Here is a 42352-nt window from a genome sequence, read left to right as displayed (position 1 = left end):
GGTCAACCATCCGGTTCGATAAAGGGGCCGGGGCGGCCGTTCCGATGATTCGGCATGGCGGAAGGATCCGTTGTTCGGATTGTGATCGATCTTGTAGGGGAATGTGATGTGGAATTTGAGGCTCTGATGGGGTCTCGAGAAGCGGCGGTTCACAACTCGAAGATACCTGAAATCGGTGCTTGAGAAACCGTTGGAATTTCAACGTTCTTCATAGTTGCGACGTAGGGTATCTTCGATTTGTGTACCGCCGCGAAAAAGCACCTCAATATCAGCGGTAACAAAAGCGCTCGCAACCCATCACAAACGCACAGAAGTGCATTATGGGGTGCGCTCTCCTGATGGCGGGGCCGTTGACACCGTCGGGGACTAGGCTGGAATCATGACGAATTCCGAGAACGAGCCGCAGATCGACGGCGTGGGGGCACAGCCGGACGACGCGGGAACGCGGCTCGATACCGTGAGCGACGGTATTGCGAGCAACGACGCGCAACTGGCCGCGAACGAGAATGCATCTGTAAACGGGGATGAATCGGCGGCCAAACACGAGCGCTTCGCTCAGGAGGACTGGTTCGACCACGCATTGTCGTCGCCGCGCGCGGAGTGGGGCAATGGCACCGCGGCCACAGGCGCCGGCGACGGCGCGGATTCTGACAAAGCAAGCAATGCCGGCAGTGCGGGGAATACAGACGGGCATAGTGCGAACGCACGCCATGCGAGCATATATGGCTCGGGTGAGTCTTCTTCCTTCTCCGCTTCGGATGCGACTGTTCGACCGGATCATTCGACCCAGCCGACTCAGGAGCAGCAGCTCGGGTCGGATTCGCCGTCGCAGACCATGCCCTCGGCGGATTCGTTGTCGCATTCCTTCGCCTCGCAGCCGGCCGCGGCAGCTTCGGGATCATCGTCGTCTGCAGGTGCTCCCGCCATGTCTCCCGGCACCTATCCGGGGTACGACCAGTCTTCCACCCAGCCGTTCGGCCAGCCCTCTGCACAGCCGTCCCCGGTGGCCCAGCCGGCTCCCGCGCCTTCTCCGGCCTCCCCGAACGACGTGCAACAGGCCGGATTCTACGATCGCAAGGGCAATCTGATCCTGCCCGACAACCCGGCTCCCACCGTTCCCATGTATTCTCCGACTTCTTCGGCCGTTCCCACCGTGCCGACCGCGACCCAGTCGCCGACCCAGACCTCGTCTGCTCCAAACCCGCAGCCGACCTATGGAAGCCCGTCCTATACTCCGACCCCGGCTGCTTCGGCACAGAACCTGCCGAATCCCGCGGGCCAATCCCAGGCGGGCCAGCAGCCGTCGACCTCGCAATCGCAGCCTGGGCCGTACGGCCAGTATGGCCGGCAGCCGTATGCGTCTTCACAGCAGTCGTGGCCATTCCAGTCTGGTTACGCGCAGCCTTCACAGCCTGCGCAGCCCACCAACCCGTATCCGTCGGCGTCCGCGCAGTCGGCTGCGTCGGTCCAGTCTGTGTCGGCTCAGCCCACGGCAGCTCAGCCAACGCCATCTCAGCCGGCTTCCGGCCAACCTGCTCCTGTCCAAACCACACAGCCCGCCGCGTCTGCCCAACCGGCTCCCACCCAGTCTGCCCAGTCTGCCGCGCCGGCGCAGCCCGCGCAGTCGCAATCCCCGCGATCTCCCTACCAGCCGCTGCCGAACTCCGCGCCCTACGCGTATGCGCCGCAGAACCAGCAGCCTCCCCGTCAGCCGTATGCCACGCCACAGCCGTATGGCCCCCAGCCATACACCGCGCCGCAGAACCGGAACCCGTACACGCCGGCTCCGTTCCCAGCCCAGCCGCCGACCCAGACCCCGTATGCGAGTCCCTATCCTCAGCAGCAGCCCAAGAGCCACACGGGCGTGATCATCGCCGTGATCGTGGTGGCGGTGATTGCGCTGATCGCGGCGGTCCTGTTCTTCATTGGAGCGATATTCGGCTCGATCGATTCCATGATGAACGACCCGTACGGTTTCGACTCCGGCGACAGCCCGTACGGCTACGACGACAGTGGATCCACGCCGGACGACAACATTCAGGCGTCGATCAGGTCCGCGTATGAGCGGATGGATGGCGTATTGAACGCATAGGGGGATGAGAACCCTCCCTCAGTCCGACTGCGTCGTCCAGCTCCCTCCCTTGGAGGGAGCACGAAGGGGTGCGGCCTAGAGGACTCGCTTGGGCGTCCCTCGTATAGCGCACCGCAACCGAGCGCGTACGCATCGTGGAATCGGACGCCAAATCTGTCTCACAGTGCGAGAACATCTGCTCTTTACAGCGCCAAATGGACGTTTCGACGTCGATTTTCGTCCATTTGGCGCTGTAAAGAGCAGAATTCGGGTATTTGGTGCCCCCAATGCCAATCCGCGCCAGCCCGCGCCATGCCACGCAGCCGGCTGCTACGCCGCGACGATCGTGGGCCAGATCAGGTTCGTCATGCGCTCCGGCCATCCGTCGTCGATCGCGCCGGCCAGCGCCTCGCAGGCGATCATCGAACCGAGGATCGTGCCGAACAGGAACTTCGCGTCGATGCCCGACCGGAACAGCCCGGCCTGCACACCCCGATCGAAGAACGATTCGAGCGTCTGTTCCTCCGGCGCGATCGCCTGCTTCACGAGCGGCTGGAAGAACGCTTCCTCCGACGAGAGGATGATGCCCACGGCCTTTACGCCGATGCCACTGACGAACCGCTCCACCATCTTGCGCATCATGAGCTCCAGATTGTCGCGCGTGGGTTCCAGATCGGCAAGTTCGGGCGACGACGACACTTCCAGTGTGCTCATCTTGCTGAGCAGGTCGGAGGTGTTCTCGTAACGGCGGTAGATCGTGGTCTTGGCCACGCCGCTGCGTCGTGCGATCTCCTCGATCGAGATGCCGCCGATGCCCTTGGTCATGGCGATCTCGAGCGTCGCCTGCATGATCTTGCGATCTGTTTCCTTTCGCGTCTTCTCTCCGCGTTGCGATGTCATCGTACCCTCCTGTTGTCACTCGCAACTCACGTATCTTTGTTTATTTTTTCGTTGAACTAAACCGTTGGTCGTTGCCGCACGCCTACAGCAGCTTGGTGCTCTCCACCTGCGCCACGTACCACGTGTTGAACTTCACGAGCGGTTTACGCAGCACCAGGCCGAGCAGCAGCGTCGGCACGATGAACAGCAGCAGCGCGCCGATCGCCCTCCAGTAGTCGTTGTCGTAGATGCCGAACATGGACGCGCGGATGGCGTTGATCGTGTGCGTGGCGGGCAGGAACGGGCTGATCGTGGTGAAGATGTCCGGCATCACGACCAGCGGGTATGCGCCGCCCGATCCGGAGATCTGCAGCACCAGGAACAGTACGCCGATCGCCTTGCCCACATTGCCGAACGACACGACGAGCGTGTAGATCATGAAGATGAACACGAGTCCGCTCAGCCATCCGGTGAGCATGTACAGGAACGGATGCTCGCACTGCACGCGCAGGAACAGCAGATTGCCAAGGAACAGACAGGTGGTCTGCATGAGCGAGATCAGTGCGAAGATGCCGAATCGTCCCAGATACATCTGATACGGCTTCACCTCGCCGGTCTTGGCCTTCCGGTTGGGTTTCTTCCCCTTACCGGTTTTCGCAGCCGCCGCGGATTCCGTCCGGCCTGTGGATTCCGGATTCTCGCCGGACCGCACGCCCCCGCCACGCACTCCGCCACGCACGCCGCCGCGGGCCAGCCCCACACGGATCCGCCGCGACACCGCCGTCTTCAGCGTGACCGCCATGAGCAGCGATCCCACCCACAGCGGCAGCGTGGTGTAGAACGGGCTGAGCGCCGAACCGAAGTTCTCCGCCTTGAACACCGCGTGACGCGTGACGCCCACGGGCGCGGCGATGTAGTCGGCCAGCTGCTCGGCGTCCGTTCCCAGCGCCTGCTTGATCATCTCGGTGTCGCCGCTGGACAGTGCGCTGCCGAGCGAGTCGTGCACGGTGCGCAGCTTGTCCGACGCGTCGGTGAGATCCTTGGCCACGTCGGTGAGCATGGTGCGCATGTTGCCCAGCTGCTTGGATGCCGATCCGCTTGCGCCCGACAGGTCCTTGACCGCGCTTTCCAGCTGGGTCGCGCCGCCGCTCAACGTCTGCGCGGCGTTGGCCACGGTGCCGGCGATCGAGTTGATCTGCGGCTTGAGATTGGTGTCGTAGTCGGTCTTCAGCGATGCGACGTCGTTCTTCGCCTGAGTGGCGAGCGCCTTGATCTCGTCGCGCTCCTGCTGCGCCGAGCTGTTGCCGGATTCGATCTTGCCGGCCGCGTCGTTGAGCTTGTCGCGCAGCCCCTGCTGCAATGCGATCACACTGTTGAGCTGGCCGATCACGGCGTCGGTCTGACGGGTGACGGTGTCGATCACGTCCTGCCCGATCTGCGTGCTCGGCTGCGTGGCGGCGATGTCGCTGCGGAACTGGCCCAGATCCTTGACGATCAGCTGGTATTCGGCGATCTGCTTGTCGATGCTCGTGGCTTCGTCGCGCAGTGATTTGGCGCTGTCGGCGGCCTGCGTGTTGACCGAGTCGAATACCGTGTCCACACCGCTGGCCACGGCCCCGTAGCTGTTCGCCGAGCTCTTCAGCGCCTTCGACAGGGATGAGGCGGAGTCCTTCAGCGCGTCGGTGATCGTGCCGCCGGCCGCCTTGGTGCTTCCCACCGCGTCCTTGGCGTCGTTCGCCGCGCCTGCCGCCTGCGTGAGCAGTTTCGACGAGTTGTTGATCAGCGACTGCGCGGAATCGGTGAGCGACGAGTATGTGGTGAGCATGGTCGACGCGTCGGCCATCTGATCGGAGAGCTTGCCGATGTGGTCGTTCACGTTGCCGAGCCGGCTCTGCACGTCCGCGTCGTCAAGATAGTCCGACAGCGACGAGACGATGTTGAGCGCCACGTCGCTGAGCGTGCTGGCGAACATGTTGTTGATCTGTGCGGCCACCTGGTCGGCGCCCTGACCGGTCACCTTGGGGGCGAGTGCGTTCTTCTTCTCGTTCGTGTAGTACGTGAGCTTTGCGTGCTTCACGTCGGAGTCGAAGAACGTCATCATGTCCTTGCTGAACGACTTGGGGATCACTACGGACGCGTAGTATTTGCCGGATTTCACGCCGTCCACGGCGTCGTCCTTGGTGGTGATCGTCCAGTCGAGCTGGTCGTTGGCGCGCAGCGCGTTGAGCACCTGATCGCCCACGTTGACCTTCAGCGGCACCAGATCGCTCTTGTATCCGTCGTCCACGCTGGCCACGGCGAACTTGAGGTTCTTCGTGTTGCTGAACGGATCCCAGCTGGCTACCACGTTGAACCAGGTGAACAGCGAGGGGATCGCCACCAGGCCGATCACGATGATGATCGACACCACGTTGCTGGTGATGCGCTTGACGTCGCCGATGAACAGTCGCCAGATCTGCCTCATGATTGCCTCCTTCTCCTGATTCCTAGTTCGCCGAATTCGTGTGGGTGTCGTTGCCGGATGTGCCATCGCCCGCCGCCGGGCCGGATGTCGTACCGGATGCCGCACCACCGCCGTGCCTGCCGCCGCCGGCCGCCGTGCGCACCGGACGAACCGGCAGACCGAACGACGGCAGCGGAATCGTCTTCAGATACTTGCGCATGGAGAACAGGTCGCGGATCTCGTCATCGCTCATCGCGCCGAGCCGCATCTGCCGTTCGATGTTGTCGCGAATGTATTCGATGGCGATCAGGAAGCCGATGATGATCAGCACCCACGTCACCCATGCGCCCAGCATCACGGCCTTGCGACTGGTGTCCTCGAACGCGGGGTTGAGCGAGAACAGCAGCGTGAGCGCGAACGGCACCACGAATCCGGCGATCAGGCCGCCGAGCTTGAGCCGCGGATAATGGTGTGCGAACCGCATCGCGCGACGGTGCACTCCGGTGCGGTAGCCGGCGTGATCGGCCATGGCGCGCATGGCCTGCGAGAAGCGGTACGTGCGGAACGGCACTTCGGCCTGCTCGCCGATGATGATGTCGCTTTCCTCGATCTCCTTGGCGAACAGTCGGTTGAGGTTCGTCAGGTACGGGCGCAGCACGAGGCCCAGAATGAAGCTCGCCGCCACGAACAGCAGCAGGTGGCCCACCGCGTTCGCGTACAGTCCGTCGTAGAAGCCGCCGATCGTCTCGCGGATCGCGTCGATGCTGTACGTGAACGGGAAGAACGGGTAGAGCCTGCGGAAGAATCCGGGCATCATCTCGATCGGATACAGGCCGGACGCGCCGGGGATCTGCACGATCACCAGCACCACGCACAGCGCCTTGCCCACGTGCTGGAACGTGACCGACAGCGCGTACGTGATACTCAGATACGTGAGCGACGTGATCACGCCGGTGCCGATGAACGCGGGCACGTTCGCCGCCTGCACGCCGATGATCAGGTCTCCCACGCAGCACACGATCGCCTGCAGCACGGCCAGGATCGCCAGCAGCAGCCAGCGGCCCATGTACGCCTGACGCACGGTGAGGCCGGCGATGCCCTCGTCGTCCACCTCGAGCTTGACGATCACCATGAGCACGAACGCGCCCACCCACAGCGACAGGTCGGTGAACAGCGGCGCCATGCCCGAACCGTACGAGTTGATCGGGTAGAGCGTGGTGGTCTTCAGCGTGGTGGGGGAGAACATGAAGTCGGAGATCTTCTCCGCGTCGAGCTTGCCGCCGGACGTGATTTTGCTCCACGCGTCGGAATCGACGAGCGCGTTCACGTCGGTGCGCACGGTGTCCACGTCGTCGCGCAGCGTCTTGATGCCGGCGTCGGTCTGGTCGAGCGCCTTGCCGGTGGCGTCGAGCGTGGACGACAGCTGGTCGAGGATCGTATCGGTCTGGTCGAGCAGATTCGACTGGCTGGTGATGCCTCCCGCGAGGTTGCCGGTCACGCCGGCCAGCTGCGTGAGGCCAGAGTTGATCTGCGGGATCGTGGTGCCGGTAAGCGTGCCGCGATAGTCGTTCACGTTGTTCAGCGTGTTCTGCACGGTCGTGTCGAGCGTGTCGGTCGCGCCGGCCACGGTGTTGGCCGTGTTCACGGTGTCGGTGTTGATCGTGTCCAGATTGTTCAGCGTCTGGGCGAGCGACTGGTTGCGCTGCTTGAGTCCGGCGCTGCCGGTCTTGCCGTTGACGATCTCGTTGAGTCGTGTGCGCAGCTGCGAGTCGGCGGGCAGCGTGTTGATGACCGATTCGAGCGAGCTGATCGTCTGCGCGTTCTGGTCGGTGATCGACTTGCCGGTCTCGATGGCGCCCGCCACCGTGCCGCTGGCCGTGGTGATGGTTCCCGCCACCTTGCCCACCGACACGTTCGCCTTCGACGACGTGGTCGAGATCAGCGACGATCCCTTGTCGAGCGTGCCCGACGCGTTCGCCGCGAACGTGTTGATCGAGTCGCCGGTGCTGGTGAGCAGCGACGACGTCTGCTTGAGCCCGTCGGTGAGCAGTCCGGTCTGCGTCTCCACGTCGGCGAGCGTGGACTTGGCATTCTGCGCCTTGGCCTTCGCCTTGTCCACCGTGTCGTGGAGGTCCTTGATCGAGTTGCGTGCGGTATCGAGCTTGTCCACCGTGCTGTCGAGCGAGCCGGACGCGTCGGTCTGCGCCTGCGTGATCTTCTGGGACGCGTCGTCGAGCTTGCCGTTGAGCTGCGAGACGATCACCTGACTCGCCGTCGACACGAACGTGTTGTTGATCGTCGTGTCAAGCGTGGTGGAGCCGACGTCGGTGATCTTGGGAGCCACCGCGTTCGCCTTCTCGTTGACGTAATACTGCAGTTTCGGCTGCTGGAAATCGCCGGACAGCAGCGTGGCCAGATCCTTGCTGAAGTCCTTGGGAATCACGAACGCTGCGTAGCTCTTGCCCGAACGCACCTCGTCCAGCGCCTGTTCTCGGCTCACGTAATGCCAGCCGAGCTGGGTGTTGCTTTTCATGGCCTGGACGATCTGATCGCCCAGATTGAGCTTGCCGAGCAGATCGTTCGTCGTGCCCTTGTCCTCGTTGGCGACGGCCACCTGAATCTTGCTGGTGTTGCCGTACGGGTCCCAGAAGCCGTAGATGTTGACCCATGCGTACAGCGATGGGATGACGACCAGGCCCACGCAGATCACCCATGCCGCCGGCACCTTGGCCAGGCGCAGCAGATCGCGTTTCACCAGCCGGAGAACATTCCTCATAACAACCCCTCGTCATGTTCGGTCGGTCATCCCGTCAAATTCCAAACCACTACGTTTACCGTAGCACTACGACATCCGTAGCGCTATGCGGTCGTTGTTGATTGTGGGGCCTTGGTTGGTGCCTGACCCCTCCCTTGGTGTGTATCCCTCCCTCAGGCCGACACGAGGTCGGCCAGCTCCCTCCCACGGAGGGAGCACACGCTCAACATCCTCGTGCTCCCTCCGAGGGAGGGAGCTGGCCGGCGCAGCCGGACTGAGGGAGGGAAGAACCGAGGGAGGGAAGAACAGTCACAAGTCCCGCAGCGCGCCCATCATGTCCCCCATAATGCGAACACCTCATTCCCCCGAACTATCCCATGCGCTTGCTCTCCGCACTACACTGGGAACAAGCATCGGCCGGCGGTCGCGAGCGCGGGCGGCCGACCGGATCAAACCGAAGGGGGCTGAACATGACGGTGTACCACGCAGGGGACTATCGCAAGCATTCACGTCGTGGAGGTCAACGCGGCAACGGCGGACGCAACAACCGCAACGGACTCGACCGCAACGGGCGAGTCTCCCTCGGACCGTGGAATCCGCTGTGCGCCATCGCCGGCGTTCTCGCCGTGCTTGCCGGCTGCGTCACCGCGGCCCGTGCCATCGCCCCCGCGCGTATGCCCGAAGCACTCGCCAACATTCCCGTCAATACGCTGATCATTCTCACCGTCGCGCTCTCCGTGGTCACTCTGATCCTGGTGATCGTGGCACGGCTGCGTGCGCGCCGTGCCGGTGTGGGACATGGCATCGCCAGCACGTGGGGCATCATCGCCCTGGTGCTGGCCCTCATGCTCGCCGGATGCGGATGGGCCGCGAACACGCTGTTCCCGGAAGGCGTGGTGGAGGAGAAGGTCGCCGACGCCGCGCCCACGTCGACGCCGACGGCCATGCAGAAGGATGTGGACAACGCATTCGGCACGTGCACGAGCGGATGGCAGGGCATGGATGCCAGCTCGTATCCCGGCGTCACGTCGATCCAGATGTGCACTGATACGCGCGTGGTGTATGCCGTGTTCGACAATTCGTCGTCCGTGGGCATCTACAAGGCGCCGATCGCATCCAAGGCAAGCGAGGTGCTCGCCCAGTATCAGGATCAGGCCGGCAGCGCGCAGTACGCCATGCTCACCGGCAAGCAGTGGATTCTCGTGGGCGAGCGTTCCGGCATCGAGAACCTGCAGAAGACCTGGGGCGGCACCATCAGCAACATCAACTAACCAGCACCCGTCTTCCAGCGTTCTCCCTCCTTGGGAGGGAGATGTCACGACAATGTCGTGACAGAGGGAGGGATCCCGTACCCCCAGAACGGGTCATAAACGTGCCGGCGGCCCGACAGCTCCCCTCACAAAGAGGGGAGCCGCCAGCAACTACAGGCCGTACACCTCGTGCGCGAACTTCTCCAGCACCGGGATCGAGCGCTTCACCTTCTCCGTGTCGATGCAGTACGCCATACGGAAGTATCCGGGCACGCCGAAGCTCTCCGACGGCACCAGAATCAGGTCGTACTCCTTGGCCTTGAGGCAGAACGCGGTCGCGTCGTCCTCCAGCGCCTTCGGGAAGATGTAGAACGTGCCGCCGGGGCGCACCACGTCGAAGCCGATGCCGGTCAGCGCGTCGTACAGCAGGTTCATGTTCGTCTCGTACACGCCGAGGTCGCTCGTCTCGTCGAGAACCTTCGCCACGCCCAGCTGGATCGAGCTCGGCGGGCAGTTGTGGCCGGTGCCGCGCGAGATCTGACCCATCATCGGCACGAGCAGATCGGCGTCGGTGGCGGCCGGGTTCACCGCCACGTAGCCGATGCGCTCACCCGGCAGGCTCAGCGACTTGGACCACGAGTAGCAGGTGAGCGTGTTTGCGTAGAACTTGGCCGGGTAGGGCTGGGTGCCGCCGTCGAACACGATCTCGCGGTACGGCTCGTCGCTGATCAGGAAGATGTCGTGGCCGTACTCCGACTGCTTGGCGGTGAGGATCGCGGCCAGCTTCCGCAGCGTCTCCGCCGAATACACGGCGCCAGACGGGTTGTTCGGCGTGTTGATGAGCACGGCCTGCACGTTCGGGTTGAGGGCGGCCTCGAACGCCTCGAAGTTGATCTGGAAGTTCTCCGTGTCGGCCGGCACGATGGTGAGCTTCGCGCCCGTGCCCTTCACGTACGGCTGGTATTCGGGGAAGTACGGGGCGAACGTGATGATCTCGTCGCCGGGCTTGGTCACCGCACGCATGGCGTGAGCGAGCGCGCCGGCCGCACCCGTGGTGGGGAAGATGTGGTTGCCGGTGTAGTCCATGTCGAAGCGACGGTTGAGCGAGTCGGCGATCGCGTCCTTCACCGAGGGGATGCCCAGCGAGGGGGAGTAGCCGTGGATCGCCACCGGGTCGCCGTGCTCGTACAGGTCGACCATCGCGTTGGTGAAGCTCTTCGGCGCGGGTACGCTCGGATTGCCGAGACTGTAGTCGAACACGTTCTCGTAGCCGATTTCGGCGCCGCGGGAGGTCGCGTATTCGCTCAGCTCGCGAATCACGGACTTGCCGCCCAGCATCGCCTTGTAATCCTCGTTGATCATTGTTCTTTCGCTCCTTTTCGCTTGATGATTGCCGTTTTACCATGACGCGGAGAGGTCCCGCACCCCCGCGCCGCAACGGTGAGACGCCTACCGCGCCTTCCCCATATCCGGCTCCCCTCTCTGAGGGGAGCTGTCGGCGAACGCCGACTGAGGGGAGCGTGCGCGCGTCTTCCCGTCATGTCGGTGAGACGCCTACTGCGCCTTCCTCGCCACCATCAGCACATGCCGTCCCCTCGCCGTGGTGGTGGCGAAGATATACGCATCGCCGCCGTCCTTGAGCTTGAGCTTCTTCCTCAGCGCCGCCACCGGCATCGGGAAGTTGCGTACCGCGATGTTCGCGCGCGTGATTCCGCTGAGTGCCGTCTTGAGTTCCTTCTTGCCCATGCCGGTGACGGCGTCGATCTCGAACGCCCGTCCGGGGAATCGTTCGATCATCGAACCAGACGTGAACAGATGACTGTTCGGCCCGATCTGCCGCAGTCCGTGCCGTGCGTATCGTCGTTCAAGCAGGTCGAAACACCCCGCCTTCATGATCGACGCGTTCGGTTCGTACAGATACGCCGGCTCGGTGTTTCCGTCGTTATCGTTCCTGCCGTCGGTGTTCCCGCTGTCAGTGTTTCTGTCGTCATCGTCGTTCCTGTCGGCTGCCGCATCGGCCGTTTCGAGAACCTGCCCGTCGGCGCCGATCCGATAGTCCAGCACATCGCTGTCGTTCACGCAGACCATGCGGATGCCGGTGCCTGTGTTGTCGCTCGGCCTGTCGCCGCTCATCACGACCAGCAGTTCCTTGCATTCGTTGCCGGTGGACACGATGTGCACCTCGCGAACGCAGTCGCCCAGATCGGCCACGGTCTTGCGCCAGTCGAGCATGGGGGAGAGCTTGACCATCACCCAGTCCGCCTTGGCGAGTAGCGATTCCTTGAGCGCGAGCACGTCCGGCGTGCAGTCGGCGATCGCATACGTGCGTGCTCCGTGCGCGTCGCGTCGCGCCGGATCGAGGAAGATCAGCGTGGGCTCAGACGAGGCGTTGGTCGTTTCGTTTGTTGGACCGCTGACCGAACCGTTCGCTGTGCCGTCCGTCTTGTCGCTTGCCGATCCGCTCTTCGTATCTCCCACCGCGCGATCGGGCAGTTCCGTCAGATACTCCTCGGCGTTCCCGTTCACGACCGTGACGTGATCCAGTCCGAGTGCGCGCATGTTGTGCTCGGCGATCTCGCACAGGTGCGGCTGCCGTTCCACGTAGACTCCGCGTCGGAATCCACTCACCATGTACGAGAAGTCCACGCCGAACCCGCCGGTCAGATCCACGAGCGTGCCGCGAGGGACGGAGGCCGTTTCCGTTTGAGCGTTCACGAGCCGTGCCGCCACGCCCGCCTTGTACTGCGCGGTCGACTGCGACGAACACTGTTCCATGGAAATATGCGGCGGGTAGATCACCCCGTCGTGCGCCGCCCACTCCGGCAGTTTGGTGCGCGCCCGCTGCCATCCGTCGATCTGATCGAGCGCGAACGGCAGATCGACCTCGTCGTCACGATGCGCGTGCAACGCCAGATCCCGCACGTCGCCGTTCCGATGCTCCCGAATGAATTCCCAAGTCTGCGCGCTGATCCTCATTCGTTCATTGTATGAACCGAAGCGGATCGTATGAACCGAAGCGGATCGCACCGCTGTTTGCGTTGTCCACCGATGCCGTGTATCTTAGAAATGTTGCCCCTCTAGCTCAACGGTTAGAGCAGCGTCCTTTTAAGTCGTGGGTTGTGGGTTCGAATCCCACGGGGGGCACCGCGAACAAGCCTCGAAACCAATGATCCCAACGGTTTCGAGGCTTTCTCATTTCCATCGCAAGCCGCGTCCGAACGATTAAAAGGACGCGATCCCGTATTTACCGAGGTGGTGACGTCCGGACGCACATCGTGCGTATGAGTCCTGTTCCCCGTTACCGTTCTCGGTGGCGGGGAACATCTATATCGCAGTACGGTCGCAGTACGGCGCGCATTTATCGTACGGGCATAGGTCAAGGACGATGGTGCGGCATTGATAGCGGCGTGAACTACACGACGCGTGAATCACACGACGTAGGGAAAATAAAAGAAAACGCCGGACCGTGAATGCGCCTGTCGGCGCAAGGGCCGCTCGCGGCGGCAAAAAATGGAGCCCGGGGCAATGCACGGCCCGACGCGGCTACTACTGTACGGCATTTTCCCCGGTCCGCCAAACCGGCCGATGCCGGTGTGTTCGCGGGCGGAGACGGGTTGGCTGTTGCGGCCGGTCCTCATCCGCGGTGTGTTTGCCGTACGTCTGCGTCAAACAAGCATCGAGGATTCTCTACAGTGCGTATTTGACGTAAGCGTGCGTCATATGAGCACCGAAGAGCTCCCCGCGGTGCTCATTTATCGCAAGCGTGCGTAAAACAAGCATCGAGGATTAACCGAACCCCGCCCGGCAGTACTTCTTCATCGGACAAACGCGGAATGTACGGACGTGCCCGATGCAACCGTTGCAGCTTACTCCAGTCGCCCCTCGCGCCACAGACGCGCGCCGGCCTTGAAATCCTTGGACGTTGAGTGCAGCGAGCGCGCGGTCTTCAGCAGATGCGCCGCGCCCGAGCTGACGATCCGGTCGGATCCGGCGCCGCCCAGCTCCGCGTCGCGCTCCTGACGGCGTCGCGCCTCGGCCACGAGCCCTGCCGAGATCACCGCGCAGAACGCGCTCGCTCGCTCCATGGCCACGGCGAAGTCGCCCACGAACGCGCCGGAGAGGATCGAGTCCGCCGTGCGCGCGATGTCCTCCGCGTTCGGCGCCTGATCCACGCCTGCGATCGCCGACGACGCGCCCGCCACCGGTTCGCCGATGCGCCACAGCCGGGAGATGGACTCACGGTTGCGGCGCATCCACGTGCGCAGCATGTACAGTCGCCACAGCACGCCGGGCAGCGAGTCGGGGTCGCCGCCGCTCCACAGTTCCGCCACCAGGTCCACGCCCTCGTGCTCCACGAGCGTGAGCACGCGCTCCACCGTCTGCGGATCCTGCGTGTGGTGCACGCGGTCGAGCAGCGAGGCGGCCGTGGTGTGGCTGATCTCGCTGAGCTGCTGCGGGTCCACGCCGCCGGAGAGGTGTTCCACGAGCGCCGGGTCGAGCTGTGCCGGCCGCGTGAATCGTCCGGACGCCGCGAATCCCGAGCCCGCCGCGCGAATGGAGGAGGAACCGTAAGAGGAGGAGCTAGTAGACAATGGGGCTTACCTTCTGAATGTCGATGATTGCCGGACCGTTGTCCGTGTTGACGATATTAAAGGCTACCGCATGTCCGGTTGCCATGTACGGCGTTTTCGCAGGCAGCTGCTTGGCCAGCGACTTGCGGTCGCACAGCGCCCGCATGTGTTCGAACACGCCGCCGATCACGGGCCGGTGCATGCATACGGCGGTGATCTGTCCGGTGCGCAGCGTGATCTCCATTTCGTGACGCAGGCATTCCCATGCGGAGTCGGGCTGCGACGCGTAGGCGTCCTCGGTCAGATCGTCGGCCATGTTCACGGGCAGTCCGGTCTGCCACGCGAACGTCTGGATGGTGCCGACGCAGCGTCGCCAGGGCGAGGTGACGAGTCGGTTCACGCCGAAGCAGGCGATTTCACGGGTGAGTGCGTATGCGGCTGCGGATCCGAGCGGCGTGATCGGCCGGTCGGCGTCGGTGCCGCCCCAGAACTTGCGTCCTTCGGCCTTGCCATGGCGGATAAGCAGGAACATCTTGGATCGCAGGATGCCTGCCTTGACCTTGCGTACGAATTCGTCGAGAATGTCGCGGTCGAGCACGTGGGTGAGCTTGTGTCGCGCGTCGGCGGGCGACATCCACAGTACGTTGTCGACCTCGTGCTTGTCGGCGTTGATCGGTCCGAACGCGTACCGGCGTTTCATGGCGGTCTCGTCGTCGATGATCGATGCGATCCAGTAGCACACGTGTTTACTGGGCTTGCGTGGATCGGTGCGGCGCTTGCCACGCTTGCCCTCGTCCTCGAGGGGGTATTCGACGTCGCCGATGTAGGCGCCGAGCGCGATTGCCAGTCCGGTCTCCTCGCCGATCTCGCGTACGGCCGCGTGGCGGTGCGATTCGTTGATCTCGAGTTTGCCCTTCGGCCAGCTCCAGTCGTTGTATTTGGGCCTGTGGATCACACAGACCTCGATGTTCTCCAGTATCAGATCGGGATCGTTCTGGGCGTCGCCCAGTAGTTCGACTCCGTCGCGCCAACGGTACACGATGCCGCCGGCTGCCTCGACGACTGTGTTCATAGTGGTTCCTTTGTGTTTGGAGTTGTGCATTTACGGCTCCATTATCGCTCGGTATGACAGATGAATGTTAGCGATGACATAAATTGCCCATGTACGAGTGCCCGTCTTTGGACATCGTCATACGTCGGGCAACGGCAGACCAGCGCTGAAATCCATCATAGACAAGGGAAACGCCGGCGTGAAAACGACGAAACGGGCATCCCGTTGAGGATGCCCGTTCCGGCTGTGTGGGTGCGGCCGGGAGTTGATGACGCTCCCGTGGCACCGTCATGCACGCGTCGATGACCCGACCGGATCGACCGAATCGATCGGACGAATCCGATCAGCTGTTGCGCGGACGACGCGTATGCTTCTTGATCAGCGCCTCCTGGCAGTCGACGAGCGGCTTGCCCTCGGCGTCGCGGGAGTGACGCACGTAGGTGCCGTCCGGCTGCATGTGCCAGGAGCTGGTGGTGTCGGCCATCTGCAGGTCGACGTACTTGATGAGCTCCTCGATCTGCTCGGGCGCGGTGATGCGGATCAGCGCCTCGACTCGACGGTCGAGGTTGCGGTGCATCAGATCGGCCGAACCGATCCAGACCTCCGGACCGGAGGAGGGGCCTTCGCCGATCTGAGGGCCCTGCGAGTTCGCGAAGGCGTAGATGCGGCTGTGCTCCAGGAAGCGGCCGAGGATGGAACGCACACGGATGTTCTCGCTCATGCCGGGCACGCCGGGCTTGAGCGAGCAGATGCCGCGCTCCACGATGTCGATCTTCACGCCGGCCTGCGAGGCGCGGTACAGCGCGTCGATCGTCTTCTCGTCCACGATCGAGTTGACCTTGATCTTGATCCAGGCCTCCTTGCCAGCGCGGGCGGCGTCCTCCTCGCGGCGGATGCGCTCGATCAGGCCGGAGCGGATGCCGCGCGGCGCCACCAGCAGACGGTGGAACGTGGACTTGGGCGCGTAGCCGGACAGCTGGTTGAACAGGCGGGTGAGATCCTGTCCGACCACCGGATCGCAGGTGAGCAGACCGAGATCGGTGTAGATTCGAGCGGTCTTCGGGTTGTAGTTACCCGTGCCCACGTGGCAGTAGCGACGAAGGCCGTCGGCCTCCTGACGGACCACGAGCGAGAGCTTGCAGTGCGTCTTCAGACCCACGATGCCGTACACCACGTGCACGCCGGCTCGTTCGAGCTTGCGGGCCCACGCGATGTTCGCGTCCTCGTCGAAGCGGGCCTTGATCTCCACCAGGGCGAGCACCTGCTTGCCGGCCTGCGCGGCGTCGACCAGCGCGTCGATGATCGGCGAGTTGCTGGACGTACGGTACAGGGTCTGCTTGATGGCCAGCACCTTCGGATCGGCGGCGGCCTGCGCCAGGAACGCCTGCACGGAGGTGGAGAAGGAATCGTAGGGGTGGTGCAGCAGGATGTCGCGCTCGCGGATGGCGGCGAAGATGTCCTGCGCACGGCTCGACTCGACCTCGGCGATCTGACGGTTGGTCGTGGGGATGAACTTGTGGAACTTGAGATCCGGGCGATCCACGCCGCCGAGCTCGAACAGCACGGTGAAGTCGAGCGGAGCGGGCAGACGGTACACTTCCTCGTCGTTCACGCCCAGCTGGTCGGCCAGCAGGTGCGAGAGGAACGGGGAGGTGGTGTCGGAGAGCTCAAGGCGGATCGGCGGTCCGAAGCGGCGGCGCAGCAGCTCCTTCTCCATCGCGTTGAGCAGGTTCTCGGCATCGTCCTCTTCGACGTCGATGTCCTCGTTACGGGTGACGCGGAACGAACGCGCCTCCTTGATGATCATGCCCGGGAACAGGGATTCGAGGTGCGCGATGATCAGGTTCTCCATGGTGATGAAGCCGTAGCGCACGTCGCCGTGCTCGTCTTCGGTCATGTCGTCGACCGGCACAAGACGGGACAGGTTGTCCGGGATCTTCACACGGGCGAAGTGCGACTTGCCGGACGTCGGGTTCTCCACGATCACGGCGAGGTTCAGCGAGTTGCCGGAGATGTAGGGGAACGGGTGGGCGGGATCCACGGCCAGCGGGGTGAGCACGGGGAACACCTGCATGCGGAAGAACTTGCTCAGGCGCTCCTGCTCGGCGATGGTCAGCTGGCTCCACTTGAGCAGGACGATGTTCTCCTTGGCCAGGTCGGGCAGGATGTGCTCCACGACGTAGTGGGCGTGCTCGTCCTGCAGACGGTGGGCCTGATCGGAGATGGCGCGCAGCGTCTGACGCGGGCTCAGGCCGCTCGCCGACGTGACTGCCAGACCGGTGTCGATACGACGCTTGAGGCCGGCCACGCGGACCATGAAGAACTCGTCGAGGTTCGACGCGAAGATCGCGGCGAAGTTGGCGCGTTCGATCACGGGGAGGGAGTCGTCCTCGGCCAGTTCCAGCACTCGCTTGTTGAACTTCAGCCAGCTGAGTTCGCGATCGAAGAACCGGTCCTTCGGCAACGGCTCGTAGAGGGAGGCGTTGGGGTCTTCGCGGTTGTCCTTGGGGGTCTCCGCGATATGCTCGGCGATCTGGCTTTTCAGGATCGCCTTTGAGGGTTCATTGAATATCTGGGCCATGCTTACCACTTTATTATTGTTGCGGCCAGTTTGGGGCTCCGAAACGACAGAATTCAACGGCAATTCATATTCTGTCTGTCGGCACGGTAAACCCCGTCTGAATTGTGATCGCTCACCCGGCCTTTCTCCCGGCTTCCCCTCGAGGGAAAGGCCGCATGGCGTTGGTCGCTCGTATCCGGTGATGCCGGCTTCCCCTCGAGGGGAAGCTGTCACGCGCAGCGTGACTGATGAGGTGACGATGCCGGATGATCGGGAAGGCCGGGGTCTGCCTGCCCTGCGTCGCCGATGTAACCGCCGTAGGCAATACTGAAGGCATGCAATCGGAAACCTCGGAAACCATGAATCCCGACGATCAGGCCAGCGTTGAGGCCCAGTCCGCGCCGGCCACCCAGACCGCATCGGATGCGCCGTCTGCGGCAGCCGCGTCCGCCAGCGCACAGCGCACGCTGACCATTCCGCGCGGCACGGTGGTGCTCGCCGCCACGCCCATCGGCAATACCCTCGACGCGTCCGCCCGACTCGTGGCGCTCATGGAGCAGGCCGACATCGTGGCCGCGGAGGACACCCGTCGCCTCTACGATCTCGCTCGTCGCCTCGGCGTGCACGTCAACGGACGCGTGGTGGCGTTCCACGACCACAACGAGCGTTCCAAATCCGACGGTCTGCTCGACGAAGTGGAGACCGGCGCCTGCGTGCTCGTCGTCTCCGACGCCGGCATGCCCACGATCAACGATCCGGGCCTGTCGATCGTGCGTCGTGCCATCGAACGCGGTCTGCCCGTCACGTGCGCACCCGGCCCCTCCGCCGTTCTCGACGCGCTCGCCCTGTCCGGACTGCCCACCGACCGTTTCTGCTACGAAGGATTCCTGCCGCGCAAGCACTCCGAACGTGTGCAGCGTCTGCGCGCGCTGCAGTCCGAACGCCGCACGATCGTGTTCTACGAGACCCCGCACCGCATCGCCGATTCGATGGACGACCTGCTCTCCGCGTTCGGCCCCGACCGTCCGATGGCGTTGGCCCGCGAACTGACCAAGGACTTCGAAGAGATCCGCCGCGGCGGCATCGGCAAGATCCGGCAGAGCGTGATCGACGAGCCGCCCCGCGGCGAGATCGTGCTCGTGATCGGCGGCGCGTCCGAAGACGAGGCGCGCGAGGCGTCGTCGTCCGTACTGAGCGTGGACGAACTGGCCGTACTCGCCATCGACCGTGCGCTCGAAGACGGCCTGCGCATCAAGGACGCGATCGCCGAAGTGATCGAGGAGCATCCGATGCCCGACGGCTCGCTCGCCAACCGCAAGCAGGTCTACAACGCCGTCCTCAAGATCAAGCAGTGATCCTGTCGTCCATCGCACCGAACAGCACCTCGAACCCGCGTGCCACACCCGGGCCGCCACGCTGAGCCACGTACTCAAGCAGTTCTGCGCTCGCCGACGGGTTCGCGATCAGCCACATGCGCAGCTCCGGCGCACGCTCGGCGATCGTCCACAGCACATCTTCGTCGGTATTCGGATCGCACGCCACCTGAGCGGTCAGACGCATCGGCGGTTCGGGCGGCTTGGGGCCACGTTCGTGCGGTGCGGCCGTACGTTTCACGCCGAGCCGTCGCAGTGTACGAAGACGTTTGTCGGCCTTGCGGAACCATACTGCACGTCCGGATGAGCGCTTCCGACCATGCCGTCCCCGTCCGCCGCGCTCGCGGCGCCCCATCCGGTTCCGTCGTCGTCCACTCCCGGCCATGACTTCCTCCGTCTCTTCAGCGCGATGAACGTGGTGATGCCCAGACTGTGCCGCGGCCACCGCTGGTTGCGCCACAGCATGTTCAAACAATCGTCGGGGCTGATCTCGTACTTGGTCATCAGCACGGCCAGCAGTTGGTTCACATCGCATCCCTGCCGTTCTGCGGGCTCCATGCACGCCAGATCACATGCCGTGCGTATGGGAGAGGTGATCCGCAGGCCGGCCAGCAGCACCATATGATTCGTCAGCATGCGTCGGTTGTGCACATGCATGTCGCGGCCGTGTACGCGCGCCCGATAATGCGATGTCGATATCAGATCGAAACAGGCGGGAAACCGTCCGCCCACCCATACCCACAACGCCAGTTTGCCCGCCGCCGTGGCGCCGTACGGAATCATCGGCTCCACGATCAGTGCGCGACCAAGTGGCGTATCCGCATAGTCGTTGCGATAGCCGCACGTGTCATCCAGACGGGTCAGCACGCCCATGGCGACCAGTCGGTGCAGTGCCATATGACCGGTTACGTCCGTGCTGTGAATCAGCGACGGGCCCTCGCCCGGCATAGACCGCGAGCCATTCCGAATGACCTGTTTTCTCCTCGCCCGTCGACTCTGACGAACGACCGTACCGCATGTAATGTCGCTCATGTCTTCCGACGGTAGGCCGCGACGCATAATCCCGCTCAGACGGCAACGAAAAATGTGGAAAAGTGGATAACTCGCGCTTAAAACGACACCCATGTGGACAACTCCGCGGATTGTCCACAATCCACGACAGAAAACGTCAATGCCCGTACGGATAATCGGGGTTTATGAGTCATATTCTTGTTAACGTCGCCTGGCCGTATGCGAACGGCCCCCGCCATATCGGCCACGTGGCCGGTTTCGGCGTCCCCTCGGATGTCTACGCGCGCTACGAGCGCATGAAGGGCAACGACGTGCTCATGGTCTCCGGCACCGACGAGCACGGCACCCCGATCCTGGTCGAGGCCGAAAAGGAAGGCCTGACCGCCCAGGAGCTCGCCAACCGCTACAACCGCGTGATCGCCAAGGACCTGTGCGATCTCGGCCTGAGCTACGATCTGTTCACCCGCACCACCACCGGCAACCACGAGCACGTGGTGCAGGAGCTGTTCAAGCAGTGCCTCAAGAACGGCTACATCTACAAGGGCACGCAGCAGGTGGCCATCAGCCCGTCCACCGGCCGCACCCTGCCCGACCGCTACATCGAAGGCGAATGCCCGATCTGCCACACCGACGGCGCGCGTGGCGACCAGTGCGACGCCTGTGGCAACGAGCTCGACCCGATCGATCTGATCAACCCCGTCTCCAAGATCAACGGCGAAACCCCGCGCTTCGAGGAGACCGAGCACTACTTCCTCGACCTGCCCGCGCTCGCCGAGGCGAACCTCGCATGGCTCAAGACCCGCGAAGGCTGGCGCACCAACGTCATCAACTTCTCCATCGGCCTGTTCAAGGAAGTCAAGCCGCGCGCCATCACCCGCGACATCGACTGGGGCATCCCCGTGCCGGTGGATGGCTGGATCGACAACCCGAACAAGAAGCTCTACGTGTGGTTCGACGCCGTGATCGGCTACCTGTCGGCGTCCATCGAATGGGCCCGCCGCAAGGGCGACCCGGAGGCGTGGCGCGCCTGGTGGAACGACCCGTCCACCCCCGCCTACTACTTCATGGGCAAGGACAACATCACCTTCCACTCGCAGATCTGGCCCTCCGAGATGCTCGCCTACAACGGCCAGGGCTCCAAGGGCGGCGAGACCGGCGAACTCGGCCCGCTGAACATGCCCGAGCAGGTGGTGGCCAGCGAGTTCATGACCATGGAGGGCAAGAAGTTCTCCTCCTCGCGCGGCATCGTGATCTACGTGAAGGACATCCTCGCCCGCTACCCCGTGGACGCCGTGCGTTACTACATCTCCGTGGCAGGTCCGGAAAGCTCCGACTCCGACTTCACGTGGGCCGAGTTCGTGCGCCACAACAACGAGGAGCTGGCCGCCGCGTGGGGCAACCTCGTCAACCGTGTGGCCAACCTGATCGCCAAGAACTTCGGCGCGATCCCGGCCATTGATGAGTCCAAGATGACCGATCAGGAGCGCGCGCTGCTCGAGCAGACCAACGCCGCGTTCGACACCGTGGGCAACTTCCTCGAGAAGCACCACCAGAAGGCCGCCCTGGCCGAGGCGATGCGCATCGTCGGCGAGATCAACAAGTACATCTCCGCCGTGGAGCCGTGGAAGATCAAGGACGACGAGGCTCGACTGGGCACCGTGCTGCACGTGGCCGCACAGGCCGTGTCCGACGCCAACCACCTGCTCGCGCCGTTCCTGCCGCACTCCGCGCAGAAGGTGTGGGAGGCCCTGGGCGGCGAGGGCGTGTTCTCGCCGCTGCCGCACATCGAGGAGGTCGAGGATCTCGACAAGCCCGGCTTCAGCTATCCGATCATCACCGGCGACTACAAGCTGGGCGTGAACGTGCACCCGTGGAAGAGCGAGCCGATCACCGTGGGCGCCGTGGTGCCGAAGCCGAAGCCGATCTTCGCCAAGATCCCGAAGGAGGCCGTGGCCGAGGAGCTCGAGCGCTTCCAGGCCGAGCTTGACGCCCGTCGTGCCAAGGAGGCCGAGCGCCTCGCCGCCGAAAAGGCCAAGCTCGCCTGATTCTGTTGGCCGACGGCTGTCACCTATGTGCTCCCTCCGGGGGAGGGAGCTGGCCGACGTAGTCGGACTGGGGGAGGGATTGGATCCTTGAAGGTTTCCGGTCCCTCCCTTTGTCATGACTTTCGTCATGACATCTCCCTCCCATGGAGGGAGAACGTTCTGTTCGGTCATGTCGGTCGGTCATCGTGTTCTTTCCCTTCGCGGTAAGGGGCTGTCCGATGCCAAAATGGCCCGGCATCCGCGTGCTCCCTCCATGGGAGGGAGCTGGCCGACGTAGTCGGACTGAGGGAGGGGCCGAGCTGCTTCGCCCAACGAATCCCATCCTCTCGAACCCTGCGATGTTCAACTTATGTGAGCCGTCACAAATCTCTCACACATTCTCAGGAAAGATTCAGGTTCCCGCATCATCTTTCCAAGGAACGGCTGCTTATATAAGACATGTCAGCGGTTGAACCCGCTGGTGAGATTCCAATCGAATCTGATAACTGAACCCTTCTTCTCTCTTCTCTCTCTAGCCCGGTGGTCTTCTCTCCCACCGGGTTTCTTCTTTTCTGCAGGCAAATCCTGGATTGCGGCGGTCGCGTGGCCGAAGACGGCTGCTCATATCGCGGAATCGATCGTCGGATCTGTCTCACTATGCAGGAACATCTGCTCTTTGGGGCGTCAAATGCCCGAAAATCGACGCGAAAACGGGTATTTGGCGCCCCGAAGAGCGGAATTCGGGTAGTTGGTGCCCCAAATTCGAATGATCATGTACCTGAGGCAGGCGGCTATGGGGAGAGTTCATCGGAACTTCACCTGAGCGTTCGCATTTTTAGGTAACTCCAAGGTTATTGCATCGTTGCATCCAGAAAGCGGTGGTTATATAAGAAATGTCAGCGGATGACACCGCTGGTACGGTTCCTCGGATGGCACGGCAACGTCGAGTCACTCGGTAAGCGAATCGGATAACTGAACCCTTCTTCTCTCTTCCTTTCTCTGATTACCCGGCGGCCAGTCCCCGCCGGGTTTCTCTTTTTTCGCGCATTTTCCACGCAATCGTTTTCGTGCCATCGGTCAGGCGGGCGTGCATACTGGAGCGTATGGCCAAACATCATCGCGACAGAAGCTGGGCTCCGGCGCCCGAACCCCTCAACGAATGGACGATCGACAACCATACGCACGTAAGGTCCGTTGTCCCGTTCTCCAAGGCCATGAGCCACGAGGCCGAAGTCAAGGGGCAGCCGTACGTACCCGTGTATTCCGAAGGCGAACTGCTCGACATGGCCGCCGCGGTGGGCGTCCGGCAGATCGTCGACGTCGGCTGCGAATATCCGAACCTCGCCCGTGCCGTCAGTCTGGCCGAGGAGTTTCCCGACCGCGTGCACGCCGCCCTGGCCATCCACCCCAACGAGGCCGTGCTGCACGGTCACCGCGGAGCGAAGGGGCCCGACGGTCTCGAAATCAAGTACAAGCCGTGGCACGACATCAGTTTTGACGACGCGCTCGCCGAGGTGCATCGTCTGGCCGTCGCGTATCCGGACATCGTCGTGGCGATCGGCGAGACCGGCCTTGATTTCTTTCGCACCGGCGACGCCGCGCGCGACTATCAACGCGAGGCGTTCCGCGCGCACATCGCGCTTGCCAAGGAACTCGACCTGCCCATGCAGATCCACGACCGTGACGCCCACGCCGACTGCATCGACATCCTGCTCAAGGACGGCGCTCCCGATCGGACCGTGTTCCACTCCTACTCCGGCGACGCCGAAATGGGCCGTATCGCGCGCGACAACGGCTGGTATCTGAGCTTCTCCGGCACGGTGAGTTACAAGGGCAACGAGGGCATTCGCGAATCGCTCGCCCTGATTCCGCGCGACCATATTCTTGTGGAGACCGACGCGCCGTATCTCACGTCAATGCCGTACCGTGGCCGCACGAACGCGCCGTACATGATCCCGTACACGCTCGCCGCCATGGCCGACGTGCTTGATCTGACGGTCGACGAGACGGCGGCGCTGACCCGTGAGAACGCACGCCGCGTCTACGGCATCTGATCGTTGATTGATATGACGTCTGATAGGCGGAAAACCGCGGTTTTCCGCCGAAAACCCACTAGATGAACACTTCCTGTATCCTCCCTCACATTCATCTCAACTGATTTACCAAATGCTTTTCGCGGTGGTACTGTGTGTATCTTGACTTGAAGGTCACAAGATATTCACAAGGTTTTGCACGCCTTTGACGTGCGGAATTGTTGGAGGTTCCAAGTGGCGGAAGAACTCAGGGACACCGACGAAACGCCGGTGGAAAACAGGGGGAGAGAACAGGGGAAATCGCGAAAGCGAACCGCTGAGGCATCCGAGAAATCCGTTCATTCCGAACGTCGATCCGAACGGTCGAAATCTACGACGGCCGTGACGTTGACTTCTACGACGTCATCTGATGAAACCGGTTCGATATCGACCTCTTCAGTATCGTCTTCGTCGGCGTCGTCCGCGAATGTCGAGAATTCGATCGATTCATCGGATTCCACGGAGTCCGCGGACAACGAATCCGAACGGCATAAACAGGTCGCGGAGCGGTCCGATCGATCCGCACAGCCCGAACAACAGCCAGAACAATCATCAGAACAAGCAGCGGTCCCGGTCCAGTCCAAGGCTGGGAAATCAAGGAAATCCACGGCCGTTCGGTCATCGTCGGAGGATGGGACGACGGTGACAGCCACAACGAAATCCACGGTCACGAAGACCGCAACGAAATCCACTGCAAAGTTGGCAGCGAAAATCGCCGCATCGAAATCATCGGCAAAATCGTCAACGAAATCGGCGATGACAAAGTCCACGACAAAGCCCTCGGCGAACCTCACGGACGCCGGCGACGCGATCACGACCAAGCCCGTAGGCAAGACCTCGGCCAAGACCGCAGACAAGGACCCCATGACCGCCGAGGACAGCGGCTCGCTCATCCCGCCGGTCAGCATCACCAAGGCTCCCAAGACATCCCGCCGCATCGTGCCTCCCGAGGAAAAGGCGGAGGCCGAACGCGCGAAGAAGGCCGCCGCAAAGGCCGCGCGCAAAACAACTCGTGAACCGCGCACCCGCATCGGGCGCTGGTGGCGTCGCGTGCAGTCCAGCCCCGATCGTGTGAGCTTCGCCATGTGCATCGTGGCACTCGGCGTGGTCTACGGCGACATCGGCACCTCGCCGCTGTACATGGCGCAGTCGTTCCTCTCCGGTCAGGGCGGCCTCCAGAACGCCGACCGCGGATCCGTGCTTGGCATGCTGTCGCTGCTGTTCTGGTCGATCACGCTGATCACCACCGTCAAATACGTGTTCATCGCCATGCGCATCGACAACAAGGGCGAAGGCGGCATCTTCGCGCTGTACAGCATGGTCCGCCGCTACGGCAAGTGGCTCGCCTGGCCGGCCATGCTCGGCGGCGCGGCGTTCCTCGCCGACTCGGTGCTCACTCCGGCCGTGTCGATCTCGTCCGCAGTCGAAGGCCTGCAGACCATCCCGCAGCTCAATCCGGTGTTCGACGCCAACCAGAACCTCACGCTCATGATCACCGTGGTGATCATCATCGCCCTGTTCAGTATTCAGTCGCGCGGCACCGAACGCATCGGCAAGGTGTTCGGCACGATCGTGATGATCTGGTTCTCGTTCCTCGCCGTGGTGGGCGTGTTCTCCATCGGCTCCGACTGGAGCGTGTTCGAGGCGCTCAACCCGGCCATCGGCATCGACTTCCTGCTGTTCGATCCGAACAACAAGGCGGGACTTGCCATCATGGGCACCGTGTTCCTCGCCACCACCGGCGCCGAGGCGCTCTACTCCGACATGGGCCACGTGGGCCGCGGCAACATCTACGCCACCTGGCCGTTCATCAAGATCGCGCTCGTCCTCAACTACTTCGGACAGGGCGCATGGATCCTGCGCAACCAGAACAACGAAGGCCTGTACCACATCAAGAGCCTCAACCCGTTCTTCCAGATGATGACGCCCAGCCTGCGCTCCGTGGCCGTGGTGCTGTCGGTCGCGGCCGGCGTGATCGCCTCGCAGGCGCTGATCACCGGCGCGTTCACCATGGTCTCCGAGGCCACCGGCCTCAACTGGATGCCGCATCTGCAGGTTCGCTACCCGGCGCGAACCCGCGGCCAGCTGTACATTCCGTCGATCAATCTGGTGCTGTGCGTGGCCACGCTGAGCGTGCTCGCCATGTTCCGCGACTCCGAGCACATCACCGCCGCCTACGGTCTGGCGCTCACCATCACCATGATCACCACCACGATCCTGCTCGCCGCCTACATCTGGAACGGGTGGAAGCGTCGGGCGTTCGCCATCGTGTTCGCGATCGTGTTCCTGGCCATCCAGACGCTGTTCTTCCTCGCATCCATGTCGAAGTTCCTGCACGGCGGCTGGTTCACCATGCTGCTCACGCTCGCGATCCTCGGCATCATGGTCGTGTGGGATCAGGGCACCAAGGTGGAGCGCTCGCAGCGCCGGCACATGTGGCCCAAGGAGTTCCTGCCCGCGCTCGACGCGCTGCACCGCGACTTCAAGCTGCCGTACTACGCCGACAATCTGGTCTATCTGACGTCTGACCCCGAGCTGCGCCGGCTCGACACCGACATCTTCTACTCGATCTTCGGCAACCATCCCAAGCGCGCCCGCGCATGGTGGGCGGTCTCCGTGCAGGTGACCGACGACCCGTTCACGCGCGAGTATTCGGTGGAAAACTTCGGCACGAGTTTCATGTATCGCGTGCGCATCCGTCTCGGGTTCAAGGTGTCGCAGAACGTGGCCACGTACCTGCATCAGATCATGCACGATCTGATCAACGACGGCACGCTGCCCAAGCAGTCGAGCATCTACCCGAAGGTGGACGAGGACCCGCAGATCGGCACGATCCAGTACGTGCTCGTGCACAAGGCGCTCATGCCTGAGTCCAAAATCACCGAACGCGGCTCCACGCTGCTGCGCGTGAAGTACGCGATCCGCCATCTGGCGGGCAGCCCCGCGCAGTGGTTCGGTCTTTCGGCGTACAACCCGGTGGTGGAGGTGCAGCCGCTGTTCCTATCCACGCACAAGGTGCCGGCGCTCAAGCGCGTGGCGCTGCGCAAGTCGAAGCGGCCGATCACGCTGCAGCAGATCCAGGCCGAGCAGCGCGAGGAGGCGGAGAACGCCCGCGCCGCGCAGATGGCCGCCGACGATACGCGCCAGTTCGCCGGCGTGCTCGTGTCACCGTCCGATGGCGTGCGTGATGGCGTGCGTGACGGCGTGCGCATGGACGGCACCGTCGACGGCAATCCTGACGCCGTGGGACTGCGTCCGGTCGGGCGCAGCGGCGCCGGCGAGGCGATGCGCCGGCATCGGTCGCGGCCGAACTTCGATCTGCGACCCGCTTCGAGCGTGTGACGCGTATGGACGAGTGCGTGCGCATGACTCGAACGCGGGGCGTGCGCATGACTCGGGCGCGCGCGGCGACGTTATAGCCACGTTCTATAACATCGTGGGCAAGTCGCCGACCGTACCCGGTATGGTGGAGAACTATGTGCAGACTGTTGGGATACGCTACTTCGGGTGATAATCAGAGCCTTGACGACGTGCTGACGTCTTCGCAGCTGGAAACGTTCCAGCAGATGGCGATCATTCACAACGACGGCTGGGGAGCCGCGCTCGTCACCGATCCGTACGAACCCGCCGGCACCAAGGACGGCGGCGCGCCGTCGCCGTCCGCGAACGTGAGCGTCTACAAGTCCACGTCGTCCGCGTACGCCGATCCCGTGTTCCGTTCCATTGAATGCCAGGGCGCGCGCGGCGCGCTCTACCATCTGCGTCTCGCATCATCCGGCCTGCCGCTGATCATGGAGAACCAGCAGCCGTTCTTCGCCGACGGCGTCTCGTTCATCCACAACGGCGATATCAGCGATCTCAACCAGCGCAACATCGTGCGCGCCCCCAAGAAGCCCGTCTCCGAACTCGACATGCTGCGCACGGGCGGCAAGAGCGACTCCGCCGTGTACTTCGCGCTCGTACTGTCCTACCATCACAAGGGTCTTGCGCTGCACGACGCCGTACGCGAGGCAATCCGCGATCTGCGCGCACAGTACCCGCGTTCGTCGTACAACTGCATGATCCAGACCGGCGACACGTACATCTGCGTGCACGCGGTCGGTAGTCTCAAGCCCGAGAAGGAAATCGAGGAACTGTACGCGCGCTACGGTCAGGTCGAGCATGCGGCCGACTATCGTCGCATCCGCTACCGTGAGTTGAAGAACGGCGGCGTAGTGGCGGCCAGTTCGGGCTTCGAACAGCGTGAGCGCGACGGCTGGAAGACCCTGCCGAACAACCACATGATCATCGCCTCCAACAAGACCGGGGAATACGCGATCGAAGAGCTGTGACGGCCTATCGATTATTCGTATACCCGCCGCCACATGTCGGGGGAGTGGGTTGCAGTAGGCTCAAACCATGACGATACGAGCCTTTGATTTTGCCCATCAGGGCACCAAGCCGAACCCCAAGCATGTGCAGAGCCTGCTGAAATTCTTCGAGTCCGGCATCAAAAGTCCCGACGACTACGGCTTCGGCGTGGAGATCGAGCATCTTCCCGTCCGCAAGTCCACCGGTAAGGCGGTGACCTACGCCGAACCGCACGGCATCCGCAACGTGCTGCAGGCGCTCGCCTCGCATTACGATCCCACGCGTGAATACTACGAGGACGGCCATCTGCTGGGTCTGGGCAAGCCCGGCATCTCCGTTTCGCTCGAGCCGGGCGGCCAGATCGAATGCTCGCTGGGCGTGCTGCGTCACGCCGACGATCTCGACGTGCTGTACGCCGAGTTCCGCCGTGATCTCGACCCGATCCTCGACCGATTCGACATCCGTCTGATCAACTACGGCTACCAGCCCGACACCTCCTACAAGGAGATCGAGATCATCCCCAAGCATCGCTACCACGCGATGCAGAAGTACTTCGCCCGCATCGCCCGCTACGGCTACTGCATGATGCGCGCGTCCGCGTCCACGCAGGTGAGCATCGACTACTTCAGCGAGAAGGATTCGATCGACAAGCTGCGCATCGGTACGGCCGTCGGCCCGATCCTCGCCTGGTTCTTCCGCAACACCCCGTTCTTCGAGAAGGAGCCGAACCCGTTCCCGCTGCTGCGTCAGGAGATGTGGGACTGGATCGACCCGCAGCGCACCAACCAGCTGTGGGGACTGTACGACGACAACTACGACTGGGAGCATTACGCCACCGACGTGCTCACTACGCCCGTATTCATCGCCGACCTGTCGCACACGCCCGAGTACACGGGCGACCGTCCGGTGTTCGCCGCGCCGTACGATGATGCGGCCGCGATCTACCCGGACCGTGAGCTCAACCAGGCGGAGATCAACCATCTGATCTCCACGCACTTCAACGACGTACGTCTGAAGAACTTCGTGGAGCTGCGTCACTGGGATTCGCTGCCTGTTGAACGTGCGCAGCGACTCACCGAGATCGTGTCGGGACTGTTCTACTCGCCGGAGGAGTTCTCCGGTCTGCTGACGTACTTCGACGGACTGACCGCGCTCGACGTGCGCGCCGCCAAGGCCGATCTGCAGGCGCACGGCGCCGACGCGCACCCGTACGGTCAGAGCCTCGACTTCTGGCGCGAGTTCCTGCACGCCGAGGGCACGCTCGACACCGAGCCCGGCGACCCCAAACGCCCCGACGTCTTCCAGAACTGACGCGCGTTTCCGGTTCTCTCGAGGGCTACCAAGGCCGGTCACCTCATCAGTCGGCTGCGCCGACAGCTTCTTCGGTAAGAATTGACGGGCTTCGTCCGACATTTTCCTACTCGCCTGTCGGCTCGTCTGAGTCCTACAAACGCCTCTGGCGTTTGCTTACGGCCTCAGCCTAAGGGGAAGCCCTAGCATGCGGCCTTCCCCTTGAGGGGAAGGTGGCAGCCGAAGGCTGACGGATGAGGTGATGGCGGCCGAAATACCGCCGCGACTACAGTATGGGGTATGGGTACGAAGGATACGAAGAACAATGGCATGACTCCCGTGCAGGGAGGCACCTCCGGTCACGTGCACTCGCACGGCGGCGACGTCTCTGATCCGGGTCATGCACGCCGGCTCATCGCCACGCTCAGCCTCACCGGCACGGTGTTCCTCGCCGAGGTGGTCGGCGCGATCATCACGGGCAGCCTCGCCCTGATGGTCGACGCCGGTCACATGCTCACCGACATCTCGGTGCTCGCCGCATCCACCGTCACCGCCATTCTGATGCGGCGCAAACCCAACTCCGAACGCACGTGGGGATGGGCTCGTCTCGAGGTGATCACGGCCGCCGGCGGTGCGCTCGCCCTGCTTGCCGTGGGCCTGTACGCGCTGATCGAGGCGTGCATGCGTCTGTTCGGCAACGGCGAGGAGGTGCAGGATCCGGTCCTGCTGCTCATCTTCGGCATCATCGGCTTGGCCGCGAACCTGGGATCGCTGTTCATTCTGATGAGCGACCGCAAGGCGAACATGAACATGAAGGCCGCGTTCCTGGAGGTGGCCAACGACGCGCTCGGCTCGGTGGCGGTCGTCGTCTCCGCCGTGCTGGTCATGACCACCGGCTGGGGGAACTTCGATTCGATCGCCGGTGCGATCATCGCGCTGCTCATGATTCCGCGCGCCGGTAAGCTATTGCACTCCAGCATGAAGGTGCTGCTCGAGGAGACCCCGGAGGGACTGGACCTTGAGGAGGTGCGTACGCATCTGAGCAACGTGGAGCATGTGGTGAACGTTCATGACCTGCATGCGAGCACCGTGGCCACGGGCATGCCCACGCTGAGTGCGCACGTGGTGGTGGACGCCGACACGATCGGCGACTACGAGGCGATTCTCAAGTCGCTGCAGCGTTGCGTACGCGACCATTTCCCCGTTTCGGTGGAACACTCCACCTTCCAGATCGAGCCCGAGGGATACACCAACATCCGCGACGGCGTATTCCACGACTAGCCGGTCTCCCTGGCTCCCCTCCTTGGGAAGCTGAGCCCATCTCTTTTGTTCTCCCTCCGAGGGAGGGAGATGTCACGACACATGTCGTGACAAAGGGAGGGATCAGGCACCCCTATGGATTCCGACCCCTCCCTCAGTCAGCCGTTGGCTGACAGCTCCTTCCCCGGAGGGAGCACGCACACTACCGCGGCGGGCTCTATAGCGTGTAGGTGTAGTCGCAGGACTTGGCCAGCTCGCGGTCCTCGGTCACGATCACCACGCAGTGGTCGTCCTTGCGGGTGAGGGAGCGCAGCAGCTTCATCACCTCATCGCGACCGTCATCGCCCAACTGGGCGACCGGCTCGTCGGCGAGGATCACCGCCGGCTCGCAGGCCAGTGCACGTGCGATGGCCGCCTTGCGGCGGTCGATCTCCAGCAGTTCGCTCACCGGAACGTCGTTCTTCTCGTCCGGGAATCCCACGCCTTCCAGCAGCTCCGTGGCCAGGATCGGCTTGGCCTTGAGGAAGTTGCGTCCCGACGCCTCCATCGTCATCACGATGTTCTGCACCGCGCTCAGATACGGCAGCAGCGCGTACCGTTGCGGAATCATGCCGACGAAGTGCCCGCGATACTCCTGCGGCATGAGCTCGAGCAGCTCCTGGCTCTTGAACATCACCTTGCCGTCGGTCGGGCGCATGAGACCGGACAGCAGACCCATCACGGCCGCGTGCTCGTTCTCGGCGTCCACCAGCACCGCGTGCGTCTTGCGCGCATAGAACTCCATGTTTACGTCGTGCAGCACGTCGCCGCCCTTGCGGTCCGACGCGTACGACGCATGCTTGAGCGCGAGCGTCGGATACGTCTTGAACTTGAACTCGTTCCTGTGACGGATCTCGCGATCGATGTGCTTGGCCGTAGACTCGGCCTCCACCACCTCGACGGGCTTGGTAGTGGGCTTGGCGGCCGGCTTGGCATCGGTGGATTTGGAATCGGCGGGTTCGGCGCCCGTGGCATCGGTCTTGTCCGTGTCCGTCGTCGCGTCCGTGGCGTCGGTCTTATCGTCGGCCTCGTCGATGTCATCGGAATCGTCCGAATGATCGTCGGAGGCGGCGTCGACGGTGTCGTCCGCGTCGTCGAACACGATGTCGAACTTGGTGATCACGTCGTCCGCATCGGTACCGACCGTTGTCGTCTCGTCGACCGTCTCGGTCTTCTCGAGATCCTTGCCATCGAGATCCTTGTCCGGCTTGGTCGTCTTCTTGTCGTCGCTCATCGGGTCTCCTCCATTCGCGATCCGAGCATCGTCGTCGCCGTGGTCAGGTTCGCACGCACCAGGCAGATCACCATTGTCGCCACAAGCGCGCCCAGACCGATCCACACGACCGTCCATATGGTTCCGGCGCTCACCGTGGCGTTCGTGCCGGCGGCCAGCGCGTTCGATAGCGGCTTGGCGGAGAAGAATCCGCCGGCCGCGCCGGCAAGCCAGCCGACGAGGATCGGCAGCAGGTTCTCCAACGAGAACTGCCATCCGATACGGCCGCGCGTCACGCCGACCATGGTCAGGAAGCTCACCTCGCCGGTACGTGCGCGGCCGATGCCCCACACGAGCAGCAGCAGCGCGATCACGCCACCCGCCACATACATGGCGATCACGCCCACGCGCACCTTGGCGGCACCGTTCTTCAGCGGTTCGATCTTGTCGTTGTACTTGTTGATCGTCGGCGACGTGATCATGTAGTCCTTGCTCAGGCCGGCCTTGCGCACGGCCTTCTCGAACTTCGTGTAGTCGGACGGGCTCTGCAGCACCATCGCAATGTCGAGCAGATTCGCGGTGCTGGAGGTGTCCGTGCCGGTCAGACCGGCCGACATCGTCACGGCCGTGGACGCGAGGATCGTATTGTCTTGGTCGATGCCGGTCTGCGCCTCGGACGACTTGGACTTGGTCTTATATATGCCCGAGATCTTCACCTCCAGCGTCTGGCTGGAATCGCTCGGGTTGACGAGCTTGATCGTGTCTCCCACCTTGAGATTGTTCTTGGTGGCCAGCGCCTGCGGCACGAGCACGGTGCTTGCCGCGTTCTCGTCGTTGTTGGTGTCGTAGCTGAGATCCTTGCCCTTCACCACGGTGTACGAGCCGTTGAGGCTGTCGGCGATGGCGTCGGCGTCGGAGAAGCCGGTGATCGCCAGCTGGGCGCCGTCCTTGGTGGCGCTCACGCCGTCGACGTTCACCTTCGCGGTCTCGGCGGAATGCGCGTTCGCCAGCTGCACACCGGCGTTCGTGGCCTTCTCCACGTACGTCGAATAGTTCTCCCACGACAGGTTGTACTTCGTCCAGTCCACCTTGCTGGCGTCGCCGCCCGCCTCGTTGATGATGCGCGTGCGGTCGGCGCGGAACATGACCGACGGTGTAAGCGCATTGTAGGTGGTCGTGGTCGCCGTGTTCGCGGCGTCGAGGATGGACAGACCCACGACCGAGCCGAACGATACGGCCACGGCGGTCAGGGCCAGCAGTATGGTCTGCGCCTTGTGGCGCCCCATCGCGGCCCATGTGTTCTTCAGGACGAACATGTACTTCTCCAGTTCCGTTTACAGTGTCGGGCCGGCTCGACGACGTCGCGCTCGCGTGCTGACAACGAATGGCATGCACGCGCGCGATGTCAAGGCAAAATACGGCCCCTGTTCACTATGGGCACAGTATGTGTGCGTTCACTGTTCCCTTTCTAGGCTACTCCTGTGGAAAAACTGGGAGATTTCTGAGGGTAGGGGTGGTCGGGGTCCTGCAATACCTGCTGTTAGCGTGGTCACACTACGTATGCGCGAGGGCCTTTGCGCGCATAGGTGGTTCTAATATGGGCGATATGATTCCAAGCTATGACGATATCGATGATCTGCACCGCAAGTATGCGCCCTCGCAGGAGGCCTACGAGCTGGTGTACCGCCACTGCATGATCGTGGCGAAGATGGTGCGTGAGATCTGCGTCTTCCGCAACCGTCTGTTCGTACAGGCCGACGTGCTGGGCAAGGACATGATCCAGCAGTACACGACCAAGGCCCCCACCCGTCTGCTCGACACCGACAAGGCCGTGGTGGGCGCGCTGCTGCACGACATCGGCACGTACGAGGTCATCGACAATGACGGCTCCAACGGCGAGCCCGTCTCGTTCAACCGCGACCGCTACATTCTGCACGGTCTGGCCGGCTACGACCTTCTCAAGGCGGAGGGCGTGGACGAGGAGATCGCCCAGTTCTGCCGCAACCACACGGGCGTGGGCATCACCAAGGAGATGGTGGAACAGCAGCATCTGCCGCTGCCCGTGGCCGACTACGTGCCGCGTACCACCGAGCAGGAGATCGTGATGTACGCCGACAACTTCAACAGCAAGTCCGAGCCGCCGCGCTTCGTGACCGCCGCCAAGGCGATCCAGCGTTGCGCCAAGTTCGGCGAGGCCAACGAGCAGCGTATGCGCGAGCTGGTGGGCATCTACGGCGAGCCGAAGAACCTCAAGGAGATGGCCGAGCAGTACCATATGGTGCTCATCGACGCTAAGTAGGCGTCTTTCCGCATCTGCGTGCTCCCGTCCCTCTGGCGGGACCGACGACCTGTACGCAACGCGTCTGCGTGCTCCCTCCGAGGGAGGGAGCTGGCACGCATAGCGTGACTGAGGGAGGGAATGCGCGCCGCAAAGGTAGCCAATCCCTCCCTCTGTCATGACTTTCGTCATGACATCTCCCTCCCTCGGAGGGAGAACAAAGGGCGCTCTTGACTGGATCGGCCTCCTCGGGGGAGAACATCCGATTCTGCGGTCATGTCCTCCTTTATGAGGACACGGTCAAGCGCGGCCGGGGAAAGGCCCCATGCATCTGTACAACGAAGAGAGAACACAATGACAACCAGTGAATCTGGCGAAGAAACCATAACCGAATCCGGGGGAGCGTCCAATGCCGATGCCGCCGGCGCAACCCCCAAGGGACCGCATACCCACGCCATCCACACCAGCCTCAAGCGTGGCATGGAGGCCCGCCACCTGCAGATGATCTCGCTCGGCGGCGTGATCGGCACGGGTCTGTTCCTCAGCTCCGGCTATACGATCCATCAGGCCGGCCCGATCGGCACGATCCTCGCGTATGCGATCGGCGCGGTGATCGTGTATCTGGTCATGCTTACGCTGGGCGAACTGTCGGTGGCCATGCCGGTCACCGGATCATTCCACGTCTACGCGGACAAGTTCATCGGACCGGCCACGGGCTTTGTGGTCGCGATCCAGTACTGGCTTACTTGGACGGTGGCGCTCGGTTCGGAGTTCACCGCGGCCGGTCTGCTCATGCAGCGCTGGTTCCCCGGCACACCCACATGGATATGGAGCGCGGCCTGCATCATTCTGATCTTTACGTCCAACGCGCTGTCGGTGCGGTTCTTCGCGGAGACGGAGTTCTGGTTCGCGTCGATCAAGGTGGTGGCCATCTGCGCGTTCATCCTCATCGGTGGTCTGGCGATCTTCGGCGTGCTGCCCGTGCACGGCTATGATTCCGCGCCGCTGTTCCACAATCTGGTGAAGGACGGCATCTTCCCGAACGGATTCATGCCGGTGTTCGCCACGATCCTCACCGTGAACTTCGCGTTCTCCGGCACCGAGCTGATCGGCGTGACCGCGGGTGAGACCCGCAACCCCGAGGTGGCGGTGCCCAAGGCGATCCACACCACGCTGTGGCGTCTGGTGCTGTTCTTCATCGGTTCGATCGTGGTCATGTCGGCGCTGATTCCGTGGCAGGACGCGGGCGTGGACGAAAGCCCGTTCGTGCTCGTGTTCAACAGCATCGGTCTGCCGTTCGCCGGCGACATCATGAACTTCGTGGTGCTCACGGCTGTGCTGTCCGCGGCGAATTCGGGCCTGTACGCCACCACGCGCATGGTGTGGTCGCTGGGCCACGAACGTATGATCCCCGTGTGGTTCGCCAAGACGAATCGTCGCGGCGTGCCGATGCTGGCGTTGTGTGCCTCCATGGCCGGCGGTCTGCTTGCGCTGCTGTCTTCCGTGGTGGCGGCGAGCACGGTGTATCTGGTGCTGGTGGGCATCTCCGGCCTGTCGGCCGTGGTGGTGTGGATCGCCATCGCCTACTGTCAGATCGTGTTCCGCAAGCGTTGGATCGCCGAGGGGCACACCGTGGACGAGCTCAAATACCGTACGCCCGGTTATCCGTGGACGTCGTGGGCGGCGTTCATCCTGTGCACGGTCTCGTTCTTCCTCGTGTTCTTCGATGTGGAGCAGCGATTCGCGCTGATCGCGGAGTTGATCTTCCTGGCCGCCTGCTACGGCATCTACTTCCTGCGCCAGCGTATTGAACGAAACCGCAAGGTCGATGTCGTCGATGTTCCCGACGACAAGCCCTGGGTCGCCAAGAACTAGTGGTCAGTTAGTGGCCGGTTAGCGGTCGTCGAGCGAACGAGCCGCCGTCGTGCTCCCTCCATGGGAGGGAGCTGTCCGGCGAAGCCGGACTGAGGGAGGGAACCTAGCGGCAGGGGCTGGAGGCGGCGTTCTCCCCTCAGTCAGCCTTGTGGCCGACAGCTCCCCTCAGCGAGGGGAGCCGACTGTATCTCTTGTCCGGTCTGGAAAGTCGCCACCGGTCACCGTCCGCACGCAAACCGGTACAGCGCCCAGCCCTGTGCGTGCTCGCCGTAGCCGCTGTAATCCTGAACCATGGTCATCGTTCCGCTTTGTACATACTGGTCGATCAGCCGCTGATCGTGGAACGGATCGTACTGCTGCTTGAACGTGAACAGCTGCAGACTGGCCGCCTGTGGGCCCATCGCCAGGAAGTACGCGCCATCGTCGCCGCCGACCGGGCAGACCGTATCCAGCACGCGTCGGCCGTCGCCCGACGCGAACGCGTCCTCCACAGCGCCGAAGATTGCGCCGTTCTTGGTGTGCTGCGGGTTGTACACCGGGTAGAGCATGTTCGCGTCGAACATCGTGCTCGCGTACATCGAACCGTTCATCGGGTCGGAGATGATCGCGGCACGGGTGCCGGTCTTTTCGATCATGCGTCGCATCACGTCCACCTTGTCGGCGGTGAGCTGCTCATACGGGTCGCTCTTGTCGTAGCCGGCGTTGCGCGTGATCTCCTCGCTCATCGTGGAGCGGATGGGATTGTATGTCTGCGCGAGCGCCATCGTCGCGGTCATCGACACGGCCAGCACGATCGCGGTCACGAAGGCGATGACGTTGCGCGTCGGTTTGTTGGCGTGTCTGCTGGCGGGCGCGGTGATATCGCCGATATGCAGGTCCCACTTGCCGGTACCATTCGGCGCGGTCGTCATCTTCGCCTCGGTCACGGCGCGTTCTACACACGACAATCCGAACGCGAGCAGCGGCAGCAGCACGAACGGGAACATCGTCACCGTGCGGGCGTCCGAACGGTACCAGGGCGCGGCGAGGATGTTCGGGATCGCGCCGGTGAGCGAGGCGCTGCACACGTACACCACGATCACGAACGCGTAGGCCATCACCAGCGCAATGCCGTCGCGCAGGCGGCTGCCGGCGAAACCAAGCGCGGCGATCGTCGCCGCGATCAGGGCGAGGAACGCGAACGCGCCGGCCACGGGATTGCCGCCGATCACGCCGTTGGCGAGCGACGACAGGTGGTCGCTGAACGCGGTCCACAGCGCCTCCGGCACGGTCTTGGTCGGTACGAACGTGTGGAACCACGCGTCCGGATCGGCGTATCGGTTCGACGGGTAGAAGCTGATCATGAACACGAGGAACGCGCCCGCACCGGCCACCATCGCCACGAATACGGCGAGAATGAACTTCCACGGCAGGCGCGTGAGAATGAACGGCAGAATGAGCAGCGCGTAGGTGAAGACCACGCGGGGATGGGCCGCCACGCACAGCAGGCCGAGCGCCGCCGTGGCCAAGGCTTCCCACAGCAGGGCGCGGATGTGCTCGATGCGATGGCCGCGAGGGGCGTGGATCAGGGCGACGAGCGCGTCGAGGAGATGCAGCGAGCGATGCAGCAGGAACGGCAGCAGCGTGCTGGCTAGGCCGAACGCGATCAGCGGGCCCGAATACAGCATGTGGAAGGGGTGCGAGGCCGAGGCCACGGCGAGCAGCGGGATCATCAGGTTGGTGAAGATGCGCGTGATCGGGGTGGTGCTGCGCAGGAAGTACGAGCAGAGGAGCAGCATGCCGGTGGGCCAGAGGATGCCGGACGAGACGAGCCACACCACGTCCAGTGCGGTGAAGACGCTGAGATGCATGCCGAACAGGGCGGTCAGCTTGACGATGACGGCGGCGAGCAGATGGAACAGCGGGGGATAGTAGCCGCCGTTCGGCAGGAGCGAGAGGGCCTTGGCCGGCCCCTGTTCCAGCAGCTCGCGGATGAAGTAGTAGTGGGCCGGGGCGTCGATGCCCTGGATCGGGCTGTTCCAGATGCCGCGGGGGAACCATGCCAGCACGATGGCGAACGCAAGCGCGACTCCTAGGATTCCCGAGATACGGGCGGCTAGGGTGAGTTTTGCCGTGGCAGCTGCCGGCTTGGTTGCTGGGTTTGCGGGTGTTGTTGCGGTGGACGCGGGTGTTGCGGGAGCCGTGGTTGTGGTTGCTGCTGCGGCTGTGGTTGCTGGCGCTGCGGGCAGGGGAATCGGCGCTCTTCCGCTATCTTCCCCGTTATGGGTGTGGACCTTGGGATCAGAGCTGCCGGGTGTCTGAAAGCTGCTGGCGGTCCGGGCGGAGGCGTCGGGGCTTTCCCCCGCGAACGGGACCTGATCGGGATCCGTGGCGCGGGAATTCGCTTGGGATGTCTCGTTCGGGATGTCTGGGATTTCGGAAGCCTGCGTCGAAGTCATACGCCCACCCTATCGTGCCCGCCGAATCGGGGGCTTGGCGTTGTTGCTGGGCTAACCTTTGGTTTGGAGGTTCTTGGAAGGTCTTGCACGAAGCTAACCTTCGATTTGGAGGTTCTTTGCTGGGAAGAGACTTAGGCGGTTGCTGCTCATTATGATCGGAATGGCTCGATAACTCTGTTTTTGAGAGTCTTATGCAGGGGATTTTGGGTGTGGGCGCCGATTCCGGGAATTGGAGCTACTTGGACAAGGACCTCCCAATTGAGGGTTAGCTCCATGCATCGTGTGTGAAGGACCTCCAAACCGGGGGATAGACCGGTCGGGGGAGTGCACGGCGGGAGGAGGGACGGCTATCGGGCCTTCCCTAGGTGGAATTGCGTGGGCGGTGCCGACATAACCACGCTTCGCTAGGTTCCTGCCCAAGTAGCCTTTGCCGTATTCGGTCACGTTTCTGCCCTGGCATGGGAGATACGGGGCATATTTGCCTGTAAAGCTAGCTTTTCATGATTCCGGCTACATTGGCGACAACCTAAGGAAGCGCGGATAGATGGTTGCGGTGATGACCAAGCGCCTAGGGAACGAGGGATACCGGATTGTTGGTGGTGAAGGAGTCTAAGGCTGAATCCAACGTCGGAACCATCCCGCCGCCGCTGCGCCAGACCTGCCGGTATGCTTGTGCTGTTCAGTTGAGGGCTGGTGGTGGAGACGCCGGAGCGGAGACATAGGAGATCGTGATGGCACGGGGCTTCAGAACGCGCAAGGAAACCGAGTACACCGGGCCTCTGTTCGCATGGGATGAAAAAACGCCCGAGGCGTTTGAGGATCCCCGCGCTTCTTCAGCTGACATTCGTGAAGGTGTCGCCATCGAAGCTGTTGAAGCCGCCGCCGCGGTTCCCATTTCCTCTCCCTCATACCCGGAGGATGCGGCGTTCGAAGTGTCTCCCACTGAAGAACCGGCGCATGCTCATTCTCACGCGCATCACGCTCACCTGCACACTCACGCGGCGGAAACCGAAGTCATCGACCTCGCCGCCGAATTCGTCGATCTCGATTCAGCTTTTCTCGCCGATTCCTCCTCTCAGGGTGGGTCGTCCGCGCGGAAGACTGATGCAGCCGATGCTGCTGCCGCAACCACTGCATCAGCCGACGCCGCCACTTCCCGCCCTGATCTTCCCCATCGCTCCCGTCGAGCGTCCTCGGGCTCGCCTCGCCGCCATCACACCGTCAATCAGGCATCCCGGCGTCGCCACGGCAAACGATTCGTCGCAATCATCGCCATCGTGGTGATCCTGGCCCTGGTGCTCATCACGGGCGGTGCGCTCGCCGGCTACCGGTACTATCGCCTCGCCATCTCCGACTGTATGCACTACCAGTACGCGTACCAGCAGAGCCGTGCGCATCTGGAGGCCGTGGCCGCCGAAATCGACAACGCAGGCGACATCACGGTCAGCGAGCCGTCCGGCATCTACGACGACTCGTCCTGCAACGCGAAGCAGCTGCCCACCACGCTCGCCGGCCGCGCGCACAAGTTCAAGACGGCATGGCAGCAGGTGGAAACCGAAATCACCGATCTTCGCAAACAGGCCTCGTCGGACTCCACGAGCACAACCTCCGGCACGACCTCGTCATCCGCCGCCGGCACGGGACTCCTTCCCATGGATCTCAACCTCTCCGGCAGCACCACGGCCTTCGCCAACGCGATCGCCACCGCCCAGTGGACGCTGGATTCATCCAAGGACACAGTGGCCGACTCGTCCACGCGCATCAAACTCCAACGCGCCATCGAATCCGCGCTCGCCGATGCCACGGCCGTGCAGGGAACGCAACTTTCCGCCGACACCGATCTGGCCACGCGAGATGCCGCGGCCGACACCGCGAATCCCGCGCTCGACGCAACGGCCGTAGCCAAATCCGCCGACACCGCCTCCGGCTCACTGCCCTTGCAAATCGAAAGCAGCGCCGTGCGAGCCCGTGCCGGCCATGTGAAGGCGTTGAACAAAGCGGTGAACGCGGTGATCAAGTCGCAGAACCGCAAGCTCGGCATCGACTGCAGCGTGCAGAAGTGCGTGGCGCTCACGTTCGACGACGGTCCGAACGAGGTGAGCCCGCAGGTGGTGCAGACGTTGCAGCACGAGGGTGTGCAGGCCACGTTCTTCGCCGTCGGCCAGACCGTGAATTCGGGTGCCGGAAGCGGTGATGACGACTCCACGATGGCCAAGGCATTGGCTACGGGCAGCGTGATCGGCGATCATACGTGGAATCACACGGATCTGCCGTCGATGAGTTCCGCCGATCGTGCGCAGCAGCTCGTCGACACAAACCGTGCCGTGCAGTCGGCCACCGGTCAGCCGGTGCGTTTGCTGCGTCCGCCGCATGGCGCGTTCGATGAGGCGTCGCGGCGCACTGCCGTGGCGATGAATCTCGGCTTGGTCGACTACGACGTGGATTCATACGATTGGAAGAGCCTGAACGCGTTGAAGACTCGGGAGAAGATTCTGGCGCAGGTGCGGCCGGGGTCGATCGTGCTCATGCACGACATTCATCAGAGCACTGCCGACGCACTGCCCGACGTGATTCACGACCTGCGTCGATTGGGCTTCACGCTCGTGACTGTGCCGCAGCTGCTCGACGGGTACCCGGCCCCCGGCGAGGTGGTGTACTCGCGCGATATGCGCGTGCAGTGGTAGGCGCCGTGCGGACGTGGCGGGGGAGGCTTCGACTGACTCCACTGCCGGCGGCTTCTGCTTGTTTGGGGCGCCAAATACCCGAATTCCGCTCTTTGGGGCGTTGAATACCCGAAAAACGGCCTGAAAACGGGATGTTGACGCCCCAAAGAGCAGATGTTTCCGCATAGTGGGCTAATGCGGGTCGTGGTCTCGGAATATGAGACGAATGCGAGACGTTGGTTCTGGATGCGGGCTCGGATGCGAGCGTGGAGCCAGCGTTGGATGCGAAGGGCTATAGGAACAAGAGTGTTGCTTATGTTCCGGGTTTGGCCTTACGGCAGTAGGCGTGTCGGGGTGTTATTTTTCCGCGTGAAAAAATAGGGGCGTTCCTCTGGTGGGCTGGATGCATGAGGACGAAATCCAGCAAGGCGAAGAAATGCCCCGTGTGCGGGTCGGCGATGAAGCGGAACGGCAGGACGAGGGCGGGAACCCAGCGGTGGATGTGCGTCGCGTGTTCGCTGACCGGGGTCATGCGTCAGCAGGACGCGGAACGTGGCAGGCAGCTCGACGCGTTCCTCGGCTGGCTGCTCGGCCGCGCGTCCCAGTCCTCATGCGACGCGCACGGCGATGCGCGGGCATTGCGCAAGCGGACAGCGTGGTGCTGGAACATCCGGCCCGAGATTCCCCCGTGCACGGTGAAGCATCACACGGTGATGGCGGACGGCACGTACATGAGCCACGGCTGGTGCCTGATCACGGCGGTCGACGGCGAAAGCGGCGAGGTGCTGGGTTCCCAGTGGTGCCCGCATGAGTCGAAGGCGGCCTACGTTGCGCTGTTCTCGCGCATCCCCTCGCCCGACGTGCTGGTCACGGACGGGCTGCGCGG

28 protein-coding genes and 1 tRNA gene are annotated in these 42352 nt (G+C 63.2%); 15 read left to right on the top strand and 14 right to left on the bottom strand.

Annotated elements, in window-relative coordinates:
* Positions 1 to 379: 379 nt before the first annotated feature.
* The gene (locus Tam10B_RS12910) at positions 380 to 2092 is read left to right on the top strand and encodes a hypothetical protein (protein ID WP_143248552.1); all 1713 of its coding nucleotides are present in this window, start codon (positions 380 to 382) and stop codon (positions 2090 to 2092) included.
* A gap of 309 nt (positions 2093 to 2401) precedes the next feature.
* Here Tam10B_RS12910 and Tam10B_RS05505 read toward each other — a convergent pair whose 3' ends face one another.
* From Tam10B_RS05505 to Tam10B_RS05495, 3 genes are all read right to left on the bottom strand, one after another.
* Positions 2402 to 2971 carry a TetR/AcrR family transcriptional regulator gene (locus tag Tam10B_RS05505; RefSeq protein ID WP_093960262.1) on the bottom strand — a complete coding sequence of 190 codons (570 nt, stop codon included), beginning with the start codon at positions 2969 to 2971 and terminating at the stop codon, positions 2402 to 2404.
* A gap of 82 nt (positions 2972 to 3053) precedes the next feature.
* Positions 3054 to 5414: a YhgE/Pip domain-containing protein gene (locus Tam10B_RS05500; protein WP_158214137.1), complete on the bottom strand. Its 2361-nt coding sequence runs from the start codon at positions 5412 to 5414 to the stop codon at positions 3054 to 3056.
* Positions 5415 to 5436: 22 nt separating this feature from the next.
* Positions 5437 to 8169: a YhgE/Pip domain-containing protein gene (locus tag Tam10B_RS05495; RefSeq protein WP_093960260.1), complete on the bottom strand. Its 2733-nt coding sequence runs from the start codon at positions 8167 to 8169 to the stop codon at positions 5437 to 5439.
* Between the two features lie 449 nt (positions 8170 to 8618).
* Here Tam10B_RS05495 and Tam10B_RS05490 point away from each other — a divergent pair, with 449 nt between their 5' ends.
* Positions 8619 to 9419 (top strand): hypothetical protein, encoded by an 801-nt coding sequence (locus tag Tam10B_RS05490; protein WP_093960259.1) that lies wholly within the window; start codon positions 8619 to 8621, stop codon positions 9417 to 9419.
* A 150-nt stretch (positions 9420 to 9569) separates the two neighbouring features.
* Here the strand turns inward: Tam10B_RS05490 and Tam10B_RS05485 are convergent, their stop codons facing one another.
* Positions 9570 to 10760, bottom strand: coding sequence for a pyridoxal phosphate-dependent aminotransferase (locus Tam10B_RS05485; RefSeq protein WP_093960258.1), 1191 nt, complete (start codon positions 10758 to 10760; stop codon positions 9570 to 9572).
* Positions 10761 to 10952: 192 nt separating this feature from the next.
* A complete protein-coding gene (locus Tam10B_RS05480; protein WP_093960257.1) occupies positions 10953 to 12374 on the bottom strand; it encodes a THUMP-like domain-containing protein in 1422 nt (473 codons plus the stop codon).
* 95 nt (positions 12375 to 12469) lie between these two features.
* Between Tam10B_RS05480 and Tam10B_RS05475 the strand changes: the two genes are divergently transcribed.
* Positions 12470 to 12542: transfer RNA gene (locus Tam10B_RS05475), tRNA-Lys, on the top strand.
* 722 nt (positions 12543 to 13264) lie between these two features.
* Here the strand turns inward: Tam10B_RS05475 and Tam10B_RS05465 are convergent.
* The 3 genes from Tam10B_RS05465 to Tam10B_RS05455 all read right to left on the bottom strand — a co-directional run bounded on the left by Tam10B_RS05465 (position 13265) and on the right by Tam10B_RS05455 (position 17601).
* Positions 13265 to 13990: a thymidine phosphorylase gene (locus tag Tam10B_RS05465; RefSeq protein ID WP_093960255.1), complete on the bottom strand. Its 726-nt coding sequence runs from the start codon at positions 13988 to 13990 to the stop codon at positions 13265 to 13267.
* Positions 13980 to 15041, bottom strand: a complete 1062-nt coding sequence (locus tag Tam10B_RS05460; protein WP_093960254.1) for an NUDIX hydrolase — start codon at positions 15039 to 15041, stop codon at positions 13980 to 13982. Before Tam10B_RS05460 ends, Tam10B_RS05465 begins: the two co-directional genes overlap by 11 nt.
* A 322-nt stretch (positions 15042 to 15363) precedes the next feature.
* Positions 15364 to 17601 (bottom strand): RNA degradosome polyphosphate kinase, encoded by a 2238-nt coding sequence (locus Tam10B_RS05455; protein WP_093960253.1) that lies wholly within the window; start codon positions 17599 to 17601, stop codon positions 15364 to 15366.
* A 314-nt stretch (positions 17602 to 17915) separates the two neighbouring features.
* Between Tam10B_RS05455 and rsmI the strand changes: the two genes are divergently transcribed.
* Positions 17916 to 18935 carry a 16S rRNA (cytidine(1402)-2'-O)-methyltransferase gene (gene rsmI / locus Tam10B_RS05450; RefSeq protein WP_332881260.1) on the top strand — a complete coding sequence of 340 codons (1020 nt, stop codon included), beginning with the start codon at positions 17916 to 17918 and terminating at the stop codon, positions 18933 to 18935.
* On the opposite strand, the gene Tam10B_RS05445 is transcribed toward rsmI, so the two are convergent.
* Positions 18925 to 19194: a variant leucine-rich repeat-containing protein gene (locus Tam10B_RS05445; protein ID WP_408606634.1), complete on the bottom strand. Its 270-nt coding sequence runs from the start codon at positions 19192 to 19194 to the stop codon at positions 18925 to 18927. The two genes, rsmI and Tam10B_RS05445, sit on opposite strands and share 11 nt — an antisense overlap.
* Complete coding sequence (locus tag Tam10B_RS05440; RefSeq protein WP_143248551.1) at positions 19191 to 19850, bottom strand: hypothetical protein; 660 nt, start codon at positions 19848 to 19850, stop codon at positions 19191 to 19193. Before Tam10B_RS05440 ends, Tam10B_RS05445 begins: the two co-directional genes overlap by 4 nt.
* 299 nt (positions 19851 to 20149) lie before the next feature.
* On the opposite strand from Tam10B_RS05440, the gene metG reads away from it, so the two are divergent.
* Both metG and Tam10B_RS05430 read left to right on the top strand, forming a co-directional pair.
* Positions 20150 to 22009, top strand: a complete 1860-nt coding sequence (gene metG, locus Tam10B_RS05435) for a methionine--tRNA ligase (protein WP_093960250.1) — start codon at positions 20150 to 20152, stop codon at positions 22007 to 22009.
* 1082 nt (positions 22010 to 23091) lie between these two features.
* On the top strand, positions 23092 to 24042 hold the full coding sequence (locus tag Tam10B_RS05430; RefSeq protein WP_093960249.1) for a TatD family hydrolase: 951 nt from the start codon (positions 23092 to 23094) through the stop codon (positions 24040 to 24042).
* A 317-nt stretch (positions 24043 to 24359) separates the two neighbouring features.
* On the opposite strand, the gene Tam10B_RS12905 is transcribed toward Tam10B_RS05430, so the two are convergent.
* Positions 24360 to 24830, bottom strand: coding sequence for a hypothetical protein (locus Tam10B_RS12905; RefSeq protein ID WP_143248550.1), 471 nt, complete (start codon positions 24828 to 24830; stop codon positions 24360 to 24362).
* Here Tam10B_RS12905 and Tam10B_RS05425 point away from each other — a divergent pair.
* The 4 genes from Tam10B_RS05425 (at position 24817) to Tam10B_RS05410 (ending at position 30981) form a co-directional block, all read left to right on the top strand.
* Positions 24817 to 27402, top strand: coding sequence for a KUP/HAK/KT family potassium transporter (locus Tam10B_RS05425; protein ID WP_093960248.1), 2586 nt, complete (start codon positions 24817 to 24819; stop codon positions 27400 to 27402). The two genes, Tam10B_RS12905 and Tam10B_RS05425, sit on opposite strands and share 14 nt — an antisense overlap.
* 134 nt (positions 27403 to 27536) lie before the next feature.
* Positions 27537 to 28391, top strand: a complete 855-nt coding sequence (locus Tam10B_RS05420) for a class II glutamine amidotransferase (protein ID WP_093960247.1) — start codon at positions 27537 to 27539, stop codon at positions 28389 to 28391.
* Between the two features lie 67 nt (positions 28392 to 28458).
* Positions 28459 to 29721, top strand: coding sequence for a glutamate-cysteine ligase family protein (locus Tam10B_RS05415; RefSeq protein ID WP_093960246.1), 1263 nt, complete (start codon positions 28459 to 28461; stop codon positions 29719 to 29721).
* A 309-nt stretch (positions 29722 to 30030) separates the two neighbouring features.
* The gene (locus Tam10B_RS05410; RefSeq protein ID WP_093960265.1) at positions 30031 to 30981 is read left to right on the top strand and encodes a cation diffusion facilitator family transporter; all 951 of its coding nucleotides are present in this window, start codon (positions 30031 to 30033) and stop codon (positions 30979 to 30981) included.
* A gap of 196 nt (positions 30982 to 31177) precedes the next feature.
* Here Tam10B_RS05410 and Tam10B_RS05405 read toward each other — a convergent pair whose 3' ends face one another.
* Together Tam10B_RS05405 and Tam10B_RS05400 are read right to left on the bottom strand one after the other, a co-directional pair.
* Positions 31178 to 32233, bottom strand: a complete 1056-nt coding sequence (locus Tam10B_RS05405; RefSeq protein WP_143248549.1) for an ATP-binding cassette domain-containing protein — start codon at positions 32231 to 32233, stop codon at positions 31178 to 31180.
* Entirely contained in the window at positions 32230 to 33528 is a 1299-nt protein-coding gene (locus Tam10B_RS05400) for an FtsX-like permease family protein (protein WP_093960244.1), read from the bottom strand. The genes Tam10B_RS05405 and Tam10B_RS05400 overlap by 4 nt, the downstream gene beginning before the upstream one ends.
* A gap of 281 nt (positions 33529 to 33809) precedes the next feature.
* Between Tam10B_RS05400 and Tam10B_RS05395 the strand changes: the two genes are divergently transcribed.
* Both Tam10B_RS05395 and Tam10B_RS05390 read left to right on the top strand, forming a co-directional pair.
* Positions 33810 to 34511, top strand: a complete 702-nt coding sequence (locus Tam10B_RS05395; protein ID WP_093960243.1) for an HD domain-containing protein — start codon at positions 33810 to 33812, stop codon at positions 34509 to 34511.
* 333 nt (positions 34512 to 34844) lie between these two features.
* Positions 34845 to 36365: an amino acid permease gene (locus tag Tam10B_RS05390; RefSeq protein ID WP_093960242.1), complete on the top strand. Its 1521-nt coding sequence runs from the start codon at positions 34845 to 34847 to the stop codon at positions 36363 to 36365.
* A 218-nt stretch (positions 36366 to 36583) separates the two neighbouring features.
* Here Tam10B_RS05390 and Tam10B_RS05385 read toward each other — a convergent pair whose 3' ends face one another.
* Positions 36584 to 38803, bottom strand: a complete 2220-nt coding sequence (locus Tam10B_RS05385) for a DUF6541 family protein (protein ID WP_332881259.1) — start codon at positions 38801 to 38803, stop codon at positions 36584 to 36586.
* Positions 38804 to 39760: 957 nt separating this feature from the next.
* Between Tam10B_RS05385 and Tam10B_RS13230 the strand changes: the two genes are divergently transcribed.
* The 3 genes from Tam10B_RS13230 to Tam10B_RS05375 all read left to right on the top strand — a co-directional run.
* Positions 39761 to 40087, top strand: coding sequence for a hypothetical protein (locus tag Tam10B_RS13230; RefSeq protein ID WP_158214136.1), 327 nt, complete (start codon positions 39761 to 39763; stop codon positions 40085 to 40087).
* The gene (locus tag Tam10B_RS05380) at positions 40081 to 41487 is read left to right on the top strand and encodes a polysaccharide deacetylase family protein (RefSeq protein ID WP_158214135.1); all 1407 of its coding nucleotides are present in this window, start codon (positions 40081 to 40083) and stop codon (positions 41485 to 41487) included. Before Tam10B_RS13230 ends, Tam10B_RS05380 begins: the two co-directional genes overlap by 7 nt.
* Before the next feature lie 386 nt (positions 41488 to 41873).
* Positions 41874 to 42352, top strand: a 479-nt coding sequence (locus Tam10B_RS05375) for a transposase-like zinc-binding domain-containing protein (RefSeq protein WP_456297849.1), incomplete at its 3' end; no start/stop codon positions are given.

Origin of the sequence: Bifidobacterium vansinderenii (assembly GCF_002234915.1) — a bacterium.
Lineage (GTDB): Bacteria > Actinomycetota > Actinomycetes > Actinomycetales > Bifidobacteriaceae > Galliscardovia > Galliscardovia vansinderenii.
The sequence above is the reverse complement of the archived record's forward strand: the minus strand, read 5'-3'. Positions and strand labels throughout refer to the sequence as shown.

Bases quoted from the DNA above. Each gene is read 5' to 3' on its own strand.
- Tam10B_RS05415 (WP_093960246.1), top strand. From the start codon at position 28,459: ATGACGATACGAGCCTTTGATTTTGCCCATCAGGGCACCAAGCCGAAC.
- Tam10B_RS05430 (WP_093960249.1), top strand. From the start codon at position 23,092: ATGGCCAAACATCATCGCGACAGAAGCTGGGCTCCGGCGCCCGAACCC.
- Tam10B_RS05400 (WP_093960244.1), bottom strand. From the start codon at position 33,528: ATGTTCGTCCTGAAGAACACATGGGCCGCGATGGGGCGCCACAAGGCG.
- Tam10B_RS05480 (WP_093960257.1), bottom strand. From the start codon at position 12,374: ATGAGGATCAGCGCGCAGACTTGGGAATTCATTCGGGAGCATCGGAAC.
- Tam10B_RS05390 (WP_093960242.1), top strand. From the start codon at position 34,845: ATGACAACCAGTGAATCTGGCGAAGAAACCATAACCGAATCCGGGGGA.
- Tam10B_RS05395 (WP_093960243.1), top strand. From the start codon at position 33,810: ATGGGCGATATGATTCCAAGCTATGACGATATCGATGATCTGCACCGC.
- rsmI (WP_332881260.1), top strand. From the start codon at position 17,916: ATGCAATCGGAAACCTCGGAAACCATGAATCCCGACGATCAGGCCAGC.
- Tam10B_RS05505 (WP_093960262.1), bottom strand. From the start codon at position 2,971: ATGACATCGCAACGCGGAGAGAAGACGCGAAAGGAAACAGATCGCAAG.
- Tam10B_RS05420 (WP_093960247.1), top strand. From the start codon at position 27,537: ATGTGCAGACTGTTGGGATACGCTACTTCGGGTGATAATCAGAGCCTT.
- Tam10B_RS12910 (WP_143248552.1), top strand. From the start codon at position 380: ATGACGAATTCCGAGAACGAGCCGCAGATCGACGGCGTGGGGGCACAG.
- Tam10B_RS05410 (WP_093960265.1), top strand. From the start codon at position 30,031: ATGACTCCCGTGCAGGGAGGCACCTCCGGTCACGTGCACTCGCACGGC.
- metG (WP_093960250.1), top strand. From the start codon at position 20,150: ATGAGTCATATTCTTGTTAACGTCGCCTGGCCGTATGCGAACGGCCCC.
- Tam10B_RS05440 (WP_143248551.1), bottom strand. From the start codon at position 19,850: ATGGCACTGCACCGACTGGTCGCCATGGGCGTGCTGACCCGTCTGGAT.
- Tam10B_RS05385 (WP_332881259.1), bottom strand. From the start codon at position 38,803: ATGACTTCGACGCAGGCTTCCGAAATCCCAGACATCCCGAACGAGACA.
- Tam10B_RS05500 (WP_158214137.1), bottom strand. From the start codon at position 5,414: ATGAGGCAGATCTGGCGACTGTTCATCGGCGACGTCAAGCGCATCACC.
- Tam10B_RS05425 (WP_093960248.1), top strand. From the start codon at position 24,817: ATGACAAAGTCCACGACAAAGCCCTCGGCGAACCTCACGGACGCCGGC.
- Tam10B_RS05405 (WP_143248549.1), bottom strand. From the start codon at position 32,233: ATGAGCGACGACAAGAAGACGACCAAGCCGGACAAGGATCTCGATGGC.
- Tam10B_RS05460 (WP_093960254.1), bottom strand. From the start codon at position 15,041: ATGAACACAGTCGTCGAGGCAGCCGGCGGCATCGTGTACCGTTGGCGC.
- Tam10B_RS05485 (WP_093960258.1), bottom strand. From the start codon at position 10,760: ATGATCAACGAGGATTACAAGGCGATGCTGGGCGGCAAGTCCGTGATT.
- Tam10B_RS05455 (WP_093960253.1), bottom strand. From the start codon at position 17,601: ATGGCCCAGATATTCAATGAACCCTCAAAGGCGATCCTGAAAAGCCAG.
- Tam10B_RS05495 (WP_093960260.1), bottom strand. From the start codon at position 8,169: ATGAGGAATGTTCTCCGGCTGGTGAAACGCGATCTGCTGCGCCTGGCC.
- Tam10B_RS05490 (WP_093960259.1), top strand. From the start codon at position 8,619: ATGACGGTGTACCACGCAGGGGACTATCGCAAGCATTCACGTCGTGGA.
- Tam10B_RS13230 (WP_158214136.1), top strand. From the start codon at position 39,761: ATGCTCATTCTCACGCGCATCACGCTCACCTGCACACTCACGCGGCGG.